The sequence below is a fragment of the Sphingobium sp. B1D7B genome, from assembly GCF_025961965.1.
In the GTDB taxonomy this organism is placed as follows: Bacteria; Pseudomonadota; Alphaproteobacteria; order Sphingomonadales; family Sphingomonadaceae; genus Sphingobium.
This window is the reverse complement of the sequence record NZ_JAOQOR010000001.1, coordinates 757013-814169: the sequence shown is the minus strand read 5'-3', so window position 1 is coordinate 814169 and position 57157 is coordinate 757013. Positions and strand designations below refer to the sequence as shown.

At 62.4% G+C, this 57157-nt stretch carries 55 protein-coding genes (2 of these 55 cut by a window edge); 22 read left to right on the top strand and 33 right to left on the bottom strand.

From position 1 onward, the window contains the following. From M2336_RS03815 to M2336_RS03805, 3 genes are all read right to left on the bottom strand, one after another. A protein-coding gene (locus M2336_RS03815; protein ID WP_264574033.1) for a putative bifunctional diguanylate cyclase/phosphodiesterase crosses the window boundary here: on the bottom strand, window positions 1–1044 show its 5' portion. The gene continues 714 nt to the left of window position 1, outside the view; only the first 1044 of its 1758 coding nucleotides appear in the window; the start codon lies at window positions 1042–1044; its stop codon lies off the left edge, out of view. A gap of 223 nt (window positions 1045–1267) precedes the next feature. Beyond that, on the bottom strand, window positions 1268–1588 hold the full coding sequence (locus M2336_RS18035; protein WP_181558473.1) for a histidine kinase dimerization/phospho-acceptor domain-containing protein: 321 nt from the start codon (window positions 1586–1588) through the stop codon (window positions 1268–1270). Window positions 1589–1735: 147 nt separating this feature from the next. Continuing rightward, window positions 1736–2734 (bottom strand): GlxA family transcriptional regulator, encoded by a 999-nt coding sequence (locus M2336_RS03805; RefSeq protein WP_264574032.1) that lies wholly within the window; start codon window positions 2732–2734, stop codon window positions 1736–1738. A 417-nt stretch (window positions 2735–3151) separates the two neighbouring features. Between M2336_RS03805 and M2336_RS03800 the strand changes: the two genes are divergently transcribed. Beyond that, window positions 3152–3592 carry a cupin domain-containing protein gene (locus M2336_RS03800; protein ID WP_264574031.1) on the top strand — a complete coding sequence of 147 codons (441 nt, stop codon included), beginning with the start codon at window positions 3152–3154 and terminating at the stop codon, window positions 3590–3592. A 357-nt stretch (window positions 3593–3949) separates the two neighbouring features. On the opposite strand, the gene M2336_RS03795 is transcribed toward M2336_RS03800, so the two are convergent. Further along, a complete protein-coding gene (locus M2336_RS03795; protein WP_264574030.1) occupies window positions 3950–5467 on the bottom strand; it encodes an SRPBCC family protein in 1518 nt (505 codons plus the stop codon). Between the two features lie 91 nt (window positions 5468–5558). On the opposite strand from M2336_RS03795, the gene M2336_RS03790 reads away from it, so the two are divergent. Together M2336_RS03790 and M2336_RS03785 are read left to right on the top strand one after the other, a co-directional pair. After that, the gene (locus M2336_RS03790; protein WP_264574029.1) at window positions 5559–6452 is read left to right on the top strand and encodes a LysR family transcriptional regulator; all 894 of its coding nucleotides are present in this window, start codon (window positions 5559–5561) and stop codon (window positions 6450–6452) included. Between the two features lie 266 nt (window positions 6453–6718). Beyond that, on the top strand, window positions 6719–7618 hold the full coding sequence (locus tag M2336_RS03785; RefSeq protein WP_264574028.1) for a hypothetical protein: 900 nt from the start codon (window positions 6719–6721) through the stop codon (window positions 7616–7618). Here M2336_RS03785 and M2336_RS03780 read toward each other — a convergent pair. Next, entirely contained in the window at window positions 7527–8582 is a 1056-nt protein-coding gene (locus M2336_RS03780; protein WP_264574027.1) for a MarR family transcriptional regulator, read from the bottom strand. The genes M2336_RS03785 and M2336_RS03780 overlap by 92 nt on opposite strands. 296 nt (window positions 8583–8878) lie before the next feature. On the opposite strand from M2336_RS03780, the gene acnA reads away from it, so the two are divergent. Together acnA and M2336_RS03770 are read left to right on the top strand one after the other, a co-directional pair. Then, window positions 8879–11554, top strand: coding sequence for an aconitate hydratase AcnA (gene acnA, locus M2336_RS03775; protein ID WP_264574026.1), 2676 nt, complete (start codon window positions 8879–8881; stop codon window positions 11552–11554). A gap of 163 nt (window positions 11555–11717) precedes the next feature. Further along, a complete protein-coding gene (locus tag M2336_RS03770) occupies window positions 11718–12395 on the top strand; it encodes a DsbA family oxidoreductase (RefSeq protein WP_264574025.1) in 678 nt (225 codons plus the stop codon). A 29-nt stretch (window positions 12396–12424) separates the two neighbouring features. Here the strand turns inward: M2336_RS03770 and M2336_RS03765 are convergent, their stop codons facing one another. Both M2336_RS03765 and M2336_RS03760 read right to left on the bottom strand, forming a co-directional pair. After that, the gene (locus M2336_RS03765; RefSeq protein WP_264574024.1) at window positions 12425–13231 is read right to left on the bottom strand and encodes a class I SAM-dependent methyltransferase; all 807 of its coding nucleotides are present in this window, start codon (window positions 13229–13231) and stop codon (window positions 12425–12427) included. 87 nt (window positions 13232–13318) lie between these two features. Beyond that, entirely contained in the window at window positions 13319–14821 is a 1503-nt protein-coding gene (locus M2336_RS03760) for a CpaF family protein (protein ID WP_264574023.1), read from the bottom strand. Window positions 14822–15080: 259 nt separating this feature from the next. On the opposite strand from M2336_RS03760, the gene M2336_RS03755 reads away from it, so the two are divergent. From M2336_RS03755 to M2336_RS03745, 3 genes are read left to right on the top strand one after another with little or no spacing between them, the layout of a single operon-like run. Continuing rightward, window positions 15081–16106 (top strand): glycosyltransferase, encoded by a 1026-nt coding sequence (locus tag M2336_RS03755; RefSeq protein ID WP_264574022.1) that lies wholly within the window; start codon window positions 15081–15083, stop codon window positions 16104–16106. Beyond that, window positions 16082–17773 (top strand): hypothetical protein, encoded by a 1692-nt coding sequence (locus M2336_RS03750; RefSeq protein WP_264574021.1) that lies wholly within the window; start codon window positions 16082–16084, stop codon window positions 17771–17773. The genes M2336_RS03755 and M2336_RS03750 overlap by 25 nt, the downstream gene beginning before the upstream one ends. After that, window positions 17773–18906, top strand: coding sequence for a glycosyltransferase (locus tag M2336_RS03745; protein WP_264574020.1), 1134 nt, complete (start codon window positions 17773–17775; stop codon window positions 18904–18906). The genes M2336_RS03750 and M2336_RS03745 overlap by 1 nt, the downstream gene beginning before the upstream one ends. 27 nt (window positions 18907–18933) lie before the next feature. Here the strand turns inward: M2336_RS03745 and M2336_RS03740 are convergent, their stop codons facing one another. The 20 genes from M2336_RS03740 to M2336_RS03645 form a co-directional block, all read right to left on the bottom strand. Then, window positions 18934–19188: an ATP synthase F1 subunit epsilon gene (locus tag M2336_RS03740; RefSeq protein ID WP_181561055.1), complete on the bottom strand. Its 255-nt coding sequence runs from the start codon at window positions 19186–19188 to the stop codon at window positions 18934–18936. 149 nt (window positions 19189–19337) lie between these two features. Beyond that, window positions 19338–20783 carry a F0F1 ATP synthase subunit beta gene (gene atpD, locus M2336_RS03735; RefSeq protein ID WP_181561056.1) on the bottom strand — a complete coding sequence of 482 codons (1446 nt, stop codon included), beginning with the start codon at window positions 20781–20783 and terminating at the stop codon, window positions 19338–19340. 27 nt (window positions 20784–20810) lie between these two features. Next, window positions 20811–21683, bottom strand: coding sequence for a F0F1 ATP synthase subunit gamma (locus M2336_RS03730; protein WP_181561057.1), 873 nt, complete (start codon window positions 21681–21683; stop codon window positions 20811–20813). 84 nt (window positions 21684–21767) lie between these two features. Continuing rightward, window positions 21768–23297: a F0F1 ATP synthase subunit alpha gene (gene atpA, locus M2336_RS03725; RefSeq protein ID WP_264574019.1), complete on the bottom strand. Its 1530-nt coding sequence runs from the start codon at window positions 23295–23297 to the stop codon at window positions 21768–21770. A gap of 30 nt (window positions 23298–23327) precedes the next feature. After that, window positions 23328–23882 carry a F0F1 ATP synthase subunit delta gene (locus M2336_RS03720; RefSeq protein ID WP_264574018.1) on the bottom strand — a complete coding sequence of 185 codons (555 nt, stop codon included), beginning with the start codon at window positions 23880–23882 and terminating at the stop codon, window positions 23328–23330. A gap of 152 nt (window positions 23883–24034) precedes the next feature. Further along, window positions 24035–25810, bottom strand: a complete 1776-nt coding sequence (locus M2336_RS03715) for a hypothetical protein (protein ID WP_264574017.1) — start codon at window positions 25808–25810, stop codon at window positions 24035–24037. After that, entirely contained in the window at window positions 25807–26208 is a 402-nt protein-coding gene (locus tag M2336_RS03710) for a GtrA family protein (protein ID WP_264574016.1), read from the bottom strand. The genes M2336_RS03715 and M2336_RS03710 overlap by 4 nt, the downstream gene beginning before the upstream one ends. Before the next feature lie 7 nt (window positions 26209–26215). Continuing rightward, window positions 26216–27748: an NAD(P)/FAD-dependent oxidoreductase gene (locus M2336_RS03705; protein WP_264574015.1), complete on the bottom strand. Its 1533-nt coding sequence runs from the start codon at window positions 27746–27748 to the stop codon at window positions 26216–26218. 87 nt (window positions 27749–27835) lie between these two features. Further along, a complete protein-coding gene (acs, locus tag M2336_RS03700; protein WP_264574014.1) occupies window positions 27836–29779 on the bottom strand; it encodes an acetate--CoA ligase in 1944 nt (647 codons plus the stop codon). A 107-nt stretch (window positions 29780–29886) separates the two neighbouring features. Beyond that, window positions 29887–30408: an MmcB family DNA repair protein gene (locus tag M2336_RS03695; RefSeq protein ID WP_181561064.1), complete on the bottom strand. Its 522-nt coding sequence runs from the start codon at window positions 30406–30408 to the stop codon at window positions 29887–29889. A 106-nt stretch (window positions 30409–30514) separates the two neighbouring features. Next, window positions 30515–31135: a cell wall hydrolase gene (locus M2336_RS03690; protein WP_264574013.1), complete on the bottom strand. Its 621-nt coding sequence runs from the start codon at window positions 31133–31135 to the stop codon at window positions 30515–30517. A 174-nt stretch (window positions 31136–31309) separates the two neighbouring features. Next, window positions 31310–31651, bottom strand: a complete 342-nt coding sequence (locus M2336_RS03685; RefSeq protein ID WP_264574012.1) for a DUF1491 family protein — start codon at window positions 31649–31651, stop codon at window positions 31310–31312. After that, window positions 31648–32160 carry a PaaI family thioesterase gene (locus M2336_RS03680; RefSeq protein ID WP_264574011.1) on the bottom strand — a complete coding sequence of 171 codons (513 nt, stop codon included), beginning with the start codon at window positions 32158–32160 and terminating at the stop codon, window positions 31648–31650. Before M2336_RS03680 ends, M2336_RS03685 begins: the two co-directional genes overlap by 4 nt. Beyond that, window positions 32120–32587, bottom strand: a complete 468-nt coding sequence (locus M2336_RS03675) for a PTS sugar transporter subunit IIA (protein ID WP_181561068.1) — start codon at window positions 32585–32587, stop codon at window positions 32120–32122. The genes M2336_RS03680 and M2336_RS03675 overlap by 41 nt, the downstream gene beginning before the upstream one ends. Before the next feature lie 181 nt (window positions 32588–32768). Then, on the bottom strand, window positions 32769–33356 hold the full coding sequence (gene hpf, locus M2336_RS03670; protein WP_264574009.1) for a ribosome hibernation-promoting factor, HPF/YfiA family: 588 nt from the start codon (window positions 33354–33356) through the stop codon (window positions 32769–32771). A gap of 67 nt (window positions 33357–33423) precedes the next feature. Beyond that, window positions 33424–34125 (bottom strand): DNA polymerase III subunit epsilon, encoded by a 702-nt coding sequence (gene dnaQ, locus M2336_RS03665; protein ID WP_264574008.1) that lies wholly within the window; start codon window positions 34123–34125, stop codon window positions 33424–33426. Between the two features lie 27 nt (window positions 34126–34152). After that, window positions 34153–34758, bottom strand: a complete 606-nt coding sequence (coaE, locus tag M2336_RS03660; protein ID WP_264574007.1) for a dephospho-CoA kinase — start codon at window positions 34756–34758, stop codon at window positions 34153–34155. Window positions 34759–34780: 22 nt separating this feature from the next. Then, complete coding sequence (locus M2336_RS03655) at window positions 34781–35605, bottom strand: shikimate dehydrogenase family protein (protein ID WP_264574006.1); 825 nt, start codon at window positions 35603–35605, stop codon at window positions 34781–34783. After that, complete coding sequence (locus M2336_RS03650) at window positions 35602–36207, bottom strand: Maf family protein (protein WP_264574005.1); 606 nt, start codon at window positions 36205–36207, stop codon at window positions 35602–35604. The genes M2336_RS03655 and M2336_RS03650 overlap by 4 nt, the downstream gene beginning before the upstream one ends. Then, complete coding sequence (locus M2336_RS03645) at window positions 36204–37046, bottom strand: pyruvate, water dikinase regulatory protein (RefSeq protein ID WP_181561073.1); 843 nt, start codon at window positions 37044–37046, stop codon at window positions 36204–36206. Before M2336_RS03645 ends, M2336_RS03650 begins: the two co-directional genes overlap by 4 nt. A 307-nt stretch (window positions 37047–37353) precedes the next feature. On the opposite strand from M2336_RS03645, the gene hemE reads away from it, so the two are divergent. The 10 genes from hemE to M2336_RS03595 all read left to right on the top strand — a co-directional run bounded on the left by hemE (window position 37354) and on the right by M2336_RS03595 (window position 47269). Beyond that, entirely contained in the window at window positions 37354–38385 is a 1032-nt protein-coding gene (gene hemE / locus M2336_RS03640; RefSeq protein WP_264574952.1) for a uroporphyrinogen decarboxylase, read from the top strand. A 140-nt stretch (window positions 38386–38525) separates the two neighbouring features. Beyond that, window positions 38526–38966 carry a CopD family protein gene (locus M2336_RS03635; RefSeq protein WP_264574951.1) on the top strand — a complete coding sequence of 147 codons (441 nt, stop codon included), beginning with the start codon at window positions 38526–38528 and terminating at the stop codon, window positions 38964–38966. A gap of 176 nt (window positions 38967–39142) precedes the next feature. After that, window positions 39143–40399 (top strand): transcription termination factor Rho, encoded by a 1257-nt coding sequence (gene rho, locus M2336_RS03630; protein WP_181561074.1) that lies wholly within the window; start codon window positions 39143–39145, stop codon window positions 40397–40399. Window positions 40400–40427: 28 nt separating this feature from the next. After that, window positions 40428–41108 (top strand): YjbE family putative metal transport protein, encoded by a 681-nt coding sequence (locus tag M2336_RS03625; protein WP_181561075.1) that lies wholly within the window; start codon window positions 40428–40430, stop codon window positions 41106–41108. A 181-nt stretch (window positions 41109–41289) separates the two neighbouring features. After that, window positions 41290–41556 (top strand): DUF6489 family protein, encoded by a 267-nt coding sequence (locus M2336_RS03620; protein ID WP_264574004.1) that lies wholly within the window; start codon window positions 41290–41292, stop codon window positions 41554–41556. A 22-nt stretch (window positions 41557–41578) separates the two neighbouring features. After that, window positions 41579–42874 carry a tRNA uridine-5-carboxymethylaminomethyl(34) synthesis GTPase MnmE gene (gene mnmE / locus M2336_RS03615; protein ID WP_264592561.1) on the top strand — a complete coding sequence of 432 codons (1296 nt, stop codon included), beginning with the start codon at window positions 41579–41581 and terminating at the stop codon, window positions 42872–42874. A gap of 78 nt (window positions 42875–42952) precedes the next feature. Further along, the gene (gene mnmG, locus M2336_RS03610; RefSeq protein ID WP_413716176.1) at window positions 42953–44827 is read left to right on the top strand and encodes a tRNA uridine-5-carboxymethylaminomethyl(34) synthesis enzyme MnmG; all 1875 of its coding nucleotides are present in this window, start codon (window positions 42953–42955) and stop codon (window positions 44825–44827) included. Continuing rightward, window positions 44824–45558, top strand: coding sequence for a 16S rRNA (guanine(527)-N(7))-methyltransferase RsmG (locus M2336_RS03605; protein ID WP_264592560.1), 735 nt, complete (start codon window positions 44824–44826; stop codon window positions 45556–45558). Before mnmG ends, M2336_RS03605 begins: the two co-directional genes overlap by 4 nt. Continuing rightward, window positions 45555–46337, top strand: a complete 783-nt coding sequence (locus tag M2336_RS03600; protein ID WP_264571641.1) for a ParA family protein — start codon at window positions 45555–45557, stop codon at window positions 46335–46337. The genes M2336_RS03605 and M2336_RS03600 overlap by 4 nt, the downstream gene beginning before the upstream one ends. Then, complete coding sequence (locus tag M2336_RS03595) at window positions 46334–47269, top strand: ParB/RepB/Spo0J family partition protein (protein ID WP_264574001.1); 936 nt, start codon at window positions 46334–46336, stop codon at window positions 47267–47269. Before M2336_RS03600 ends, M2336_RS03595 begins: the two co-directional genes overlap by 4 nt. Window positions 47270–47285: 16 nt before the next feature. Here the strand turns inward: M2336_RS03595 and kdsA are convergent, their stop codons facing one another. From kdsA to M2336_RS03575, 4 genes are all read right to left on the bottom strand, one after another. After that, window positions 47286–48122 (bottom strand): 3-deoxy-8-phosphooctulonate synthase, encoded by an 837-nt coding sequence (kdsA, locus tag M2336_RS03590; protein WP_264592559.1) that lies wholly within the window; start codon window positions 48120–48122, stop codon window positions 47286–47288. A 77-nt stretch (window positions 48123–48199) separates the two neighbouring features. Continuing rightward, window positions 48200–48994, bottom strand: coding sequence for an SDR family NAD(P)-dependent oxidoreductase (locus M2336_RS03585; RefSeq protein ID WP_264573999.1), 795 nt, complete (start codon window positions 48992–48994; stop codon window positions 48200–48202). A gap of 27 nt (window positions 48995–49021) precedes the next feature. Next, window positions 49022–51820 carry a DNA polymerase I gene (polA, locus tag M2336_RS03580; protein ID WP_264573998.1) on the bottom strand — a complete coding sequence of 933 codons (2799 nt, stop codon included), beginning with the start codon at window positions 51818–51820 and terminating at the stop codon, window positions 49022–49024. A gap of 43 nt (window positions 51821–51863) precedes the next feature. Continuing rightward, window positions 51864–52973: a glycerophosphodiester phosphodiesterase gene (locus M2336_RS03575; RefSeq protein ID WP_264592558.1), complete on the bottom strand. Its 1110-nt coding sequence runs from the start codon at window positions 52971–52973 to the stop codon at window positions 51864–51866. 178 nt (window positions 52974–53151) lie between these two features. Here M2336_RS03575 and M2336_RS03570 point away from each other — a divergent pair, with 178 nt between their 5' ends. Genes M2336_RS03570 through M2336_RS03560 form a run of 3 tightly spaced genes read left to right on the top strand, consistent with a single transcriptional unit; the run spans window position 53152 to window position 55370 of the window. After that, window positions 53152–53895 (top strand): YebC/PmpR family DNA-binding transcriptional regulator, encoded by a 744-nt coding sequence (locus M2336_RS03570; protein ID WP_181561084.1) that lies wholly within the window; start codon window positions 53152–53154, stop codon window positions 53893–53895. Window positions 53896–53914: 19 nt separating this feature from the next. Further along, window positions 53915–54406 (top strand): crossover junction endodeoxyribonuclease RuvC, encoded by a 492-nt coding sequence (gene ruvC / locus M2336_RS03565; RefSeq protein ID WP_264592557.1) that lies wholly within the window; start codon window positions 53915–53917, stop codon window positions 54404–54406. A gap of 58 nt (window positions 54407–54464) precedes the next feature. After that, the gene (locus M2336_RS03560; protein ID WP_264573995.1) at window positions 54465–55370 is read left to right on the top strand and encodes a YdiY family protein; all 906 of its coding nucleotides are present in this window, start codon (window positions 54465–54467) and stop codon (window positions 55368–55370) included. Window positions 55371–55392: 22 nt separating this feature from the next. Here M2336_RS03560 and M2336_RS03555 read toward each other — a convergent pair whose 3' ends face one another. Continuing rightward, complete coding sequence (locus M2336_RS03555; RefSeq protein ID WP_264573994.1) at window positions 55393–55731, bottom strand: DMT family protein; 339 nt, start codon at window positions 55729–55731, stop codon at window positions 55393–55395. Window positions 55732–55810: 79 nt separating this feature from the next. Continuing rightward, window positions 55811–56914 carry a fatty acid desaturase family protein gene (locus M2336_RS03550; RefSeq protein WP_413715955.1) on the bottom strand — a complete coding sequence of 368 codons (1104 nt, stop codon included), beginning with the start codon at window positions 56912–56914 and terminating at the stop codon, window positions 55811–55813. A gap of 159 nt (window positions 56915–57073) precedes the next feature. Between M2336_RS03550 and M2336_RS03545 the strand changes: the two genes are divergently transcribed. Continuing rightward, window positions 57074–57157: the 5' end (the start) of a GNAT family N-acetyltransferase gene (locus M2336_RS03545; RefSeq protein WP_264573993.1), read on the top strand. The gene runs 1074 nt beyond the window's last position; the window shows 84 of its 1158 coding nt (coding positions 1–84); the start codon lies at window positions 57074–57076; the stop codon falls past the right edge of the window.

Sequence of the window (57157 nt, the reverse complement as noted above, 5' to 3'; positions counted from 1 at the left end):
TCGCAGATCGACCTGGGGCTGATAATGAAACAGCAGCTCGTCGTTGGAAACGGCGGATTGCAGTTCGTTCGCGAGCCGAATGCGATTACGCGCGTCTCGGTCATCTGCTTCCTCAAACGGATGGGGGCCGTGGTCGGGCGTCGCTTTGGATCGTTGCATCGCCGCACCTGCATGCCGGACCAGTAGAAGAGGATCGGTTCCGGCGAGCCCGACAGCGAAGCCAGCGGCAAACTGCACTGTAAGCGATGCGCCAGGCAGGACAAATCGGGGTCTCAGCAAGTCGAGGACCTCATTGACGATCTTGCCCGCACGGCTGGCATCATCGAGCGCGAAGGCCAGGATGAAGTTATTGCTGCCGACGCGAGCGATAGCCAGGGCTGGCACAACAGCCAGACGCGCTGTCGCCGAACGAAGCAGCGCATCACCGACATCGTATCCGAAACCGTTGTTGACGTCACGGAACCGCAGGACGTCGAGCTTGATGACCAGCAAGGCGGAGTTCGCCGACATTTCGATCTGTGCCAGCCGGTCGAGCAACCCATAACGATCCAGCAGTCCGGTAAGCCGATCGAGACCCGGTGCGTGCGTGACATCCCGGATCAGGCCCACGAAATGCGTGAGGTGCCCTAGGTAGTCCCGAAACGGCTCCAGACGCAAAGCATTGCGAAACATCGTTCCGTCCCGCTTGTAGTTGCGCAGTGTCACCGAGCAGGCGCGCGCCTCCGCAAGCGCAGCCCGTATTTCCGTAAGTTCCGGCTGCAACCGATCGCTTCCCTGGAGATAGCGGCAGTTCTTGCCGATGACTTCGTCAACAGAATAGCCAGTAATTTTTTCGAATGCTGGGTTTACCAGGACTATGGGCTGCCCCCGGAGGCGCATGTCCGCGACGAGCAGGCCATCGCTGACATGATCGAGCGCAAGTTTGGAAAAGAGCTCTGTTACACACTGGCCTCCGCGCCCACCGAGGAGGCGAGGCCATCGCAGCAACGGGGAACCAGTTCTACCGGGCTCCACGATCGTGCCGTCGGCCGCATCGGGAGTCATCTCGCAAACAGGCTTTCGAGTTTCATCGCGATGAGCGCGTAAAGATCAGATCTCATCCCATGCCTCCGTGCTAGAGGATGATGCCGTGGTGCCGACGTTTCAATTTCAGCGGCGCGGCGTTTCGAGACAAATCGACGCCAGTTTCGTCGGGGTACGGCAAACGTCTCGTGGCCTGGTCGAGCGGGTCACCAAGCTGCGATATCCGGTAAAGATATTTTTGGATTTACGTGTCGCTCTGAGGTGCGGGCGAAGACGCGTCGTCAGCAAGCGGAGGCATCTGACATGCAGCCTGAAGGCTACTTTCTATGAGGCGAAGATGCGCCAGGACCGTATTTTGCAGCTCGCTGCATGCCGACACGATTGCAGAGGCATATTCCTGCTGGGTTGCCCCAAGGTTTCCATCGAGCTTGAGAAGCTCAGCAAATCCCGTGATGTGGGTGAGCGGTGTCCTGAGATCATGCGACAAAGTGTGGAAGTAGGTATCGAAAAGAGAGTCCTTGCGGAGCGGAACATTTTGCCATTGCTCAACAGCGTTTTGTATCATTTGCTGAAATCTCCACGCTGGGGTGGCGAGACTGCCGCGCTTTATGTCTTTTCACTTATCGTGAGCCTACGGGAACGAGTTGCCATCGCCTCTTGGCACCACGATGTCGTCCCGCAGCGCTGTTTTCAACTTCGCTGATGCGACCATTCAGGACAGAATAGCGGCTCTTTCGACGTTGATCGGCTCTCCGCCTCCGCTGCTGTGAAAGCGCATGCGGTACTCTACGGGCGTGACGCCCATCCTGCGCAGGAATGCCCGTCTGAGCGTGGTCGTCGAGCCGAACCCGGCAGTGTAGGCAATCGCTTTTATCGGAGCGGAACTTTCTTCCAGCAGTCGTCGCGCAATATCGATCCGGGTCAATTCGACATATGCGATTGGATTCATGCCGAGTTCGGCGCGGAACAGCCTGGAGAGATGGCGCGAGCTTACGCCAGCAATCTTTGCAAGGGTTGCAAGGCTCAGCTTCGCGCGGGGATGTTCGAGGATGTGAAGTCTTATCTTGTCGATCGGGCTGTTGGAAACAGTTTGTGCGGTCAACAGTGCGCTGAATTGCGACTGACCGCCGGGTCGCTTCAAGAAGACGACCAGCCGCCGTGCCACCCAAAGCGCCAGTGCCCGCCCGTGATCCTCCTCGATCAACGAAAATGCGAGGTCTATCGCTGCGCTTACCCCTGCGGAGCTGAACACTGGTCCGTCGCGCACGAAGATGAGGTCGGGTTCTACCAAAATGTCCGGAAAGTCGGCGGCAAGGCGTGCAGCATACTCCCAGTGGGTTGTCGCACGACGACCCGCCAGCAATCCCGCATGAGCCAGCAAGAAGGCCCCGGTGCACGTCGATCCGTGACGCCGGGACTGCCGTGACTGCTCCCGCAACCACTCATTAACTGCTTCGCTTTGGGGCGACGGGACGCCATATGGCCCTGCTACAATCAAAGTGTCGCACGGCTCTGTCTCGTCGTAGATGCTGGCGTCAGGCAGATAAACGATGCCGGAGGCGCTTTGCTCCGGCATGCCCCGTTCTGTCACCAGCTTGACGCGATAGCGATTACCGGACCCCATTTTGCAATTCGCTTCAAACAGCGCGTCTCGTACACCGGCTATTTCCAGCAGATGAACGTTGCTTGGGGCAAAGATTGTGACGAGCATGGCCTGAAGCGCTCCGCGGCGACGCAAGATCACCGATCAGAAACACGATACGCCTCGGGTGCTCAATTACCTACAACAATGGGGTCTGTCAGAGCAAATGCAGCTGCGGATGTCCGAGCGGCGCAGCTCGACATAGCATGTCAGCTTCTGCTGCCGTTACCCATGGCAGAGCATAGCTCTTTTAATCCCTTGAACTCAGCCAGCGCGCACAGATACGACCGACTTCGCCGCCAAAGCAGTCATTCAGACGGAAGAACTCACCTCCTAATAGCTGCCGGTGGTTCAGCTTGGGAGTTTGACCGCTTTGAGACGTACCACGCGCTCTTTCATTTTGAGGCGGGTAGACGATGACCGGAACTATTGTGCGCCCGTAACCACCGTGTAAAAATTGCCTCAGATCAATTGGGGAGTATCGGAATGAAGGCGTCGGCATGGGGATTGCTCGGCCTCGGACTCATTTTAGGCTACTCGGCGCCGCATTGGCTTGGGGATGCCGCCCACGCGGCTGCACCGGGCGCGAAAGCGGCTTGCCCGTGGAGGCCTGAGCTCGACGCGGTCCGCGCCGCGCCAGACAATCACAAAGTCTTATTGGAGAATGATCGGGTACGGGTGTTGGACGTCACCGTCTTGCCCGGCCAGCGTGAGCCGCTGCATGCGCACTGTAACGCGAGCGTCCTGTATGTCATGCAGCGAGGCGCCCTTCGCGAGCGCAATGGAGAGGGCCGCATTGTCCGCGACGAGGCTGCGGCGCCCGCTGCCCTTCCGATAACACAATGGCATGCAACTGAGGCGCCCCATTCGGTCGAAAACCCCGGCACTGTCCCGATCCGCATCCTTCGAGTTGAGTTGAAGGAATGAACGCCAAACTGGCATCTGTTTTCGGTCAGCAGGATCCCTCGGCGCCCGGGAGGTGGGGCCCACACCAGGTGGCATCCATCAAGGTTCCCTTGGCCTCCAATTCGAAGGAACTGGATTCCGGCAGGTCCGTGCGGTCCAACGGCCAGGCCATGGTGTCTGCAACATAGGACAGATACGTCCACAAAGGCTCACATCCGTGCCGGGTTTCGAATGTCGTTGGGACCGGCGCCCGGCAGTCACGAGTGACGCCGGGCCGTTAGCTAACGACCGGCCTAGGACGGCGATGGCTGCAATCAGTGTGGAACCTTCTCACAGGCAGCAAGCGAGCCGGTTGCAATCTCAAGTCGGCGGTATCACTCAATGAGACGGTCTCTCAGACCGGGCTTCGCTTGTCGCCTTAAGGCGCGTGAGCCAATCCTGTAAGGCGCGATCAAGCATCGGCTGCAGCGTCACGGCGTTCTTGTTTACAACGTTCCCGCTCCAAGATTCCTCGGTACGCACGCGAACCCCGCCGTTGGTTCGGATGAACTCCCATTTGTGCACGGCATCGATGCCCTGGGCGGGGCCAGTCCAGACGATGCGGCGCATCGGGATGAGTTCCTGCACAGTCGATGTGATCTTCAGTCCGCCTTCTTCCCACTTGAAGGCTGAGCCAGCTTTGAGTTCGCCATCAAGATGTGCAGCGGTGACCGTTGGTCGCCACTGCGTCCATGCCGATATGTCAGTCTGCACGGCCCAAACGGTTTCGACCGGGGCAGCAATGAATATCTCGTTGCGCGAAATGACTGGCGCTGCCGTGTCGATATGATTCACCCGTGCTTGGCCGGGTGAAGACGGCGCACCGATGGCAAGAGCGGCCGCGAGTGCCAGCGCGGTGCCAACCGGGACTGCACTGGTTGTCGCTTTGGCCGGCGCGAGACAGCCCAATCCGTCCAGCGCGGATTCCACGGCTTCATCGAGCGGGGTATGCGGCTCCGCTCCGAGGACGGATTTCAGCTTATCGTTACTCATGCGCACCGGCTCCCGCCATAGGTAGCGCATCTCACGCAACTCGCGGAAAGTCGTCACGAAGGGCGAGGCGAGTGTGAGCAGCCACCATGGGAACGCGCGCAGTTTTGGCGTGTCGCCGCCGCGCCGGGCCGCAACGCGGCGGATGGCATTGGCCATCTGCGCGCCATCGGCGTCCCAGTGCCCCGCCATGTGAAACACTGCGAACGGCTCCAATGAGTCACGGCGCGCGAGCAATTCCACCATCGTGCGCGCTACATCCGGAAGATAAGACCACTGGTGCCCAACGCCGGTCCGGCCAGGAAGGTTGACAGCATTCACTGTTTGCCCTGGCTTGACCAGCCCTTGTGAAAACCAGCTGTTGCCAGGTTTTGGGCCAAAAAAGTCACCCGCGCGAACGAGGATTGCGCGCACATTGCCGGCGGTTGCCAGGCGCAGACGCTGCTCCAATTCGACGCGGATCGCGCCCTTGCGGGTCAGCGGGCGCTGGGGTGAGTCTTCGCGCAACTCCGGGAAGGCGTCCGGACCGAAGTTATAGACCGTGCCGGGCAGCACGATGGTGGCGCTTTGAGCTGTCGCTGCGGCGATGGTGTTGTCGAGCATAGGCAGCACGAGTTCCGCCCAATGACGGTAGCCCGGAGGGTTCACCGCGTGCACGATCACTGAGCAGCCCCGTGCCGCTCCCATCACGTCATCGCGATTGAGCGCGTCGCCCCCAATCCAGGTAATGCCATCGCGTACGGTGGTGTTCTGTTGGCCACGCCTGAGCGCGCGCACATCCCAGCCCGCATCGCGAAGCTGGCAGGCAACCTCGCCGCCTATGCCGCCCGTGGCGCCCAATACCAGTGCTGTGTTGTTCTTCCTCACCTCACTTCTCCTCTAGCTGATGGCCAAAGGATGCCCGCAACAAAGATCATATAGAATTGCTGAAATATCTCTATCTGCTAGAAGACTTTTTATGAGCAATAACATCGACTGGGACCATCAGCGTGCGTTCCTCGCCGTGTTCGAGGAAGGCAGCCTATCCGGTGCGGCGCGGCGCCTTGGCGTTGCACAGCCTACGGTGCGTGCACGTATCGCTGCGCTGGAGCAGACGCTCCGCACGGTCCTCTTCACGCGTTCGGTCAATGGCCTTGCGCCGACCGAGGAGGCCCGTGCTCTCGCCGACGCTGCCCGGGCCATGGCGCGTGCCTCCGAAGCGTTTGTGCGCACTGCATCGGCGCCCCCAGGTGAGGTCGCGGGCGTGGTGCGGCTCAGCGTGTCGGAGTTTGTGGGCATCGAGGTGCTGCCGCCCATGATTGCGAGCCTGCGCCAGAAGCATCCGCGCATTGCCATTGAACTGTCTTTGAGCAACGTGTCGGCCGATCTGCTGGAGCAGGAGGTCGATATAGCCGTGCGAATGCATCCGCCTCGGCAGGGCGCGCTCGTCGCCAAGAAAGCCGGGTCAATCGCGCTAGCCCTATTTGCCCATAATGGCTATCTGGCCCGCAGGGGAATACCGCAGAGCCTTGAGGATTTGGATAAACATGATTTCATCGGGCCCGATCGCTCTGGCCCGGATCTGCAGTTCGCCGCGACGCTCTTTCCTGCCTTTCGTCGTGATTATTTCGCGGCGCGGACCGACAGCCATCCGGCGCAACTTGCACTCGCCCGGGCGGGCCTCGGTATAGCCGTCGTGCAGCGGCCCGTCGGTCTGGCCGATCCGCGTCTTTCTCAAGTGCTGCCAAATCTCGAAATCGGTATGCTCGACACATGGATCGTGACTCATGAAGACCTGCGCGATGTGCCTCGCATTCGGGCCGTCTTCGATCACTTGGCATTGGCGTTTACAAGTTTTGCCCGATCGGCTTGAGATCCGACCGGGGCATCGCGAAGCTTCTAGTGTCTGATGGCAGCTAGCATTTCTAAATTAGCTGCTTCCGCCAACAAAGCGGTCATTCGGCCGCTCGAAACGGTTACCTGAAATCTGCCGTTCGTTCATCAGGCCGCCGCGGGATATCTTTCGACCGAAGTGGAAGTTAGTTGTCACTTAGAAATGCAATCTCGACCGCCCGGTTTCCTAAAAACCCGACATTCACACGCCAATAGTGATCGATTAAGACATGAGCAAAGCTGGCCGTGAAGAAGTCGACGGCTTCAACCCATCTGACCGACGATGGAAAGAAGATCAACATGTTCGCTTATATCGATGAAACCGGGAATACAGGCGCGAGGCTGCTAGACGAGGCGCAGCCGTTGTTCATGACTGCGGCGCTGTTGACGCGTTCGGACTTCGACGTCCGCTTCGCCAACGACATCCGTGCAATTGCGCAGGTGTACGGCGCGGATGAGATCCACGCAGCAGTTTTGGGAATTGGACGACTCGAGAGCATCGCGAAAGACCTGCTCAAGGTGATCCGTAAGGCTGGACCAGCCTTCGCGATAGCGCGGGTCGAAAAGAGTTACGTCGTAGCAACCAAGGTTTTCGACACCCTGTTCGACTCCTTTGAGAATAAGGCGGTGCCTTGGCACGCTTATAATATGCCGGCGCTGCGTATGCCGCTGGTGTTCAAGATCGCCTATATTCTCGACGATAGGGCGGCAGTCGCCTTCATCGATGCCTTGATGGAGAAGAATGATCAGCGCGCTTGGTCAAAGATGGCCGATTTTTGCCGTCTAATCCTGCCGCGGATCGTCGATATTCCTGACGCCCGCTCGCGCGAAATCGTTACAAATGCTCTAGAATGGGCCGCCGCGAACCCCGAGGCGCTCCAATTCGTCCATTCGGACAAGGTCGGCCGTAAAAGCCATCTTCCTAACATCATTGGGTTCGGCAACCTTCTCGGTGCGATAGAGAAACAATCCGGGATTTGGGAGCAGCATCGTGACGGTTCGTCCGCCACAGGCGCCCCTTATCGGTCGCTATGGGGGCGGGTCAAGCTGTGCTTCAACGCGGCGGCGCCAGAAGCCCGCCCCTGCGGCGCACTTTGTCGACCCATTGCATGGCCGCGTCCGCCGTCTCGTCGGTCAGGTCGATGAATACCCGCCGCCCATCGGTGGGATCAGCAAGCCGGACCAGGATTTTGCGCTCGGTCAGCTGCGTGATCCAGCGCAGCGCCGTGGTCGGCGGAACGGCAGCGGCAATGCAGAGGCTCGAAACCGAAACGCGCTGGCCGGCAAGGCGGGCCGCCAGCAGGTCCAACAGCATGTCCCAGGCGGGATCGGCGAACAGGTCCGCCGGCAGAAACTCGTCGCGGAGCCGCCGCGCCCGGATGAGGGCGCGGATCTCCGCGGCACTGGCGCGGCTTTCGATCGGCGACCGCTCCGCCATGGCCGGCTGGGCTGGGACCGCTGCGACCTGAGGCTTTTGTGTGGAAGGCGGCGGGGAAAGCGCCTGTCCGCTTTGCGATGTCGAACCCGCTAGCGACGAGGCAGGCTTGGCGCTGCCGGACAGTCGCTCGAGCGTCTGGGCGAGCCGGCGGACTTCCTCGCTCAGTCTCTCCAGCCGAACGCCCTCCCCGTCCCCGGCGATATCGCGCATCGTCGCAGGTCCAGACGTCATCGGGCGCAGCCCGGCGGAGACGAGCATCGTGACGATGTCCGCAAGACTGGGGTCGCACAAGACCTCGGCCTCGACGCCTTCGAGAAGCGCAAAAGCGCGCTCGAGGGAAGCCAGATCGACGAGCACACAGACGCGGCGCCCCTTCAGCATGACTTGTGGCGCCAAGGGATGCTCCAGCCAGTCGTGGGCCTCCTCACCCCTTAGATCGAGCAGCAGCAGATCGGGCACGGTCGAGACCGCCGACCAAAGAAGGGCCGTGAGGCTTGTAGACCCGATGCATTGCAGTCCCGCGCGCTCTGCAGCCCGCGCCAAAAAGTCACCTGCCGGGCGATCCCCTCCCACCAGGACCGTGGGCTGCTCCAACGCTTCGCACAGCATCTGGTCGAGCCGGGGCGCAAAGCTTGCATCATAACGCGGGTTGTCATCGAAGCCTGTTAACATTTCGAGCCTCAATTGCTTGATCTGGCACCAATATGCGCCATTCGATTAACCTTTTGAACCAGTTTTGTTCCATTTTGGATGAATTGGCTGTCCCGCCACCAATCCAGTCCTATCGGCACCGAGCCGGGGCGCCACGTCCGCGCTCTGATTGGCCCGGCCCGCGCTCGCGCTCCCGTTGACAGGTCGCATTGAACCGTTATGGCCCAACCGATCAAAACGCCCTGCGCTGCGACCGCACTGAACGGCTAGAACCATGCGGAGTGCCAGCCACTGATATTTTTCGAGGAGACCCGCTGATGACCGCGATCGGACAGGATACGCTTGGCACGCGCGACACACTGGATGTCGGTGGCAAGCGCTATGGCTATTACTCGCTGGCGAAGGCCGCCGCGAAGCTCGGCGATTGCTCGCGCCTTCCCTTCTCGATGAAGGTGCTGTTGGAGAACATGCTCCGCTTCGAGGATGGCGTCACCGTCACCACCAATGATGCGCAGGCGGTCATCGACTGGCTCAAGAACCCCACGGCCTCCAGCAACGAGATCCAGTATCGCCCCGCGCGCGTGCTGATGCAGGATTTCACCGGCGTGCCCTGCGTGGTCGACCTCGCCGCGATGCGCGATGCGATGAACGCGCTCGGCGCTGACGCCAGCAAGATCAACCCGCAGGTGCCTGTCCACCTCGTCATCGATCACTCGGTCATGGTCGACGAGTTCGGCACGCCCAAGGCGTTCGAGGACAATGTCGCGCTGGAATATCAGCGCAACGCGGAGCGCTACGACTTCCTGAAATGGGGGTCCAAGAGCCTCGACAACTTCAAGGTCGTTCCTCCCGGCACCGGCATCTGCCATCAGGTCAATCTGGAGCATGTCGCGCAGGCCGTGTGGACCTCGGTCGATGCCAATGGCGAGACGGTCGCCTATCCGGACACCTGCGTCGGCACAGACAGCCACACGACGATGATCAATGGCCTGGGCGTGCTCGGCTGGGGCGTCGGCGGCATCGAGGCCGAAGCGGCGATGCTCGGCCAGCCGGTTTCCATGCTCATTCCCGAGGTCGTCGGCTTCAAGCTGACCGGCACGCTGGCCGAGGGCATCACCGCCACCGACCTCGTGCTCACGGTTACGCAGATGCTGCGCGCCAAGGGCGTCGTGGGCCGCTTCGTGGAGTTCTATGGCCCCGGCGTTTCGGCGCTCAGCCTCGCCGACCGTGCGACCATCGCCAACATGGCGCCGGAATATGGCGCGACCTGCGGCTTCTTCCCGATCGACGGCAAGACGCTCGATTACATGCGCCTCACCGGCCGTGACGAAGACCAGATCGCGCTGGTCGAGGCCTATGCCAAGGTGCAGGGCTTCTGGCTCGACCCCGAAGCTGCCGACCCCATCTTCACCGACACGCTGGAGCTGGACATGGGCTCGGTCGTGCCCAGCCTCGCCGGCCCCAAGCGCCCGCAGGACAAGGTGATCCTCACGCAGGTGGACGAGGTCTTCAACGCCGACCTCGCCAAGGTCTACAAGAAGGATGCCGCCGTGCGCGTGCCCGTCGAGGGCGCGGCGCATGACATTGGTGACGGCGACGTTGTGATCGCCGCGATCACCAGCTGCACCAACACCTCCAACCCGAGCGTCCTCGTCGCCGCCGGTCTGGTCGCCAAGAAGGCCACCGAAAAGGGCCTCAAGCCCAAGCCGTGGGTGAAGACCAGCCTCGCACCCGGCTCGCAGGTGGTCACCGACTATCTCGAGAAGGCGGGTCTCCAGACCTATCTGGATGCCGTCGGCTTCAATCTCGTCGGCTATGGCTGCACGACCTGCATCGGCAACAGCGGCCCGCTCGCCGATCCGATCAGCAAGGCGATCAACGGCAACGACATCGTCGCGGCGTCAGTCCTCTCGGGCAACCGCAACTTCGAAGGCCGCGTGAGCCCGGATGTGCGCGCCAACTTCCTGGCCTCCCCGCCCCTCGTGGTTGCCTATGCGCTCAAGGGCACGGTCACGACCGATTTTGTCGAAACGCCGATCGGCCAGGGCAGCGATGGCACGGATGTCTATCTCAAGGACATCTGGCCCTCGAACGAGGAAGTCCGCTCGGTGATGGAAGGCGCGCTCACCCGCGACATGTTCCAGAGCCGCTATGCCGCCGTTTTCACCGGCGACGAGCGCTGGCAGGCGATCGACGTGACCGGCTCGGATACCTATGCGTGGCGCGCCGGCAGCACCTATGTCGCCAACCCGCCCTATTTCGAGGGCATGGAGATGACGCCCGCGCCGGTCGCCGACATCATCGACGCTAAGCCGCTCGCCATCTTCGGCGATTCGATCACCACCGACCACATCTCTCCGGCCGGCTCGATCAAGGCGGCCAGCCCGGCCGGCCAGTGGCTGCAGGAGCGGCAGGTCGCACCCGCCGACTTCAACAGCTACGGCTCGCGTCGCGGCCATCATGAGGTGATGATGCGCGGCACCTTCGCCAACATCCGCATCAAGAACCTGATGCTGGACGGCGTGGAAGGCGGCATGACCAGCTATGCCGGCGAAGTGATGCCGATCTATGACGCAGCCATGAAGCATGAGGCCGACGGCACGCCGCTCGTCGTCATCGCCGGCAAGGAATATGGCACCGGCTCCTCGCGCGACTGGGCGGCCAAGGGTACGCGCCTGCTCGGCGTGCGTGCGGTCGTGGCCGAGAGCTTCGAGCGGATCCACCGCTCCAACCTCGTCGGCATGGGCGTACTGCCGCTGCAGTTCCCCGAGGGCACGAACCGCGAGACGCTGGGCCTCAAGGGCGACGAGAGCTTCACCATCCGCAACGTCGCCGGCCTCAAGCCGCGCCAGACGGTGACGGTGGAAGCGCGCCGCGCGGACGGCACCAGCTTCACCTTCGAGGCGCTGTGCCGCATCGATACGGTGAACGAGCTGGATTACTTCCTCAACGGCGGCATCCTGCCCTACGTGCTGCGCAAGCTGGCGGCCTGAGGTTCAAGGGACCGGGCACGCTGACCCGATCGATATCGAGAAAGGGGCGATGGACGATGGTCTGTCGCCCCTTCTTCATGTGCCAGAGGCGGCGGTAGACAGGCCCTCGCCGGGGTTGTGCTCCCCCTCCCCTCCGCTACATTCGTCGCGATCAGGAGAGACCATGACCCGCACCCTCAGAATAGACTTCGTATCCGATATTGCCTGCCCCTGGTGCGTGCTGGCCCTGCTCGGGCTTGAAGAGGCGATCGATCGCCTGGCGGGTGACGTGGATGTCGACCTGCATTTCCAACCGTTCGAGCTCAGCCCAGATATGGCGCCGGAGGGACGCACTGTCGTCGATCATCTTGCGCAGGCTTATGGATCAACGCCCGACGAGATCCTCCAGCGCCGCGCCGTGGTGAGCGATCGCGCCGCCGCTTTGGGCTTCGACATGAAGACCTCGCTGGAGACGCGCGTCTACAACAGCTTCAATGCCCATCGCCTGATGCATTGGGCAGGGCTGCAAGGCCGGCAGCCGGCCCTCGCGCGCGCCTTGTTCGAGGCTTATCACAGCCGCAACGAGAATATCGCGACCGCTGACGTGCTCCTCGACGCCGCCGAGAAAGCCGGGCTGGACCGGGATTCAGCAAGTGCGGTGCTCGACTCGGATGAATATGCCAATGACGTGCGTCAGGCCGCATATCTCTGGCAGACCCGCGGCGTGACAGGCGTGCCGGCAGCGATCATCGACGGTCGCTACCTGATCTCCGGCGCGCAGCCCGCCGAGGCCTATGAGCAGGCGTTACGCCAGATCGCCGCACAGGCCCCATCAGACGGCAACCCGCCCGCCCCCGCATAAAAGATGGGGGCTGCGCGGGGCCGCGCCGCTTAGCCGGGCTTGCGGAACCGCAACGTCATGCGGTCGCTTTCGCCCACCGCCAGATATTTGTCCCGATCGACCGCACCATTGCGCAGGGTCGGCGGCAGCGTCCAGACGCCGGTGGCCCAGTCCGCCGTGTCACGCGGGTTGGCGTTCACGTCAGAGCTTGCCTCCAGCACGAAGCCGGCATCCTCCGCCAGCTTGCGCACCGTCGAGACTTTCAGATAGCCGCTCGTTTTCTCGGCCGCAGTGTCGCGGTCTTCGGGCAGGCGATGATCGACCACGCCCAGCACGCCACCGGGCTTGAGCATCCGGAAGAACTGGCCGAAAGTCTCGCCGCCATTGCCGCGCATGACCATATTGTGGACGTTGCGGAAGGTGAGCACGGTATCCGCCGCGCCATCCGGCACTTCGGTCAGCTCGACCAGCTTCACCCCGCCATAGAGCGCAGGATTGGCCTCGATCAGCTTCTGTGTGGACTGGCGCCCCTGCCCGCCGGGCTGGACGCCATAATAGGTGCCGCCGCCCTTGGCCGCCAGAGGCGCAAGAATCTCAAGATACCAGCCACCGGAGGGGAAATATTCAACGACGGTCTGATTACCACTCACGCCGAAGAAGCTCAGCGTTTCGGCCGGGTGGCGATATGTATCGCGGGCAACATTGCTGGCGGTGCGGGTCGGCGCAGCGACGGCAGCGGCGATGTCCGGCTTGATAGTGACGGCTGCCTCGGTGGCCGCCAGAGCCGCAGCGGTGGCGACGGCACTGCCAGCCAGCAGAAACGCACCGGCGAGCATGAGGGATGTCCTGAAAGGCATGGGGTGTCTCTCCGTGAGGGGCGTTATGCGGCAAGATGTCGCAAGCCCGGACGGAGCGCAACCCAATGACGGACGAACGCGCTGCCCTTAGAGGCAGGCTTCGAGCAACGCCTGGTCGAAGCCGAAGCCGCGCGCCTTCTCCAGCGTATAGGGACGCAGGCCCATCGAGCGATATTCGCCGATGATCCGCCCGTCCGCATCTTCATCCAGATATTCGAACTTGAACAGCTCCTGGGTGACGATCACGTCGCCCTCCATGCCGATCACCTCGGTGACGTTGGTCACCCGCCGTGAGCCATCGCGCAGGCGCTTCACCTGCACGATCAGGTCCACCGAATCGGCGATCTGCTTTGAAATGGCTTCCTTGGGGATCTTGATGTCGCCCATCAGGATCATGTTCTCCATACGGCCGAGGCACTCGCGCGGGCTGTTGGAGTGGAGCGTACACATGGAGCCATCATGGCCGGTGTTCATGGCTGCGAGCAGATCGAAACACTCCGCGCCACGAATTTCGCCCAGAATGATGCGGTCCGGGCGCATACGCAGGGCGTTCTTGACGAGATCGCCGATGGTGATCGCCCCCTGCCCTTCCAGGTTCGGCGGCCGGGTTTCGAGCGGCAGCCAGTGCGGCTGCTGAAGACGCAGTTCCGCCGCGTCCTCGATGGTGATCACGCGCTCGCCCGGATCGATCATCTTGGAGAGGGCATTCAGCATCGTCGTCTTGCCCGAGCCGGTGCCGCCCGAAATCACGATGTTGAACCGGCAGGCCCCGGCGATCTTGAGCGCCGTTGCCATCTTGTCGGACATCGAGTCGCCCCGCGCCATGATGTCCAGCGTGATCGGCTTGGCGGCGAACTTACGAATCGAGATCGCCGTGCCGCGCAACGAGAGCGGCGGTACGATCACGTTGACGCGGCTACCGTCCGGCAGGCGGGCGTCCGCCAGCGGCGTGGTCTGATCGACCCGGCGGCCGACCTGATTCACGATGCGCTGGGCGATCTGGAACAGATGCTCCTCATCGCGGAAATGAATCTGCGCGAGCTGCAGCTTGCCCTTCTTCTCGATGTAGGTCTGGGCCGGGCCGTTGACCATGATGTCGCTGATATCCGGGTCGGCCAGCAACTCCTCGAGCGGCCCGAACCCGAGCAGCTCATCAACCAGCACCTTCTCCAGTGCAAACTGCTCGCGCCGGTTGAGCGTGAGCTTGAGCTGCGCCAGCACCTCCATGATGATCGGCCGGAATTCCTCGGCCAGCTCATCCTTGGTCAGCGTCGCGGCCGCCTCCGGGTCCACCCGTTCCAGCAAGCGCGGCAGCACCTGCTCCTTAATGCGATGGACGTTGGCCTCGAACCCCTGCGAATGATCGGTCTGCGCATGCTCGGAATTCATCCGCTCATTGAGGCGCCCGAGCGCATCGGCGTGACGATCGGGGGTGGGGTTGGCCGGAAGATCGGCCGGTACGGGTTCTGGCGATGGCGGGACCGATGGCGCGGGACTTGACTGCGAAGAGACGCCCGGCCCGTGCATAGGCCGCGCCAAGCCAAAGGACGATTTGCCGCCCAATCCGCTCTTTCGTCCAAATGCGTTCATGATGTCTGCTCAGTTATCTCAGGATGCATACCCGGAGGCATTCGACAGACAGAACTAGGCGGAAAACTTTGAGAAATGGATAATAGGGTCCCGGGTAGACGTCACTCAGAGACAGGTTCAACAGGGCCATACGCGAACTTGGATCAAATATTAACCATCAGGCCTTAGGGCGCGATGAATGATCATCGAGGTCTAATTGCAGATTTCAAATCATCTCAACCGACGCCGGACGACCCGCAGCCCGTTAAGGAGCAGGCAAGTGAAACTGATCATCCAGATTCCCTGCTACAACGAAGCCGAACATCTGCCTGCAACGCTGTTGAGCATTCCCCGTCAGATCACCGGCGTGGATTGCATCGAACTGCTTATTATAGACGATGGAAGCCATGACAACACGAGCGACATCGCGCTCCGCTTCGGCGTCCACCATATTGTGAAGCACCGAACCAACCGGGGTCTTGCCGCTGCATTTCAGACCGGACTCAATGCTGCTTTGAAGGCAGGCGCTGACATAATTGTCAACACGGATGCCGACGGCCAGTATGAGAGCAATGATATTGCCGCGCTCGTAGAGCCCATTCTAAAGGGTCAGGCCGACATCACGATTGGCGATAGAGGCGTTGCGAACAACGCGCATTTCAGCCTCGTGAAACGACATCTGCAGAAGCTCGGTAGCGCGGTTGTCCAAAGATTAGCACGCACGCACATCCCCGATGCCGTGAGCGGCTTTCGCGCACTAAGTAGAGAGGCCGCTCAACGCATCGCGATTACCAGCGAATTTTCCTACACTACCGATATGCTCATCCAGGCGGGTCGGAAACGGCTCGGAATCGTCAGCGTGCCTGTCCAGACCAACCGTACGCTCCGGCCGTCGCGCCTGTTTCGTAATATTCCCCAGTTCATCGTCAGCACTGGCACGACGATGGTGCGGGCCTACACAATGTACAATCCGCTACGAGTGTTCCTGATTGCGGGAGTGGCGTGCGCTGTCATTGGTGCTCTGCCTATCGTGCGCTTTCTCTACTTCGCCTTGATCGGCGAGACCGCTGGACACATCCAGTCTCTGATACTGGGCGGAGCACTGCTTGTCCTTGGCGTGGTGGCGGGAATGTTAGGCGTTCTCGCGGACCTCATCGCCGGTAATAGAAAACTTCTGGAAATGACATTGGAGCACGTGCGCCGGCTCGAGCATCAGTTCGGCACAAATAGTTCCTCAGCGAACCCTTCGTCCCTTCAAGGGGATGAAAAATATACGGTAGGATGGCCAAGAAAGCGAAGGCTGTGAAAATTCAAGATCGTCGCGATCGGTTTTCATTTATACCGGTCCTGCCAATTCGCTCTTTCTCCGCTTTCTCACCATTAGTCGGAATTATTTTCGTCCTAGTTCTACAAGCGACTATGGTGTTTCGGCGCGCCATCAACTGGGATTCATTCTGGCACTTCCACCTAGCCAACTTGCTTAATGAGGGCGTCCTCTACACGCCATTGCAGACCTACTTTATACGGCTGTTTAGCTGGGCAACTATGCTGCCAGGAACTGCGGTTGATCAGTTGATCGTCGTCCGCATGTTTATGTTCGGTTGCGAAATTATTGTTGCGGCCGCAATCGCGCTGCTCGCAAGGCGTTTTACAAATCTGTCGACTGGACTGCTCGCAGCGCTGTCATATTTGTCAGTCGGCTTTGTGCTTCAGCATGGCTTTTCTTTCCGAGCGGACCCCGGTCTGGCAGCGTTGGCGATGTCTGCTCTAGTCCTGCTGGCATGCAGTCCCTTTCGAGGCGTCTGGGTCGCAATTTTCGCAGTTCTTCTGGCACTAGCGTCAATGTTCAGCATCAAAATTATTTTGTACGCGCCGGCTTTTGCCGGCATTGCCTGGCTGCGCTGGCGTGAAGCCGGGTACGAAAAAGCATTCTTGTTTCGTTTACTGATAGCAGGGGTACTGACCGTTGGATCATTTGCACTACTCTTCGGCTATCATTCCACCGCTGGTGTTACGGTCGAGGTGGATAGCCAGACAGTACTCTCTCGTTCAGCCCAAAAAATGTTCGTGCTTGGGCTGCCCCCTTATTGGATGATGGCAATCAAGTTTGCAGCCCTCTCTGTTCCTTTCTTCATCATGATGATTCTATTCCCCCTCGCGATCCGAAAGTCCCAACTTTCTCTTTCTGAAAAAATAGCCATATTTGGTCTATTCTTACCAGTCATTACGCTAGCATTTTATCACAATACCGCGCCTTATTATTACGTATTCATGTTGGCGCCTGTCGCCGTTGCGTGTGCGCTTCCAGTTGCCATGGTCGCTAGGCGCTATGGCGTCTCACTCGTAACGGCGCTGTTTGTCCTGTCTGCTTCCCTCGTATGGGCTCAGGAAGACTTCACTGTGATAGACCGCCAAAGAAGCGTCCTCCTTGCCGCCAACGAAATTTTTCCTGAGGAGATCGCTTATTTCGATTTCTGCGGCATGTTGCCTAAGCACCGGAAAGCTAACATCTTCATGACTCCGTTCATGATGAACTTCTATCGCGAGGGGAGTATACCTTCAATGGTCGATACCATGCGTAAAGAAGTCGTGCCATTAGTTATCGAAAATGATTCTATGTTTACCCAGGTTTTGCGAACAAGGCAGCCGATAACACAGTTTCTCCCCGCCGACGCGACTGCGTTACGAGAAACCTACGTGCATTTCTGGGGGCCGTTTTGGGTCGCAGGAAGATATATTCCTGCAGGGACCGAGGATTTCAAAGCTGAGTTTCGTGTTCCGGGTCTTTATGTTTTAAGCGGTGGTGCGGTCTTATTGGATGGAAAACGTTTGAACCCAGGATCGGCGGTCCGAATTGATCGCGGCATGCATGAACTGACATCGTTAGGGGGAGCGGCGCTCCTTCGCTGGGGCAAAGACTTACGTCTGCCCGCCTCAGCAGCGCCGCCGCAGCCACTTTGGGTCTATTTCTGATGAGCGACGCCTTTTCGGTCCCGCGTTTCGTTGCTTGGGGTAGTTACGATCGCGGAAAGCCGCGAGTTCGGTTGCTTCTTGCCGCCTTGGGCAAACGGCAAGTTCTTGCTGCGCAGATCAATGTCGACATTTGGAAAGGCATTGAGGACAAGTCAGTGGTAGGCTGGTTAAAGCTTGCCAAATCAGCTTTGCGCCTCGTCCTCGGATACCCGATAGCATTATGGCGGCTTTTACGCCGACCCCGTGATGAACACGTCTTGTTGCTGTATCCCGCTATCATAGACATCTTCGTGGTATGGCCGCTCGCACGCCTTCGTAGTCAGACCATTGTATTCGATGCCTTCATACCGCTTTACGATACGTTAGTGAATGATCGGGATAAGGTTAGGGGAAACGGGCTAGCGGCGAGACTGCTTTGGAATATCGAGAAAGCTGGCCTTTTGCTCGCTGACTTTATCTTAGTAGATACGGATCAACACGGTGACTACTTCTCAGATAAATTTTGTCTTCGTCGAGACAAGTTCATAACGGTTCCCGTCGGGGCTGAGCCCGCTTTCTGGACTTCTCGGCTCCGGGCTTCATCAAGCAAGATTCCGAATTTGCCCAAACAGTATGTTTTGTTTTATGGCCAGTTTATTCCCCTCCATGGTATTTCCACCATTTTCTCTGCTGCTCTTCTGGCCAGAGACGCATCCATACATTGGCTAATAATCGGATCTGGGCAGGAGGAAGCCAAGGCTCGATCCTTCATCACGAAGCACGCGCTCCCTAATCTGACTTGGCTCCGTTGGGTCGATTACGCAGCGCTGCCAGATATCATTCGGAACGCAACGGTGTCGTTGGGTATTTTCGGGATCAGCGGAAAGGCGTCGCGGGTTATTCCGAACAAAATGTATCAGATATTGGCCGCCGGCGGCGCGATCATCACGCGCCAAAGTCCGGCGGTCGCTGCCTTAGCGCTCAATTTTCCAAACGCTATCCATCTCGTTCCTCCCGGAGATGCACGAGCTCTTGCTGATATCGTATTGAAGACCTGCGCTCAGCGTCGCGGCGATCCTGTGCCGCTAGCTGCCCGTAATTTCTTGTCGCCAGACAGAGGCATTGAGACGCTTATGAAAAAGCTGATGGAGTGAGGCCGCCACAAGTCAGGCGATCCTCGCTCAACCAGCCTTCTCAGCAAGCACCGTCAGGCCAGCTTCGCTCACTTCCGCAAAGCCCCCTTCGACCATGATCACGCGTGGCTCAGCGCCGTCGCGGTCGTAGACCTTGAGGGCGCCGTCCTTGACGGTGGACATGAAGGGCGCGTGGCCTTCCAGCACGCCGAATTCGCCCTCGGTGCCGGGCACGACGACCATGTGGACGTCCTGCGAGAGGACGAGCTTCTCAGGGGTCACGAGTTCGAAGTGCAGTGCCATGGTCTTCTCTCCCCCCTCACATCGGAGGGGTAAAGGGTGGAATGGTCCCGCCGGCTGAACATACCCGGCGCCGACCCTGTTTCGATTGCGCCTCGCGAGGGAGCGCCAGCGCCTCCCGCCATTGGCGAAAGGCGCTTCAAGCCGTCAGATCAGGCTGCTTCCGCCGCCAGCTTCTTGCCCTTCTCGATGGCTTCGTCGATGCCGCCGACCATGTAGAAGGCTGCCTCGGGCAGATGGTCATACTCACCGTCGACCACGGCCTTGAAGCTCTTCACCGTGTCTTCGATCTGGACGAACTTGCCCGGAATGCCAGTGAACACCTCGGCGACGTGGAACGGCTGCGAGAGGAAGCGCTGGATCTTGCGCGCACGGGCGACGGTGAGCTTATCCTCTTCCGACAACTCGTCCATGCCCAGGATCGCGATGATGTCCTGCAGCGACTTGTACTTCTGCAGCGTCTCCTGAACGCGGCGGGCCGTGTCGTAATGCTCCTGGCCCACGACAGCGGCGGTCAGCACGCGGCTGGTCGAGTCGAGCGGGTCGACGGCCGGGTAGATGCCCAGCTCCGAGATCGCGCGGTTGAGCACAGTCGTGGCGTCAAGGTGCGCGAAGCTGGTGGCCGGCGCAGGGTCGGTCAAGTCGTCTGCCGGCACGTAAATGGCCTGCACCGAGGTGATCGAACCCTTGTTGGTCGAGGTGATGCGCTCCTGCAGCGCGCCCATGTCGGTCGCGAGCGTCGGCTGATAGCCCACGGCCGAAGGAATACGGCCGAGCAGAGCAGACACTTCCGAGCCGGCCTGCGTGAAGCGGAAGATGTTGTCGACGAAGAAGAGCACGTCCTGCCCTTCCTGGTCGCGGAAATACTCGGCGATCGTCAGGCCCGAGAGCGCGACGCGCGCGCGGGCGCCCGGGGGCTCGTTCATCTGGCCGAACACCAGCGCCACCTTGGAGCCTTCCGGCGTCGGGTTGCCGTCGGCATCCTTGGCGATAACGCCGGCATCGAGGAACTCGTGATAGAGATCGTTGCCTTCGCGCGTGCGCTCGCCGACGCCGGCGAACACCGAGGTGCCGCCATGGCCCTTGGCGATGTTGTTGATCAGCTCCTGGATGAGCACAGTCTTGCCCACCCCGGCGCCGCCGAACAGGCCGATCTTGCCGCCCTTGGCATAAGGTGCGAGCAGATCGATGACCTTGATGCCCGTCGCCAGAATGCTGGTCTCGGTCGACTGGTCGACGAACTCCGGTGCCTTGGCGTGGATCGGCGCGGTGGTCGCGGCATTCACCGGGCCACGCTCGTCGATCGGCTCGCCAATCACGTTGAGAATGCGACCGAGCGTCATCGGGCCGACCGGCACCGAGATCTGCGCGCCGGTGTCGACCACGTCCTGACCGCGGGTCAAACCGTCGGTGGCGTCCATGGCAATCGTGCGCACGGTGTTCTCGCCCAGATGCTGCGCCACTTCGAGCACCAGCCGCTGGCCGTTATTGTCCGTCTCGAGCGCCGAGAGAATCGCCGGGAGCCGATCCTCGAAGATCACGTCGACGACGGCGCCGATCACCTGGCTGATCTTGCCGACATTGTTGGTGGCTGCCATGTCTCTGCTTCCTTGCCTGCTTGTCCGTTAAAGCGCTTCTGCGCCCGAAATGATTTCCACCAGCTCGGTGGTGATCGCGGCCTGACGGCTGCGGTTGTACTCGATCGTCAGACGATTGATGAGATCGCCAGCGTTGCGCGTCGCATTGTCCATCGCGGTCATCGATGCGCCCTGCTCGCTGGCCATGTTCTCCAGCAACGCCTTGAAGATCTGGATGGTGATGTTGCGCGGAAGAAGATCCGCGAGGATCGCTTCCTCGTCCGGCTCATATTCGACAGCGGCGCCCGAAGAGGCGGGCGCATCCGCCGGCACAGCGACCGGGATGATCTGCTGCTCGGTCGGCGTCTGCACCAGCGGCGAGCGGAACGCGGCATAGAAGAGATGGGCCACGTCGAACTCACCGGCAAAAAAGCGTTCGGAGATGTCCTGCGCGACGGCCTGCGCCTCGTCGAAACCGGGCGTGCGCACGTCCGTCGTATCGAACTGACCGGCGATGAGGCCGGGGAAGGTGCGCGCGATTACCGCGCGACCCTTGCGGCCGATGAGGTAGAACTTCACCGTCTTGCCCTGCGCGATCAGCACGCGCGCCTTGGCGACAGCCGCCTTGACGATGTTGGCGTTGAAGGCACCCGCCAGACCCTTGTCGCCATTGGCCACAACGAGCAGATGCACGTCGTCCTTGCCCGTGCCAGCAAGCAGACGCGGTGCGCTGTCGCCGGTCACCTTGCCGGCAAGACTGGCAACGACCTTCTCGAGCCGCTGGGCATAGGGGCGCCCGGCTTCGGCCGCCGCCTGCGCCTTGCGCAGCTTGGCCGCAGCGACCATCTGCTTGGCCTTGGTGATCTTCTGGGTCGACTTGACCGAGGCGATCCGACCCTTGAGTTCCTTGAGCGAAGCCACTGGCTCAACCTACCTTTTCATCGTCGTGCCGGTCATGCCGGCATCAGGTCCCCACCGGTTAGGCCGATGGGGATGCGAACCATCTCAGGCGAACGTCTTGCCGAACGCGTCCAGCACGTCCTTGACCTTGGCCTTCACATCGTCGCCGAGGTCACGGCTGTCGCGAATCGCGGTCAGGATATCGGCATGGTGGGCGCGCATATGGGCCAGCATCGCTGCTTCGTAGCGGGTGACGTCGCTGGTCGCGATGCCATCGAGATAGCCATTGGTGCCGGCGAAGATCGACACGGTCTGCTCCTCGAAAGGCAGGGGCGAGAACTGCGGCTGCTTGAGCAGCTCCGTCAGGCGCGCACCGCGGTTCAGCAGCTTCTGCGTCGAGGCGTCGAGGTCCGAGCCGAACTGGGCGAACGCTGCCATTTCGCGATACTGGGCCAGCTCCAGCTTGATCGAGCCGGACACCTTCTTCATCGCCTTGGTCTGCGCCGCCGAACCCACGCGAGACACCGAGAGACCCACGTTAATGGCAGGACGGATGCCCTGATAGAACAGGTTCGTTTCGAGGAAGATCTGACCGTCGGTGATCGAGATCACGTTGGTCGGAATGTAGGCGGACACGTCGCCGGCCTGCGTCTCGATGATCGGCAGCGCGGTGAGCGAACCGGCGCCATTGGCGTCGTTCATCTTGGCGGCACGCTCGAGCAGACGGCTGTGCAGATAGAACACGTCGCCCGGATAGGCTTCGCGGCCCGGCGGACGACGCAGCAGCAGCGACATCTGGCGATAGGCGACGGCCTGCTTGGAAAGGTCGTCGAACACGATCACGGCGTGCATGCCATTGTCGCGGAAATACTCGCCCATCGCGGCGCCGGTATAGGGCGCCAGGAACTGCAGCGGCGCCGGCTCGGACGCGGTGGCGGCGATGACGATGGAATATTCCATCGCGCCATTCTCTTCGAGCTGACGGACGATCTGCGCAACGGTCGAGCGCTTCTGGCCGACGGCGACGTAGATGCAGTAGAGCTTCTTGCTCTCGTCGGTGCCGGCGTTCGGGCCCTTCTGGTTGATGAAGGTATCGATCGCGACAGCGGTCTTGCCGGTCTGGCGGTCACCGATGATCAGCTCGCGCTGACCACGGCCGATCGGCACCAGCGCGTCAATGGCCTTGAGGCCGGTCTGCACCGGCTCATGCACCGACTTGCGGGGAATGATGCCCGGCGCCTTCACCTCGACGCGCGAACGCAGGTCCGACTGGATCGGGCCCTTGCCGTCAATGGGGTTGCCGAGGCCGTCGACCACGCGGCCGAGCAGACCCTTGCCGACCGGAACGTCCACGATGGTGCCGGTCCGCTTGACGACGTCACCTTCCTTGATCTCGGCGTCCGAGCCGAAGATCACGACGCCGACATTGTCGGCTTCCAGGTTGAGGGCCATGCCCTGCACGCCGTTGGAGAACTCGACCATCTCACCGGCCTGAACCTTGTCGAGGCCGTGGATGCGCGCGATGCCGTCACCGACGCTGAGCACGGTGCCGACTTCGCTGACTTCCGCTTCGGCGCCGAAGTTGGCGATCTGGTCCTTGATGACCTTGGAGATTTCTGCGGCGTTGATATCCATGTTCAGCCTTTCATCGGATTCTTTGGCGCGTTAGCCGCGCATCGCCTGGGCGAGCTTGTTCAGTCGGGTACGGAGCGAGCTGTCGATCATCTGGCTGCCCATCTTGACGACGAGGCCACCCATGATTTCGGGATCGACGGTAAGATCAAGAGCCATGTCGCGGCCCGTGCGCGCCTTGAGCTGCTTGGCCAGCGCATTCTGCTGGTCCTGGGTCAGCGGGAAGGCGGAGGTCACTTCCGCGCGCGTCTCGCCGCGATGGGCGGAGAGCAGCGTGGAGAATGCCCGAATCACGGCAGGAATCTGCGAGAGGCGGCGATTCTGCGCCAGTACGCCCAGCGTCCGCTCCGTCAGCGAATCGAGCCCGAGGCTCTGCGCTACGGCCTTGATTGCCTTGGCAGCATTGTCGCGGCCGACCAGCGGGCTCTGCGTCAATGCTTTGAGATCGTTCGATTCGGCCAGCGCGGCCTTGAGAGTCTCAAGGCTTGCCGCCACCGAATCGAGCGCCCCCTTGTCCCGCGCCAGCTCAAAAAGCGCGAGCGCATAACGCCCCGCCAAGCTAGCCTGAATACCGCTGGAATGCTCCACGCGCGCCTTGCCTCTTGTCCGAATTGAATCGCGCCAGAAAAGGGGAGGTACGGCTGCACCCCCCTTGACACGGGGGGGCGGTTAGCAGGGGTCGCCCTGCGATGCAAGTCGGGAGGGACAGGCCGGGCACGGATGCGCCGGAAGGCGTGACGTCAGCGCAAAATGCGGTACAAATGCGACCCCGGCTGCTGCAGGCGGTCATCGGGGACCAGCCAAGGCGGCACCTGTCCATCCGTCAGACTGGCAGCAAGGCCGTGAGGCGCGGCCTTGAGATAATTGCGCGCCTCCGGCGCGGTCGGGCACAGCAGCAGATATTGCGCGGGTGTCGCCAGAACGATCGCGCGCGCGTTGTCGGGCTTAGCTGTGAAGGCGCGAATGACCGTCGCCATCGCGGCACTGTTCCGATGATAGCCCGCTGCGATGATCGAGAGATTGGTGCGATAGAGAATCAGCGGTCCCATATCGATCGGCGCGAAGATCTGGCCGGACCCCAGAGACTTGAACATCGGGCTGGCGATGGCGGTCGGGCAGTCGCCATCCGTCCGCGCGTCGGTGCTGCCTTTATCGGGCGGGAACAGCATCTGGCCGAGCCCATAGGCCGGGAGTGCCGTCGAGAGGAGGAGGGTGCCCGCCATCGTGAGGCTCCAGCCGATTCGCGGCCGAAAACGATGGCGCTGGCCGGCGAGCAGCATAATGGCGGCGGCCATGCCGGGCAGGGCATAGAGCTCTGCCACCGCTGTCGCCCGCATCACGGCCATGCCGAGCAGCCAGGCGAATGTGACAGCCAGCGCCAAACCCAGCCACGTCATCGCATCGGATGACCGGCGACAAGCCCAGGCCCTCCACACGGCAGCGATGACACCGGGGAGAGGGGCCAGAATCATCAAGGTCGCGAACGCGCCGCCCTGTCGCCAAAAGGGCAGGCCCTCGCGGACGCTATAATACCAGTAATCGCGCACCAGAGGATCCAGCCCGGCAAATGGCCCCGCCAGACAGGCGGGCGCGATCAGCGCGACCGCAGCGGCGGCGCTGGCTCCGGCGACAATGAGCGGGACGAGGCGCATCGCTGGATTGGCGGGACGAAGCAGGCGGTCGACCAGGAAGAGCATTGCGCCCGCAATGAACAGCGCGGCGATGTAGGGCGCGGAGATCGCGTCGCAATGGCTCTCCACAATCAGGCCAGCGCCGCGGGTGCCGAGAATCAGCAACAGGCTCGCGCCGATCAGCGCCGCCATGAACAGATGGATGCGCCGGTCGCCGGTGCGCACAAACGCCAGCGCATAGAGGCCGGCGAACAGCGCCGCATAAGGCAGGCCTTCAATGGATACATGCATCCAGACCGCACAAGCCAGCGCACATCCAACCGCAGCCCAGCGGCCGGGCCGGGTCCACGCCAGCAGGGCGCAGGCGGCCATCAGCAACTGCCAGCCATGATGATCGACCCGCATCGGCGCAAACTGCAGCCCGACCATGAGGCAGGCGGGCAACAGGGCGAGCATCAGCAATGCGACTTCCCGCCCGGCGATATCCCGGAGCAGCCGGCCCATGACGAGCATCAGGGCGAGACAGAGCAGGGCAGGCACCGCCACCAATGCGACGACTTCCGCCATGGGCTGGCCGACAAGGGGCCGAAGCAGCACGATCACCAAAGCGATCGGCAGGTCCACCAGCCGGGACCAGTGCAGGTCCCCACCGGTCGGCAGATTCATGCGATATTGCGTGACGTCACTCCACGCCTGGCCATTCAGCCAGTCGCGGACCTGGACCATGCGCATGTAATTGTCCGGATCGCCGAGCGAACCCGCCCTCGTCTCGGTCCAATTGGGTATGGCGAGAAGGGCCATGGCGAAGAGCCAGATGAGCGGCACGTAGCGGTAAAAGGGCTCAGTGTGCCCGAGGCGCTGGCCCGAAACATCCCCGGCAGTCATACGAAAACGATCGCCTTGCGCAGCATATAGGTTGCCTGGAAACTGACAGCGACCGCCAGCGCCTTGGCGAGCAGGGGCATCACCCCGAGCATCGCGCCAAGCGCGACGATGCCGGTCGTCAGCGCCAGACCGATCAGCGCAGACCCCACGAACAGCGCCTTCTGACGAACGCGATCCGCGCCACTCGCAGCGACGCCTTGCGCGAAGACCAGACGCGAGGAGATCAGCCAGTGCATGAGGATTCCGGTCATATAACCAAAAGCCGCCGCGGCGGCAGGGGCCATGCCCAGGTGCAGGCCGGCCATGAATAGCCCGACGTCGCCAGCCAGCGCGACGAGGCTAGCAAGACCATAACGCAGATAGGTGTGGCCGAGCAGCCCGGCCAGGAACGCGCCCATCACCCGATCATGCCACCATGCGGCGCCCGGCGGGCACCGCTCGCTGGCTCTCCAGCGCCGCACGCTCTCCCGCGCTCAGGGCGCCCTCATGGCCCGCTTCATGATATTCGGCATCCTCGTTGACGCCCCAAATATCGAACACCCGCTTGCCGGCGATGATGTTGCGCACGGTCAGCATGGCCGTCATCATCGCGTGATCCTGATTGTTGTAGCGATGCATCCCGTTCCGCCCGATCAGGTGAAGCGTGGGATATTTGTCTTCCAGCTCGGCGCGAATGGCCGCGACATTCGCCGCATAAGCCTCGTCATAGACGGGATAGGCTTTCTCCTGACGCACCACAGCGCCGCCGACCACCTGATCCGCGCGGATGAGGCCCATCAGTACCATCTCCTCGGTCGCCAGCGCGATCAGCTCCTCATCGCTGGATGACCAGAGCCCGTCGCCTTCGAAGCAGAAATATTCGAGGCCCACGCAGGCGATATCGGGATCGGGCACCATTTCGGGTGACCAGCTGCGGAAATTCTGCACCCGACCCACCTTCACGCGCGGATCGTGAATGTAGATCCAATTGTCTGGAAACAGGTCTTCGGAGCGGATCATCAGCGCGACCGTCAGAAAATCGCGATAGTTGAGCGCCAGCGCGTGCCCGAGCGTCTTGGGCACCGGATGGATGCGGCTCGCCAGCTCCCGCATCGGCGCGGAGCTGATCACATGGTCAGCACTGATCGCGACCGTATCGCCGCCCGCCCGCGTCGCGGTAACGCGCCACCGGCCTGTCACCTGATCGCGGTGAATCTGCTTGAGGGCATGGCCCATCAGCACATGATTGCCGCCTTCGACCACGCGGTCGCGCGCCGCATCCCACATCATCCCGGGCCCGAGGCGCGGGTAGCGGAAATTCTCGAGCAGGGTCTTGGCACCCATGCCGTTGTTTGGCTTTTTGTTGAGGCCAAGGCTGCGCTTGAGGCCATCCAACACCGCCTTGCCCAGGCTCAGGCCCTTGATGCGCTGCGCCGCCCAGTCGGCGGACATGGTATCGCACGGCATCCCCCAGACCTTCTCGGTGTAGGTCTTGAAGAAGATGGAATAGAGCTTGCGTCCGAACTGGTTGACCACCCAGTCCTCGAAGCTGCGCACCGGCTTGATCGGCGCGACCTTGGCCTTGGCGTAGCTCAGCATGCAAAGGGTCGAGCGAATGATGCCGAGATTGCGCAGCGCCTCGAAGGCGCGCAGCGGATAGCTGTAGAAGCGGCCCTGATAATAGATGCGGCTCATTCTTGGCCGCTCGATGAAATCATGGGGCAGGATCTCGTTCCACAGATCGACCACCTCCTGCGACTTCGAGAAGAAGCGGTGCCCGCCGATATCGAAGCGGAACCCCTCATGCTCGACCGTGCGGCTGATGCCCCCGACCTGCGCGGAATCCTTCTCGATCACCGTCACGCGCAGCCCCGCCTTGGTCAGCAGATAGGCGGCGGTCAGCCCGGCTGGGCCAGCACCAATGATGGCCACATCAACGGAATGGGCGGAATTCGACATTCAGGCAGGTCCCCCGGAACCGAACAGGTCGACTCCGGGAGTGAAGGATCTTGCCTAATATTCCATTAATCCACGCCGCTCGGTGCCTCAGCGCGCCGGGCGCTGCCGGTTAGCGACGAGATGATCCACCACGGCCGGGTCTGCCAGCGTAGAGGTGTCGCCAAGCTGATCCACCGCGTCCTCGGCAATCTTGCGAAGAATCCGGCGCATGATCTTGCCCGAGCGGGTCTTAGGCAGGGCAGGGGCGAACTGGATCGCATCGGGCGTGGCGATCGGGCCGATCTCGTGGCGCACCCATTGCACCAGCGCCTTGCGCAGGTCGTCATCGCCCTCAATGCCGACATTCAGTGTGACATAGGCGTAGATGCCCTGTCCCTTGATGTCATGCGGCATGCCTACCACGGCCGCCTCGGCCACCTTGGCATGCGCAACCAGTGCCGATTCGATCTCGGCCGTGCCCATGCGGTGGCCGGAGACGTTGATGACGTCATCGACCCGGCCGGTGATCCAGTAATAGCCATCCTCATCGCGCCGGCAGCCATCGCCGGTGAAATATTTGCCGGGATAGGTGCTGAAATAGGTCTGGAAGAAGCGCTCATGATCGCCCCACACGGTGCGCATCTGGCCCGGCCAGCTCTCGGCAATCACCAGATTGCCCTCGCACGGGCCTTCGAGGACCTTGCCTTCGGTATCGACGATTTGCGGCACCACGCCGAAGAACGGCTTGGTGGCACTGCCGGGCTTGAGATCGATCGCGCCGGGGAGGGGGGTGATCATGTGGCCGCCGGTTTCGGTCTGCCACCAAGTGTCCATGATGGGGCAGCGCCCGTCGCCGACGACGCGGTGATACCAGTCCCACGCCTCGGGGTTGATCGGCTCGCCGACCGAACCGAGAATGCGCAGGCTCTTGCGGCTGGTCTTTTCCACCCAGGCATCGCCCTCGCGCATCAAGGCGCGGATCGCGGTCGGCGCGGCATAGAAGGTGCTGACGTTGAACTGATCGACCACCTGCCAGAACCGGCTGAAATCGGGATAATGCGGCACGCCCTCGAACATCACCGTCGTCGCGCCGTTGGCGAGCGGGCCGTAGACGATATAGCTGTGGCCGGTGACCCAGCCGATATCGGCAGCACACCAATAGATATCGCCGGGGCGGTAATCGAACACATAATGATGCGTCATCGCCGCCCAGAGCAGATAGCCTGCGCTGGTGTGCAGCACGCCCTTGGGCTTGCCGGTGGAACCGGAGGTGTAGAGGATGAACAGCGGATCCTCGGCACCGATTTCCTCGGCCGGGCAATCGTCCGAGACGCTGTCGCGCAGCACGTCATACCAATGATCGCGGCCCTCTGTCATCGCAACGGCATTGCCGGTTCGGCGCACCACGATCACCGACTCCACGCAGGTGCAATCGTCCAGCGCTTCATCCACATTGGCCTTAAGCGGGATGGTCTTGCCCCCGCGCACGCCCTCGTCCGCCGTGATCACCACCGAGGAATCGCAATCGGTTATGCGCCCCGCGAGACTGTCGGGCGAGAAGCCACCGAACACCACCGAGTGGATGGCGCCGATGCGGGCACAGGCGAGCATCGCCATCGCCGCTTCCGGGATCATCGGCATGTAGATGGTGACCCGGTCGCCCTTGCGGACGCCCTGCGCCTTCAGCACATTTGCAAAGCGGCAAACTTCCCCGTGCAATTCGCGATAGGTGATCGTGCGGCTCTCATCGGGATTGTCGCCTGCCCAGAGGATCGCCGGGACATCGCCGCGCTCCGCCAAATGCCGGTCGAGGCAATTGGCCGCGATGTTGAGCGTGCCGTCGGCGAACCATTTGATGCCGAAGTCCGCTTCATGGAAGCTGGCGTCCTTGACCTGGGTGAAGTCCTTGTTCCAGTCGAGCCGCGCCGCCTCCTTGCGCCAGAAACTGTCCGGCTCTGCAATCGATTGCGTATAAAGGCGTGAATAATCGTCACCGGTCACATAGGCGCGCTCGCGCCAATTCGCAGGCACAGGGTAGAGGGGCTGGCTCACGCACTTCTCCAAAGACTGTTATGCGCCAACCTTAGCCGTTTTGCCGGCCATGCCAAGTCCATCGCGGAGGACACGGAACGCCGGCCCAAAGAAGCAGGCGCCCAGTCTCAGGCGTCGTTGCTCCACAGCAACTGGCCGTCCGGATCGGTGATCTGAGTCAACCGGCGCGCCGCCCGGCGTGCAAGCCGCTGCACTTCGACCTTGCGCCGCGCGGGCGCCAGAGGCTCGCTGGGCGCGGGGCGGAGGATCTCGGCATCATATTGATCGGCGACGATGAGTCCCGTGCGGCCCGGCCACAGCGCCTCGGACTCGAACAGCGTGAGATCAAAGCCGGCAGGCACGGCCCAGAAGTAGCGATCGCAATAATCGAAATAGTCCGGCCATTTGCCGTCCCCGAGCAGGTCGGCACGGCTGCATTTGATTTCCACGGCAATGATCTGGCCGCGGGCATCCACGGCCATGATGTCCAGCCGGCGACCATTGGGGAGCGGCACTTCGGAAATGCCGAAAATATCGTGGCGCGCAAAGAGACGCAGCACCCCGCGCGTGACGGCCAGCGCCGTTCCATCGGTCAATGCAGGATCGCAGGCGATCACAGGTTCAGGCGCAGGTTCAGGATGTGAGGCCATGTGGAGGGATTAGAACACAATAAGAACAACTGCAAGCCAAGCTCAAACGAGACGGGCCGGCCCAGCGCTCTGCTGGCCCGGCCCGGCTGGTGACTGATTGGTTGGCTCAGCGGTAGAAGATATGACCGCCAATGCGCGTGAGGCGATCATGCTTCCAGTTCGGCGACACGCGCGCGGAATGGAAGAACAGGGCGCCTTCGACCGGGTTGTCCCAGCTTCCATCCAGAGCGATCTGGGCGATTGCGCGCGCCGTGCGCCACTGACCGGCATGGGTCGGCGTAGGCAGCTGGCCCTGACGAACGAAACTGAACTGACCCGGCTGCGTGACGACGCCGCACAGGCTGGCGGGGAAACGCCCGGACCGCGCCCGCTCAAGCACGACATTGGCGACGGCGAGCTGGCCGGTCAGGCTCTCGCTGCGCGCTTCATAATAAATGGTGGTGGCGAGACATTTCGCATCAGCGTCGGAAATCTCTTCGACATTGGCCTGCTGGACCAATTCGGCCAGCGAATCGACAGAGTCGGCAGAAGCGGCTTCGTTCGGAGCCGTCTCGGCATCGGGTTCAACCGTTGCGGGAGTCGTCAGGCTTGCAGCGACGACGGCGGGAACCTCGAGCATGGTCGAGAAACCTTGGCGGGCTGTCCCCTCAGGAGCAGCAGCCAGAGCGATTGTGGACGAGAGAAGTCCAACGGTCGCCACGATGGCGACCACGACACGATTGGGCATTCATTCTCAGTACTGTGCGGTGGGTCGGAGATCGGAATGCAGGTCGCATCTATCGTGCGACGCTCAGCGCTCCGGTCCGCCCCCCGTCTGCGTGTTTGCGATGACCTGTCCCCATGACGGCCACACGCAACCTGCGCGAGTTGGTGGGGCCTTTGGCCGCTCAGCTGGGAACTGTCAACTCGTGCACAGTATCTCGGCGGCGAGCCGTTCCCCGTCTGCGACATCCAGTTCCACGAACCAGATATCGGGGTCCACCCGGGTTCTTCTATCTATATATTGTGATATTTCAGAGTCTTGGGTTAAATCCCCAGGCCCGCAGGGGGTGAGCGAAAGAGTCCCGTCAAGGGACGTAACACGCTCAAAAAGCCCGATTGTCCGGCCGCGATCCACCGCCTGCACGACGATGGTTCCGCTCAACGGCTCCCCTTTGTGAAGCACGGTGCCATGCCCCCCCTGCGCCTGGACACGGCGCAACAGAACCCCGATGAGGATCTGGCTCGTCAGGCGCGCGGTCACCGGTCTCCTGCTTCCGGGCGCACATAACCCGGCAGGCCGACCAGCGGAATGGTGGAGCGCATGAACGTGCCGGTACCGCGACCGACTTCCTCGCCCTCGGCATCGACAAGGCGTGCCTCGGCGACAAAAACGCGCCGCTTGCCGCTCAGCCATTTCCCTTCCGCTACGATCGGCCCCGCCTTGAGCGGGCGGGTGAACAGCAGGTTGAATGCGGTGGTGAGGAGGAAGCGATCCGTGACGAGGCTGTTGGCGGCATAAAAAGCCGCATCGTCCAGCATCTTGAAATACAGCGTGCCATGGGTGGCGCCTGCGGCATGGAAATAGTCCGGCGTCACGTCGATGACGATGCGCGCCTCGCCGGGGGCCGAGATATCCAGCCTCGAGGGGAATAATCCGTTGATGGGCGCCGAGGCATAGAGCCGTTCGAGCGCCCGGAAATGCGCGGCCTCGCCGGATGGCGGCGTCCCGTCAGGCTGCGTCACGCGACTCGCCGCCGGCGAGCAGGGCATAGAGCGCGGCGTCCGAGCCAACGCCCCGAATGCGCGCAAGATGACGCTCGTTGCGCAGCAGGCGCGAGACGCGGGCCAGGGTCTTGAGATGCTCGGCGCCGCTATCCTGCGGGGAGAGCAGCATGAACACAACATCTACCGGCACATCATCGATCGCATCGAAGGGGATCGGCTCGGCCAGCAGGACCACCGCGCCATGGACGCTCTCAAGGCCTTCCAGCTTGGCGTGGGGAATCGCGATTCCGCCACCAAAGCCCGTCGAGCCAAGGCGTTCCCGCTCGGTGATGCGCTCGACAACCTCGGCGGCATCGAGCCCATAGGCATCGGCCGCCAACTGACCCAGCTTCAGGAAAAGCTGTTTCTTGTTAGGAAGGGCCACCGCGGACGAAACAGCGTTCGCCGCGAGCAAGTCGCTGAAATTATCCATGTTCAACCCGTGTCCTGCGGCCGACCTGGGGATTTCTGCGCCGGGGTGAAGTCCACCCATCACGGCCGCTTGGAGAAAACTTGGCCGGCTGATAGGCGCAAAGGCCATTCGGGTCAACCGGTTGCCGGGGACGGGGTCAGGGGAGGGAGGGCTGCGCATCGCGCGCAGCCCTCGAGCGCATTCAGGCGCGGGGCGGCTCCACCCAGCCGATGGTCCCGTCAGTGCGACGATAGACCATGTTGAAGGTGGCCGTGCTGCTGTTAAGGAACATGAGCGCATTGGTATTGCGCAGATCGAGCATCATCACCGCATCCGAGACGCTGGCGCGCGGAATATCCACGCGCATCTCCGCGATTACCACCGGTGCGTCGACGTCCACTTCCTCTTCCGCTTCGCTGGACTGGAAGACAACATAATTGGCATCGTCGATGCCGGGCGCATCGCGCTGGGCTTCGGCGGCGAGCGTCTGGCTGTGGCGATCCTTCAGCCGCCGCATGTAGCGGCGCAGCTGCTTTTCGATGCGTTCTGCGGCCTGATCGAAGCAGACATGGGCGTCATGGGCCTCGCCCGCGCCCTTGAGGATCAGCCCTGCCATCACATGGCAGACGATGTCGCAGCGAAAGGCGCCATGAGGCGCGTTGCTGAACGTCACGCTGGAGGAGATGGTGCGCGAGAAATACTTGTCGGCGATCGCCTGCATCCGCTCGGCAACATGCGCCTGAAGCGCCTCGCCGGTGTCGACCTGATGACCCGATACGCGGATTTCCATCTGATTTCTCCTTCTTGTTGGACCTGATGGTCTGTGAACGTGGCGCGCCGCCTAGTGAGGATAATCCTCAGGCCGGGCGATCGAGCCACAAAGGGTGATCGATCTTTTCCAGAAACGCGGCATGGCGCGCCAGTTCCTGCGGGCTCGGCGAAAACAGACGGGCCGGGCGGAACGGGCGGGCAGCCGGAATGGCCATGGATTGTGTGGTCGTCACGGTGACGGTGATCTGTTCTTCCGCCATCAAGGTGAGGCCGATCTGACGCCCGCCGGTCAGCTCTATATACAGCTGCGCGAGCAATTCCGCGTCCAGCAACGCGCCATGCTTGATGCGGTGGCTGCGGTCGATCCCGTAGCGGCTGCACAGGGCATCGAGGCTGTGCTTGGCACCGGGATGAAGAGTCCGCGCAATCGTCAGGCTGTCGATCATCCGCCCCATGTCGACGGTGGGATGGCCGCACCGCTCCAGCTCGGCGTTGAGAAAGCCGAAATCGAACCGTGCATTGTGCGCGACCAGCATGGAATCGCCGAGAAACTCGAGCAACTCTGCGGCCTTGCTGCCGAACAAAGGCTTGTCGGAGAGAAAGCGCGCGGACAGCCCGTGAACCGCCTCGGCCGAGGCGGGCATATCGCGCTGGGGATTGAAATAGGCGTGGTAGGTTTCGCCGGTCGGGATGCGATTGATCAGCTCGACACAGCCGATTTCGACAAGACGGTCACCGCTGAGCGGATCGAAGCCGGTGGTTTCAGTATCGAAGACGATTTCACGCATCGTGGCATTTCACTCGTTGGGGAGGCATTATCGGACCAGCGCCGTGCGAAGGCAAGCAACGAGACGAAAAATCCGTGCTCTCATCCGCCATTTGGGCTGTGCTGTATCCAGCACCAGGTCAGCGCGGCGTCGCTTGAGGTGATCGGGAAGCTGACTGGCCTTGATGGCTTCAAACCGCTTTGCGGTCATGCCGGGCCGGCGAAGCACGCGCCGCCGCTGGAGAGACGGCGCGGCGGAAACGACGACGACCATGTCCACGTGCCGCTCGCCCCGCGTTTCGAACAGCAGCGGGATATCGAGAACGACCATCGGCCGGCTGCGATGACGGCGCAGAAACGCTGCCCGCGCTCCGGCAACGGCGGGATGCACGATCCGTTCCAGGGCCCGCATTTCCTCCGGCTGGCCGATCACCCGGGCACCAAGCATCCGGCGATCGACGCCGGCAGCGCTGGTGGTGCCGGGAAAGCGCGCTTCAATCGCCCCGAGCAAGGCGCCGCCCGGCCCTTGCAATTGATGGACTGCGGCATCGGCATCGAACACCGGCACGCCCGCTGCGCGAAACATGGCGGCCGCGGTCGACTTGCCCATGCCGATCGATCCGGTCAGTCCGATGCGGAATGGACGATGTCTCACGCGCAGACCCGAAAAGCGGCGGTCAGGCAGGCACGAGCAGGCGTTCGCGCAACTGCGCATCCAGCTCGCGCGGCGGCTGGGCATCGAAGAAGATGTCAAAAGCAAGCGCGGCCTGGCCGATCAGCATCTCCAACCCATCGATGCAGATGAGGTCGCGCTTGCGCGATTGCGCCAGCAGCGGTGTTTCCAGCGGGGCATAGACGATGTCGTAGACCATAGCCTTGTCCGGCAATGGTGCCAGATCGGGCGTCCACGGCGGTTGCCCGACCATGCCCAGCGAAGTGGAATTGGCCAGCAGATCGGCAGCCGGCAGTGCCGCATCGAAATCCTGCACGCGACCGGCCAGACCCAGCCGGTCCAGCAAAGCCTGTCCCTTGGCAGCATCGCGCGCCACGATCGTGAGGTCGGTCACCCCCACGGATCGCAAGGCGAACCCGATTGCCTGCGCCGCACCGCCGGTGCCGGCGAGAATCGCGCTGGTGCCGCTCCAGCCCCGTGCCAGCAGCGGTTGGAGAAAGCCGCCGGCGTCGGTGTTGGTGCCGATCAGCGGCCCGCCGGTTTCGCAGGCCACCGTGTTGATGGCGCCGATGCGATCACGCACCCCGCCGGGATCATCGACATAATCCAGCGCCGCGATCTTGTGCGGAATGGTGATATTGCAGCCCAGCCAGTCCGGATCGGCCCGGCGCCTGAGGAAATAGCCGGCCAGGTCCTCCGGCGCGACGCGGGTCTTGCGATACTCCGCATCGATACCGAGCTCTTCCAGCCAGAAATTGTGGATGACCGGCGACTTGCTGTGCGCGATGGGGTCGCCGATCACTTCGGCATATGGTTTTCCCTGACTCATGCCGGCAAGATAGAGCGCACGCGCAAATAGTCGAGCAAAGGAAGCAGAGGCAGGCCCTGCACGGCAAAGAGGCTGCCGGAAACGCGCGAAAACAGCTGGGCGCCCGGTCCCTCGATCCGGTAGCAGCCAACGCACCAGCGGCACTGCTCCCAGTCGAGATCCAGATAATGGTCGATGAAGGCCGCGCTGAGCGGACGCATCTGGAGCGTGACGCTTTCGATCTGGCGCCATTGCGCCTGCCCGGCCTGCGCGATCACGGCCGCGCTATGGAGTTTGTGCGCCCGGCCGCTCATCCGCGCGAGCAGATCGGCCGCGGCTTCCCGTGTCTCAACCTTGTCGATCAGGCCGCCATCATCCAGCTCCAGCGTCTGGTCGCAGCCCAGCACGAACGCGTCCGGGTGCCGCATCGACGGTCGACGGCATTTCCATTCCGCCAGCGCGTCGGCCAGATCGCGGGCGTTCAGGCCCTCGGCAACCAGACTGGCCTTGATCGCATCCTCGTCGACACCGGCTGGAACCGTCTCAAATGGCACGGCAGCGTCGGCGAGCAAGCGCCGGCGGCTTTCGCTCTGCGAGGCGAGCAGCAGAAGGGGCGTGTTCATACTGGCCCAAGCCCCGGCAAGCCGCTGCTGCTTTTCAGCCGTTCCTGATACAGGTTGACGATGGCTGCGGCGGTTTCTTCGATGGAACGGCGGGTGACATCGATCACCGGCCAACCCTGATCGGCAAACATACGACGGGCATGCGCGACCTCTCCATTCACACGCTCCAGATCGACATACGCGGTTTCCGGCGCCTGATTGAGGGAGAGGAGCCGATTGCGCCGCACCTGCACCAGCCGCTCGGCGCCGGCAGTCAGGCCGACGACCATCGGATGCCGCAATTTGAACAGGCTTGGCGGGGGCGGGGATTCCAACACCAGCGGGATGTTGGCCGTCTTGTAGCCGCGATTGGCGAGATAAATGCTCGTTGGCGTCTTCGACGTGCGGGACACGCCGGCAAGGACGATATCCGCCTCCTCCCAATTCTCCCAGCCCACCCCATCATCATGGGCGATGGTGAACTGAATGGCGTCGATCCGCGCGAAATAGGCTTCGTCCAGCACATGTTTGCGACCGGGACGATTGCGCATTTCTTGGCCCAGCAGATTGGACATGGCATCGGTCACCGGATCGAGCGGCGCGACATAGGGAATGCCGATGGCCCGGCAGCCATTTTCCAGTCGGCGGCGCAGGGTAGGGTTGGCCAGGGTGAACAGCACCATGCCGGGATTGCGCGCCACTTCCTCCAAGATGCGCTCAAGATGCTGCTCTGAGCGCACCATTGGCCAGAAATGGCGGATCGTCTCGACATTCTCGAACTGGGCGAGTGCTGCCTTGCCGATATGCTCCAGCGTTTCGCCGGTGGAATCCGAAAGCAGATGCAGGTTCAGGCGGTCCATATCCACCGTTCATGTGGAACATTGCGGGATAACACAAGGGACAGAACTGTGGATAACTGCTTCCCCTCAATTCATGCCCATTCACCCTGTCGGACCCCGATCATCTATCCACAGCCGCAATGGGTTGCACACAGGCTGTGAATCATGGGGATGACGCCGGTGACTCGTCACGGCTTCACGGGTCGCCTGAGGTCAAGCTGTTGGCAAAAGGGTGATGAGCGAATAATGCCCGTTGTCCACTCCCCAACAGAATCCAACAACCTTCTCTTTTATATAAATAGGATATTGGTCTGTGCATGACTCGTCCGTGATCGATACCGGTGTGACGGCACCGCTGCTGAGCGTCCTGCGCGGCGCTGTCCCGGCGCGTCCGCCCCTCTGGCTGATGCGTCAGGCCGGGCGATATCTGCCGGAATATCGGGCTTTGCGCGCCGAGAAGGGCGGTTTCCTCGATCTTTGCTATGACAGCGAGTCCGCGGCCGAAGTCACCTTGCAGCCCATTCGCCGCTTCGGGTTCGATGGCGCGATCCTGTTTTCCGATATTCTGGTGGTCCCCCATGCTCTGGGTCAGGATCTCTGGTTTGAGGCCGGGGAAGGACCGCGCCTTGCCCCGCCGCTGGTCGAGGGCGAGCTGACAAGTCTCGTACCGGCACCGCAGCGGCTGGCGCCTGTCATTGACACGGTCAGGCGCGTGAGGGCCGCGCTGGCCCCGCAGACGACGTTTCTGGGCTTTGCGGGCAGTCCCTGGACGGTGGCGACCTATATGGTCGCCGGGCAGGGCAGCAAGGATCACGCCGCCGCCCGCCGCATGGCCTATCAACAGCCGGCGAAGTTCGGCGCGATCATCGATGCCATTGTCGGAACCACGGTTGATTATCTCTCCGACCAGATCAAGGCCGGCGTGGATGCCGTGCAGCTTTTCGATAGCTGGGCCGGTTCGCTCAGCCCGGCGCAGTTCCGTGAGTGGGTGATTGCGCCCAACGCGCGCATCGTCAAAGCCTTGAAGCTGCGCCATCCCGATACGCCGATCATTGGCTTTCCAAAGGGAGCAGGGGCCAAACTCGTCGACTATGCGCAGGAAATCGGGGTCGACGCGCTGGGTCTTGATGAGACGCTTGATCCGGCCTGGGCGGCGCGTGAATTGCCCGCCCATCTGCCGCTGCAAGGCAATCTCGATCCGCTGGCGCTGATCGCCGGCGGGGAGACGCTGGATCGGGCGGTGGACGCCATTCTCGAGGCTCTGTCCGGCCGGCCGCACATCTTCAACTTGGGTCATGGCATCTTGCCAGACACGCCGATTGCCCATGTCGAGCAACTGGTGGCGCGCGTTCGCGGGTGATCGGCGGCTCTTGGAAAACGCAAGCCAGCGCCTCGCACCCCGTTCCAATTCCTCGTCGACTGGCCTAGAAGGCTTGGCGATCGCGCGCGGTTGTTGAAGCACGACGAAGAGGTTCAGTTTCCATGTCCATCCTGCCCGGCATCGGCTTTCTCGGCGCTGCTTATCCATGGGTTCTTGCCGCACATGTGATCTTCGTCATCTTCCTGATGGCCAGCCTGTTCATGATCCCGCGCTACTTCATCTACCATCATCAGACCGAGCCCGGCTCGGCCGAGGATCAGGCGTGGATCGAGCGTGAGACGCGGATGAAGCGCATCATCATGAACCCCTCGATCGTGCTGGTCTGGGTGCTGGGCCTGCTGCTGGCCTTCCAGACCGGGGCCTGGAGCGAGGGCTGGTTCCACGCCAAGCTGCTGCTCGTGATCATCCTCTCGGGCTTTCACGGCTGGATCGTCGGCTATTCCAAGAAGCTCGCTCGCGGCCTGCGCCCCTGGCCGGAAAAGCGCTTGCGTATGATCAACGAGGTGCCGGCGCTGCTCGTGACCCTGATCGTTATTCTGGTGATCGTCCGTCCGTTCTGAACGGCCCGTTGCGAGCGGTGAGAGCGCCATCGCTCTGCGCTTGACTTGGAATCGGCCAGTGCGTAATTCGGGGCGTTCCCTTTACAGGCGCTGACCTATGCGCCTGATTGCCCTCTCCAGGCATTCCGGCACAGTCACATTCCCTTTATTTTCACTCCCGCCGTCGGACCCAATCCATGCATCTTAAAGATTTGAAGCGCAAAGCCCCGGCCGAGCTGGTCGCCATGGCCGAGGAACTCGGCGTCGAGGGTGCCTCGACGCTGCGCAAGCAGGACCTCATGTTCGCCATCCTCAAGGAGCAGGCGGAAAATGGCGAGCAGATCATGGGTCTGGGCACTATCGAGGTGCTGGCCGATGGCTTCGGCTTCCTGCGCAGCCCTGAGGCGAATTATCTGGCCGGCCCGGACGACATCTATGTCTCGCCCAATCAGGTCCGCAAATTCGGCCTGCGCACCGGTGATACGGTGGAAGGCGAGATCCGCGCACCCAAGGATGGCGAGCGCTATTTCGCGCTGACCAAGCTCGTCTCGGTCAATTTCGACGATCCCGATGTGGTCCGTCACCGCGTCAATTTCGACAATCTGACACCGCTTTATCCCGACGAAAAGCTGCGGCTCGACACGCTTGATCCTACGATCAAGGACAAGTCGGCCCGCGTCATCGACATCATCGCGCCGCAGGGCAAGGGCCAGCGCGCGCTCATCGTGGCGCCGCCGCGGACCGGCAAGACCGTGCTGCTGCAGAACATCGCCAAGGCGATCACCGACAATCATCCCGAGGTCTTCCTGCTGGTGCTGCTCATCGACGAGCGGCCGGAGGAAGTCACGGACATGCAGCGCAGCGTGAAGGGCGAGGTGGTTTCCTCCACTTTCGACGAGCCCGCGACGCGCCACGTCCAGGTCGCCGAAATGGTGATCGAAAAGGCCAAGCGCCTTGTCGAGCACAAGAAGGATGTCGTCATCCTGCTCGATTCCATCACGCGCTTGGGCCGCGCCTACAACACGGTGGTGCCCAGCTCCGGCAAGGTGCTGACCGGCGGTGTCGATGCCAACGCCCTGCAGCGCCCGAAGCGCTTTTTCGGCGCGGCGCGGAACATCGAGGAGGGTGGCTCGTTGTCGATCATCGCCACGGCACTCATCGATACGGGTAGCCGTATGGACGAAGTGATCTTCGAGGAGTTCAAGGGCACCGGTAACTCGGAAATCGTCCTGGATCGCAAGGTCTCGGACAAGCGCATCTTCCCGGCGCTGGATGTCGGCAAATCCGGCACCCGTAAGGAAGAGCTGCTGGTCGAGAAGGACAAGCTCTCCAAGATGTGGGTGCTGCGTCGTATTCTCATGCAGATGGGTACGATCGACGCGATGGAATTCCTGCTCGACAAGATGAAGGATTCCAAGACCAACGAAGACTTCTTCGCCACGATGAACCAGTAACGCATTTCAACAGGGGTTACGCGCTGCCATGGCTGAAATCTGGTCACATATCGTCTCGGACGTCTCCACGCTGTTCTCGGGCGATATCAGCGCCTGGTCCGCGTTCGTCAAAGTTCTGTTGATCGACGTCGTCCTGGCCGGGGACAATGCCATCGTCATCGGCGCGCTCGCGGCGGGATTGCCGGCGCATCAGCGCCGGATGGTCATCTTCATCGGTATCATTGCCGCGCTGGTGCTGCGCATCGCCTTTGCGCTCGTGGTCACGCAGCTCATGCAGATCATCGGGCTGATTTTTGCCGGCGGCATCCTGCTCCTGTGGGTATCCTGGAAGATGTACCGCGAGATCGTGCAGGGGGCGGGGCACAATGCCGGCTCGCCTGAGGTCGAGGGTGACGAGCATTCCGGGCTTCGTCCCGCGAAGAGCTTCATCGGCGCGGCTTGGGCTGTGGCGGTGGCAGACGTCTCCATGAGCCTCGACAATGTGCTGGCGGTGGCCGGTGCAGCCCGCGAGCACCCCGGCATTTTGATGATCGGCCTGGTCTTCGCGGTCGCTCTGATGGGCATCGCTGCGAATATCATCGCGAAATATATCGAGCGCTATCGTTGGATTGCCTGGATCGGCTTGCTGGTCATTCTCTATGTGGCCGCGACGATGATCTACACCGGCATCACCGACAAGGATATCGGGCTGCTCCAGCTCTTCGCCTAAGCCGAGAGGCAAATTGCTAAACAAGGAAACCGGCAGCGCTCAGCAAAGGAGCGCTGCCGGTTTCCTTGTTTCTGGCTGACCAGTGCGGGGTGATAATCGCCGGCCGAGGGCAATTTGCTAGCGAAATGAGCCCCGATGCGGCATGTCATGCCCACCCTATCTCGCGCGGAGCCCTGCCATCATGAAGTTCAAAGTCGATGTTGAGTGCACCCCGGAAGAGGCACGGTCGTTTCTCGGTCTGCCTGATCTGAAGCCGATCCATGATCTTTATATTCAGGCGGTACTCGATACGATGAGCGGCCAGACCAACCTTGAGCAGATGGAGCGGATGTTCCGCAGCATGTCGCCGCTGGGAGATGCAGGCATGAAATTATTTTCCAGCCTCATGGATATCGGCATGGGCGCGGCGGGCGCCAGCTCTCCCGCAAAATCCAAGAATGACGGCTGATTTTCACGTGGTTTGACGATCAATGACGGATCGGGATACGATTTTTGCGCTCTCCAGCGGGCAACTGCCCGCCGCGATTGCGATCGTTCGGGTCTCTGGACCTCTCGCGCTTGAGGCTGCTCGCGTCATAACAGGTCGGGATGCCCCAGCGGCTCGGCACGCGGCGTTGCGGCGGTTTTTCGATCCGGCGAATGGCGACTTGCTCGATGAGGGTTTGCTGATCTGCTTTCCCGGGCCCAATACAGAGACCGGCGAAGACATGGCCGAATTCCAATGCCATGGCTCCCATGCGGTGGTGCGGGCGCTGGAAACCGCTCTGGCTGCCATGCCTGGCTTTCGGCGGGCAGAGGCGGGCGAGTTTACCCGGCGCGCCTTTCTGAGCGGCAAGATGGATCTCGCCGGGATCGAAGGCTTAGGCGATTTGATCGCGGCAGAGACTGCGCTGCAACGGCTTGCTGCCATGGCGATGATGGGTGGAGCGTTCTCCCGCAAGATCGAATCCTGGGCGACCGACCTTCGACTGCTGGCCGCACAGATCGAGGCTCAGCTCGATTTTTCCGATGAAGGGGACGTATCGGGCGCGGACCTCGCGCGCATCACAGCCGCAGCGATTGAAATCAGCGCAGAGATGCGTAAGGAACTGGAGCGTCCTTCGGCGGACCGATTACGCGATGGCATTCGCGTCGCCATCGGCGGTCCGCCGAATGCTGGCAAGTCGTCCCTGTTCAACCAGCTGGTTGGACGCGATGCTGCGATTGTCTCCCCTCATGCGGGAACGACCCGCGATGTGATCGAGGCGTCAGTCGCCCTCAATGGCATCGCATTCGTATTATCTGACTCGGCGGGACTGCGCGAAGCCGGTGACGAGATCGAGCAGATCGGCATCGGACGCGCGGAAGCTCTTTTGGCCGGGGCTGACATCGTGCTGTGGCTAGGGCGGTCTGAAGACGCGCCCTCAGGTCAAGGGGCGTTGGTGCAGGTCGCAGCGAAAGCCGATCTTGCTCTCGCAGATCGCGAGGCGTCGAGCCTGTACGTGTCGAGTGTGACAGGTGAGGGGATTGGTTCTCTCATTGAGGAGCTGTGTGCGCTGGCCAGCAGTATGTTGCCCGGGCCCGGCGACTATGCGCTGTCACAGCGGCAACGAGCTGTCATAAAACGAGCGGGTGATGCTTTGGATGCCTGCACTGGTGAGTCTGACGAAATCCTGGTTGCAGAAAATCTTCGTCAGGCGCTGGCCGCTCTGGATGAATTGACCGGACGCACCACGACTGAGCTTGTGCTGGACGAGGTGTTTCGCGGCTTCTGCATCGGCAAATAGAGTGGGTTGTTCCACGTGGAACGTCGGCCTGTCCGCAATGCTTTGACGCTCTTTGATGTGGCCGCTAGGGGCTGGGACATGAGCAAGCATGCGCAAGCCATGTTCGATGTCATCGTTGTCGGCGGTGGCCATGCCGGCACGGAAGCTGCGGCCGCTGCCGCGCGCCGCGGCGCGCGTGTCGCTTTGGTAACGGCCGATCCGAGCCGCATCGGGGAAATGTCCTGCAATCCTTCCATCGGCGGGTTGGGCAAGGGCCACCTCGTACGCGAAGTGGATGCCCTGGATGGGTTAATGGCGCGGGCCGCAGACAGCGCCGCCATCCATCGCCGAATGCTCAATGCCAGCAAGGGTGCCGCCGTTCGCGGCCCGCGCATCCAGGCCGACCGGCGGAAGTACCGCGCGGCCATTCAGAGCATGATCGCAGCGCAAGCGGGCCTTTCGGTCATTAGTGGTGAAGTAGCGGCCTTGGATGTCGGCCCTGCCGGGGCCCTGAACGGCGTCGTGCTCGCGGATGGGCAGAAGCTGGGCGGACAAGCCGTAGTCCTCACGACCGGAACATTTCTGGGCGGCCTGATGTTCAGGGGCGCGGAGCGAGTTGTCGGCGGGCGGATCGGTGAACATGCCGCAAGTGCCTTGGCTCAACAATTGCGGAACCTCGACCTGCCTATGGGCCGGCTCAAGACGGGCACGCCGGCCCGTCTGGATGGACGCACGATCGATTGGGCCCGGCTGGAAGAGCAGCCGTCAGATCTCGACGCCTGGTCAATGTCCTATCTAGGTTTTGATGGCAGCGAGCAGCAACCCCAACTTCGCTGCGCCATCACCCGGACCAACGCCGAGACCCATCGCATCATCCGCGATAACCTCGGCCTTTCACCCTTGTTCTCGGGCGATATTGAGGGGCGGGGACCACGCTATTGTCCCTCAATCGAGGACAAGATTGTCCGCTTCGGAGACCGGGAGGGCCATCAGGTCTTCCTCGAGCCCGAGGGTCTGGATGATCATCTTGTCTATCCCAATGGCCTCAGTTCGTCCCTGCCGACGGACGTGCAGATTGCATTCCTCCGGTCCATGGAAGGGCTGGAACAAGTCGAGGTCGCCGTTCCCGGCTACGCGGTCGAGTATGACCATATCGACCCGCGCGCCTTGGATCGGACTCTTTCGCTCCGTGCCATGCCTGCGCTCTTTCTGGCCGGTCAGATCAACGGCACCACCGGCTATGAGGAGGCTGCGGCACAGGGGCTTGTGGCTGGCGCGAACGCTGCCGCTCATGCCTTGGGTCTTGAGCCGCTGCTGCTTGACCGCGCGGAAAGCTATATTGGCGTTCTTATCGACGATCTCTGCCTGCAGGGGATTACCGAACCCTACCGAATGCTCACCGCTCGTGCCGAGTTCCGGCTGCGACTGCGGGCAGACAATGCTGCCACGCGCCTTACGCCGACGGCTGTTCGGCTTGGCTTGGCAAGCGCAGTCCGAACGACCTGGTGGCACGAGCGAGAACAAGCACGCGTGGCGCTCGCTGTCGTGTTGGAGAAGCTGGTGTCCGGCACTGATTTACGCGCAGCTGGGGCAGATGTTCGCGACGACGGTGTCCGCAGATCTCTCGCCGAATGGGCTCGTTTCCCGGCAGTGGCGCGCGGGCATCTTGCCAAATATGCGCCGGCCCTCGAAACGGCGGAAGACGGCCTTGTCGAAGAGCTTTTGCAGGACGCGATCTATGTGCCTTACGTCGAAAGGCAGGACGCGGAAGTGAGGGCCCTCCGCGCCAATGATGCCATTGCGCTGCCCGCCGACCTCGATTTTTCTGCGGTCGGCGGTTTGAGCACAGAGATGGTCGAACGGTTGACCCTTGCGCGCCCCGAGACGCTTGGTGGTGCCGCCCGGATCAGGGGAATTACGCCGGCAGCTTTGGCCGCGCTGCTCGTCGCAGCGCGGACGGGCCGCGCCGCATGACGGAGGAAGAGGCGCAAGCGTGGCTCTCCGATCAAGGCTGGTGGGATGGTCCAACCGGGGATAGGCTGCGGACTTTTGTGGCCCTCGTACTGGAAGAGGCCGACCGGCAGAACCTCATTTCTGCTGGGAGCAAGGCGTCCATTTGGGCACGGCATATTGTAGACTCCGCCCAGTTGCTAACTCATGCGGTATCCGCTCAAACGCCCGCCGATGGACTGTGGCTGGACCTCGGAACCGGCGCTGGGTTTCCGGGCCTAATTATCGGCTGCTTGCGCGAGGCGCCGATTCGTCTCGTAGAGGTCCGCCCTTTACGAGTCGCCTTCCTCAAACGCTGTGCCGAAGCTCTCGACCTTGGCCACGTCGATGTCGTTCAATCCAAGGTGGAATCGGCCCGATTTGATCGGGCCGCCGCCGTGATCAGTGCTCGCGCTTATGCGCCTTTGGATCGACTGCTCACCACAGCGCATCATTTGGCGGACGAAAACACCATCTGGCTGCTCCCCAAGGGCCGGAGCAGTGAGAAGGAACTGGAAATTGTCCGGCCGCACTGGCAAGCTGTGTTTCACGTGGAACAAAGCGTCACGGACGCCGAAAGCGCCATCCTAACAGTCCGCCAGCTGAAAAAACGTGTCCCGGTCCGAGCGACCGATAAAAAGCCGGGCAGTTCGAGACGGAATGGCAAGAGGCGCAGGGCGATAGTGACGCCGGCGGGGCCAAAAGGACAGTCATGATCAGTATTGCAATCGCGAACCAGAAAGGCGGCGTTGGAAAAACCACCACGGCGATCAATCTCGCTACTGGCTTGGCTGCCACTGGTCACCGCACCCTGCTGATCGATCTTGATCCGCAGGGCAATGCCTCCACGGGGATGGGGGTCACGACGAAGGATCGCGCGCGGTCGAGCTACGATTTGCTGATGGGCGATTGTGATCTCGATGACGCTGTGATTCGCACAGTGGTGCCGGGCCTGGATCTCATTCCCGCCACGCAGGATCTCTCAGGGGCGGAGATCGAACTAATCGATGTCGAGCAACGAACTCACCGTCTCGCCAACGCTCTGAACAATGCGGAAGCCGGTCGTTGGGAAGTCTGCCTGATCGACTGCCCGCCGTCGCTCGGGTTGCTAACGGTCAATGCCATGGTCGCGGTGCAATCGATCCTTGTGCCGCTGCAATGCGAGTTCTTTGCCCTTGAGGGCCTGTCGCAGCTGCTGCAGACCTTCGAGCGCATTCGGGCGCGGTTCAATCCGGACCTGTCAATCCTCGGCGTGGCGCTGACGATGTATGATCGCCGAAATCGGCTGACCGATCAGGTCGCGGACGATGTGCGGGCCTGTCTCGGCGACCTCGTGTTCAAGACGGTCATCCCGCGCAACGTCCGCCTCTCGGAGGCCCCCAGCCACGGGCTGCCCGCCCTTATCTACGACATGCGCTGCGCTGGATCGGAAGCCTATATGGCGCTCGCGCGCGAACTGATCGAGAAGCTTCCCAAGGAGACCGTAGCGGCATGAGCGACGCAGATGTATCCGGCAAGCCGCGCCGTTTGGGGCGCGGTCTTTCTGCCCTGCTCGGTGAAGTCGCACGCGACGTATCGGTGGCCGAAGAGGGCCGGGCTGGGGCCGAGAGCGGGGCGGCAGGCGATGCGGACCGGCCCAAGGCCGTCCGCTTCCTTGAAATCGTGCGCGTGTCGCCGCATCCCGATCAGCCGCGGCGACATTTCGACGAAGGTGCGCTCTCTGAACTCGCAGACAGCATCCGTGAGCGGGGAATCATCCAGCCGATCGTCGTCCGCCCGCTTGGGAATGATCGCTATCAGATCGTCGCGGGTGAGCGGCGCTGGCGGGCGGCGCAGAAGGCACAGCTTCACCAAATCCCCGCGATCGTCCGCGATTTCACCGAGGCAGAAACGCTCGAGATTGCGCTGGTTGAGAACATCCAGCGGGAGGAGCTGAACCCGATTGAGGAGGCGCAAGCCTATCAGCGCCTGATCAATCAGTTTCACCACACGCAGGAAGCGCTGGCCCGGATCGTCGGCAAATCACGCAGTCATATTGCGAACCTGATCAGGTTGCTGGATCTGCCGGAGCCTGTTCAGGAGCTCGTGATGACCGGGGCCCTGTCCATGGGGCACGGGCGCGCCCTTATCGGCTCCACCGATTGCGCGGACCTAGCGAAAGATGTTGCGTCAAAGGGTCTTTCCGTTCGCGAAACCGAGCGCTTGGTTCGCTTGGCACGTGAAGGAAAAACTGCGCCACGTGGTGAGGGGCGGCCCGCATTGGGCCGTGATCCCGATCTGATCGCCATGGAACAGCATCTGTCGGATCTGCTCGGCCTGCGCGTCGGTATCAATCATGAGGGCGGGAAAGGCACGCTGACCCTGCAATATTCCAGCCTCGAACAGTTGGACATGATCTGCCAGAAGCTGACCGGCGGCGGCTTCTGATCGCTTCCTTCGGGCGTCAGCGCTGCTTTGCCAGCGCGTCGAACGCCTGAAGGTCGCGCAGAAGCGCTGGCAGGTCGCGCAACGGCACCATGTTCGGCCCATCGCTGGGCGCGCGGTCAGGGTCTTCATGCGTTTCGATGAATATGGCCGCGACGCCGATTGCAACCGCAGCGCGCGCCAGCACGGGCACGAAGCGTCGTTCGCCGCCTGAGCTTTCTCCTCGTCCGCCCGGCTGCTGGACACTGTGGGTGGCATCGAACACGACCGGGCAGCCGGTTTCTGCCAGAAGCGGGAGCGCCCGCATGTCGCTGACCAATGTGTTATAGCCAAAGCTCGCGCCGCGTTCGGTCAGCATGACCTGATCGTTTCCGGCACTGCGCAGCTTGCGGACGACATTCGCCATGTCCCAAGGGGCAAGAAACTGCCCTTTCTTGACGTTGACGACGCGGCCTGTTGCGGCAGCAGCCAGCAAGAGATCAGTCTGGCGGCAGAGGAAGGCCGGGATTTGCAGGACGTCCACGATCTCGGCGACCGGCGCGCATTGGGCCGCGTCATGTACATCGGTGACCACCGGGCAGCCGAACTGTGCTTTCACATCTGCAAAGACATCCAGCGCCTGCGCGAGGCCAATGCCGCGCGGCGCATCGACAGAGGTGCGGTTCGCCTTATCGAAGCTGCTCTTGTAGATGAGCGGCATTCCGATTGCGCTGGTCATCTCGACAAGGGCCTGCGCCGTCTCCAGCGCATGCGCGCGTGATTCCATCGCGCAGGGACCGGCAATCAGGGCAAGCGGGCGGTCATTGGCGATGCGCAGCGGGCCGATGGTGACGCTGTGAGGGGCAATCTCTGTCATGCACCCCGCATAGCCGCCCTACGCGGTCCCGCAAAGCCCGAGCAGCGGTGCCGGCCGGCGTGGTCGGCGCCGCTCGCTTATTCTTCCGCCAGACAGGCCGCGAGGCCACTGCGATAATCTGAAAATCGGGGCTGCCATCCGAGAAGCCGTTTGGCCTTGCCATTCGCGACGCGCCGGTTCTCGCTGTAGAAAGCCCGTGCGGCCGGAGACAGGCCTGCGGCTTCTATGGATTGAAGAGGCGGCGCCGGCCGGTCGAGAAGTGCGCAACCGAACGCGATGACGTCATTCTGAGAACAGGGCATGTCGTCGGCGAGATTATAGATGCCGGAAGGCCCAGCCATGCCTGCCAGTACGCCAAAGACAATATCTTCCACGTGGACTCGGCTGAATATCTGGTCTGGCAGATCGATTCTGCGGGCCCGGCCCTCGCGAATCCGATCCAGGGCACTGCGCCCCGGGCCGTAAATGCCGGGCAACCGAAACACTCGAATGCGCGCGCCAAGCTCCTGCCACGCCAGATCAGCAGCGGCGCGTGCATTGCGCCGGCCTTGGCCAACGGGCGCACTTTCATCCACCCATGCGCCGCCGGTATCCCCATAGACTCCGGTCGAGGACAGATAGCCGATCCAACCGGCAGGCGCTTCTTCCAGCAAGGCACCGTAGCGCTGCAGCACGGGATCGCCTTTGTCCGTTGGAGGAACAGAGGACAGGATGTGGGTTGCCCGGCGCAGGGCGTTCGTGACCGCCGCGTCGTCATCGAATGCGATCGTGCCGGCACGCCCCGTCGCCTCCACCGTCCAACCGCGCGATCGGAGCGCCTCGGCGAGCCGTGTAGCGGTGTAGCCAAGTCCAAAGATCAGCATGTGGGGCATCAGGTCGATTTCCGCATATGGCTGCGCCTAATGGGCAGCGCCCCAGCTCGATCCGGTCCCGATTTCCACGCCAAGCGGCACGGTGAGCGTAACGAGTGGCTCTGCGGCGCTGGCCATGACAGACCGGATGATCGGCGTGGCGGCCTCCACATCGTCTTCCGGCAGTTCGAACACCAGCTCGTCATGGACCTGCAGCAGCATCTTCACCCGGTCCAGTCCGGCATCCCGAAGAGCCGGACCCATGCGCACCATTGCGCGCTTGATGATGTCTGCGCTGGTCCCCTGAATAGGGGCGTTGATCGCGGCGCGCTCCGCACCCTGGCGGACGTGCTGCACCGGCGATTTGATCTGGTTGAACCAGGTCTTGCGGCCGAACAGCGTGGTCGTGTGCCCCGTGGAACGCACCTTCTCCAACGTCTCATTGATATAGGCCGAGATGCCGGGGAAGCGGTCGAAATAGCGGCTGATCATGGCCTGGGCTTCGTCCGCGTCTATCTCCAGACGGGCCGCCAACCCCCAGCGTGAGATGCCGTAGAGAATGGCGAAGTTGATCGTTTTGGCCCGCGCACGCGTCTCGCGGGTCATCTCGCCGAACAGCTCCTGGGCGGTCGCGGCATGAATATCCTCGCCGCGCAGAAAGGCGTCCCGCAACTGCGGCACGTCGGCCATGTGCGCCGCGAGGCGGAGCTCGATCTGGCTATAGTCCGCAGCCAGGATCACATTGCCCTGTTCGGCAATGAAGGCATCGCGAATCTGGCGACCGGTTTCGGTGCGGATCGGGATGTTCTGTAGGTTCGGGTCGGTGGAGGAGAGGCGGCCGGTCTGCGCGCCGGTCAGCGAGTAGCTGGTGTGGACGCGACCGGTATCGCGGTTGATCTGGGCCTGCAGGGCGTCGGTGTACGTCGATTTGAGCTTCGAAAGCTGGCGCCAGTCCAGCACCAGCCCGGCGATCTTGACGCCATCCGCCTTCATGCGCTCGAGCACGGTCACATCCGTGGAATAAGCGCCGGACTTGCCTTTCTTTCCGCCTTTGAGGCCCATTTTTTCGAAGAGGATCGCACCAAGCTGTTGGGTCGATCCGATGGCAAAGGGCTGGCCGGCCTCAGCGTGAATCTCTTCTTCCAGCCGCGCCATTTCCTGCGCGAACCGGCCGGAGAGCCGGGAGAGATGATCCCGGTCCACCTTGATGCCGCTGCGCTCCATGCCGGCGACCACCGGAATGAGCGGGCGATCCACCAGCTCATAGACCCGGGTCGCGCCTTCTTGGGCGAGGCGGGGCTTGAACCGCGTCCACAGCCGCCAGGTCACGTCCGCATCCTCGCCGCCATAGCGTGTGGCGGCATCGAGCGGCACCTGCGCAAAGCTGATCGCCTTCTTGCCGGTGCCGGTGACGTCCTTGAAACTGATGCACGTATGCTCAAGCACCGCGTGCGCAACCTCATCCATGCCGTGGCCGGCAAGGGACTGCCCGGCGTCGAGATCGAAGCTCATCACCAGCGTGTCGTCGAAGGGCGTGACGGATAGCCCATGCCGGGCCAGCACGTTGAGATCATATTTGATGTTGTGGCCGATCTTCAGCACGCTCGCATCGGCAAACAACGGGCGAAGGCGGGCGATGGCGTCCGCCATGGGAATCTGCGGCGGCGCTTCGGCGAACATGTCGTCGCCGCTGCGGTGGCCCAGCGGAATATAACAGGCCGTGCCGGGGGCGGTGGCGAGGCAGATGCCCACCAGATTGGCAGCCATGCTGTCGAGGGAATCCGTCTCCGTATCGATGGCGATGATGCCGCTGGCGTAGGACTGCGCAATCCACGCATCCAGCCGCTCCAGCGTCGTCACCGTCTCGTAGCTCTCGCAGTTGATCGGGGGCAGGGGGATGAAATCCGGCGTCGTCGGGTCCAGCGCGGCGTCCACAACCGCCTCGGCGACGGGATCCGCCGTCTGCCGGCCCGGCGCACGGCTGGCCATGCGGGCCAGCAAGGCCTTGAAGCCCTGATCCTCAAGAAAGGCGCGCAGCGGCTCGGCGGGGATGCCATCCAGCTTGAGATCATCGAGCGCGTGCGGCAGCGGCACTTGGCAGTGGAGCGTCACCAGCTCGCGCGAGAGGCGGGCGAGCTCTGCATGCTCGATCAGCCGCTCCTTGAGCTTGGATGGCTTCATGTCCGGCGCTGCGGCCAGCACCGCATCCAGGTCGCCATATTCCCCGATGAGCTTCGCAGCGGTTTTCGCGCCGACGCCGGGCACGCCGGGGACATTGTCGACGCTGTCGCCCATCAGGGCCAGCACATCGCGCAGCTGCTCGGGCGCGACGCCGAACTTGTCCTGCACATAATCCGGCCCGCGCCGCTCGTTCTTCATCGTGTCGAGCATGTCCACGCCCGGCTGGATGAGCTGGGCCAGATCCTTGTCGGAGGAGACGATCGTCACGTCCCAGCCCTGCGCCACCGCCTGGCAGGTGTAGGTGGCGATGATATCGTCGGCCTCGAATCCGGCTTCCTCGATGCAGGGCAGCGAAAAGGCGCGGGTCGCCTCGCGGATCAGCGGAAACTGCGGGATCAGGTCTTCCGGGGGGGGCGGCCGGTGGGCCTTGTACTGATCGTAGAGATCGTTGCGGAAAGTGTGCGAGCCCTTGTCCAGGATCACCGCGAGATGGGTCGGCCCCTCCTCCTTGTCCAGCGCGTCGGCGAGCTTCCAGAGCATCGCCGTATAACCATATACCGCGCCGGCGGGTGTGCCATGGCGGTTGGTGAGTGGTGGAAGCTGGTGATAGGCGCGAAAGATGTAACTCGAGCCATCGACGAGATAGAGATGATTGCGGGAAGCCATGCGAAGCGGGATAGCGCGGCCACGGGCGGGAGGCCAGCGCCGATCAGGCTCCATCCACGGCGAGGCGCCCCAGAGCCGGGTCATCGGTGAAGAAGCCATCCACCCCGAGCGACAGATAGCGCCGGATCTCTGCCACCGAGCCAGCCTCATGCCGGGCATTCTCGCCACCGGGACCGCGCAGCTCGCCGGGCAAGAAGCGGTTCTCGGACCGGAAGGTATAGAGGTAGACGCGCAGCCCCGCGGCATGAGCATCGGCGACAAGGCGGGCCGGCTTGGCGAGGCGGCCTTCGGCGTCCAGCGGCATGACCGAGTGCGAGGAGGGGCCGATGGCGTCGGCATAATCGGCAATGGCGGCGAGCCCGGCTGGGGATGCCATGTCGCCATAGGTTGTCTTCAGTCCGTCGAGGGCGGCGTCGGCGGGCTGGCGGTCGAAGGTCTCGAACAACTGGAGCAGCTGGATGTTCGTCGGCCGACCGATTTTCTGCCGAATGGCGCGCAGATTGGTGGTTTCGAAGGACTGAATCACGATCGGGCAGCGGCGCGTATAATCGTGGCCGGCCAGCGCACTGAGCAGGGCGTCTTCAAGCGGCAGACCGATGCTGGCGAAGTAGGTTGAGTGCTTGATTTCCGGAATCAGGCCGATCGTTCTGCCTTGCGTGCCCGTCTGCGCCGCGACGAAGGCGATGATCTCGTCCAGCGTCGGGATGGGGAACTGGCCGTCGTAGCTTTGGCTTTCCGGGCGGATCGCACCCAATCGCTCGACGGCACGCAGGGTCTTGAGTTCCGCCAGCGAAAAATCCTCGGTGAACCAGCCGGTGACCGCCTCGCCATCGATCTGCTTTGTGGTCCGGCGGTCTGCAAATTCTGGGCGCTTTGCCACATCGGTGGTGCCGCCGACCTCGTTTTCATGTCGCGCAACGAGCACGCCGTCGCGCGTCATCACCAGGTCCGGCTCGATGAAATCCGCGCCGTCCGCAATCGCCCGGCCATAAGATTCCAGCGTATGCTCGGGCCGCATGGCGCTCGCACCGCGGTGGGCGAACACGAGGGGCGCCTTGCCGTCGAGCGTCTGAGCGCGGCCGGCTTCCCTGCCGATAGCGGGTGTCGCCAACGCCGCGACGCCCAAGCCGATGGCATCCCTTCGGGTCAACATTCCACCTCCATCGCGAGAGTCAGGACGGGCACGAGCCTATGCGTCGTGCTGGCGCATCTTCGTGACAGGACGATGGCGCTCATTTTGCCTCCTGCCCTCGCGCCCGTTGCCTGATTGGACTTGCCGCGATAGGAGGCCCCCAAGAAAAATCCGGATCACATAATCGAAGGAGCCGGCCGTGGCAGGCCATAGCAAATTCAAGAACATCATGCACCGCAAGGGCGCGCAGGACAAGAAGCGCTCGGCCATGTTCTCCAAGCTCTCGCGCGAGATCACCGTCGCGGCCAAGATGGGCGCGCCGGACCCGGACATGAATCCGCGTCTGCGGCTGGCCATCAACGCGGCCAAGGCGCAGTCCATGCCCAAGGACAACATCCAGCGCGCGATCGACAAGGCGAGCAAGGGCGACGCGGAGAATTACGAGGAAGTGCGCTATGAAGGCTATGGCCCGGGTGGCGTGGCGATCATCGTCGAAGCGCTGACCGACAACCGCAATCGCACCGCGACCAACGTCCGCACCGCTTTCTCCAAAAATGGTGGCAATCTGGGCGCGTCCGGCGCGGTGAGCCACGGGTTCGATCGCATGGGCCTGATCACCTATCCGGCCTCGGTAGGCGATCCGGACGCGATCTTCGAAGCTGCCTTGGAAGCGGGCGCAGACGATGTGTCGTCAAACGACGATGAACACGAGATCTGGACGGCCATGGATGCCCTGCACGAGGTCGCCAAGGCGCTGGAGGACAAGCTCGGCGCCGCAGCAAGCGCCAACCTTGCGTGGAAGCCGCAGACCACCGTGGAACTGGACGAGAGCAATGCGGGCACGCTGCTCAAGCTGGTCGACGCGCTGGATGATGACGATGACGTTCAGACCGTCTGGGGCAATTACGAGGTTCCCGACGACGTGATGGAAAAGCTGGGGTGATCGCCCGCATCTTGCGGTCATGATCATTCTGGGTCTCGACCCCGGCCTTGGCACCACAGGCTGGGGCCTGATCCGTGCGCAAGGCAATCGCCTGTCTCATATTGCCAATGGCCAGATCCGCACGGCAGCGAGCGATGCCTTGCCCGCCCGGCTGGTGGCGCTCGATGCGGCGCTGGCGGCACTGATCGCGGAACATCGGCCGGCGGAAGCGGCGGTCGAAGAGGTGTTCATCAACACCAACCCGCAATCGACCCTCAAGCTGGGGCAGGCGCGGGGTGTTATTTTGCTCGGCGCCGCGCGCACCGGCATACCGGTCGGCGAATATGCGGCCCGGCTCGTCAAAAAAGCCATTGTGGGCGTGGGCAATGCGAGCAAGGATCAGATCCACGCCATGGTGATGCGGTTGCTGCCGGGAACGAATGTGGTCGGCCCTGATGCAGCAGATGCACTTGCCGTCGCCATCACCCATGCGCATCTTCGCGCCAGTCGGCGGCTCGAGCGAGGCGAGTGAGGTCAGGAAGCGGTCCCCGTGCGGGATGGTCGTCCGGTCGTTTTAGAAGGAGTTGGGCATGAAGTCGGCCCTCAGGCTTGGCGCAATGGCGATGATCGCGAGCGGCGTTGTGGCTGCACCCGCAGCGGCCGAACTGCCGCCATCGGTCAAGGCCATGCTGGATGCCGCCATCGCAAGCGGGGATGCCGGGGCGCTCGCCACCGTCGCGCGCTTTGCCAAGCAGACGCATCCCGACAATGCCGCGGAGATCGACGAGAAGATTCAGGCGCACAAGGCCGCCATTGATGCTGAGCGGGAAGCCCGGCTGAGGCAGGCGAGCTTCTTTCACGCCTGGTCAGGCAGTGGCGAACTGGGTGGCTTTATCACCACCGGCAACACCGAAAGCTCCGGCATCAGCGCGGGCCTCTCGCTCGAACGGCGCGGGATCGACTGGTTGCACAAGTTCCGCGCCAATGTCGATTATCAGCGCAGCGATGGCGTCACGACGCGCAACCAGTGGCTGGCAAGTTATGAGCCCAACTTCACCCTGAACGACGCGATCTACGCTTATGGTTTGGCGACCTATGAGAAAGACCGGTTCCAGGGCTTTTCGGACCGCACCACGGCCTCAGGCGGCGTCGGTTTGCGGCTGGTGCGGCAGGCCGATTTCAGTCTGGACATCAAGGGCGGGCCGGCGTGGCGGCACACCGTCGGGATCGACGAGCCCGATACGACTGAACTGAACACGCTGGCCGCCGCCGATCTGCGCTGGCAGATTTCGCACGCCTTCGAACTCAAGAACAATGCCCAGGCGGTGTGGAGCTCCGGGAATAGCAGCTATGCGAATACCACGGGCCTCACCGGCAAGCTCAACGGTTCGCTTTCCGCGCGGCTCTCCTATGCGGTGCGCCATGAGACGTCACCGCCCGCAGGCTCGGAGATGACGGATACGATCACGCGCGCGACGCTGGTCTACGATTTCTGACGCACGCCCGGCGTCTACAGCGTCAGGCCTTTCCCCAGAACATGAAGACGACGGCGCCAAGGAGGCAGGCCAGCGCGCCGAAATGGCGCCAGTGGAGCGGTTCACCCAGAAAGGTGACCATGAAGACGCCGAAAACGGTCAGCGCGATGACTTCCTGCGTGATCTTGAGCTGGCCCGCGCTCCAGCCGCTGGCATAGCCGATGCGATTGGCTGGCACCGCAAAGCAATATTCGAAAAAGGCGATGCCCCAGCTGATCAGGATGACCAGTGCGAGCGGTTTGCTCATGCCGCCCTTGAGGTGCCAGTACCAAGCCGTGGTCATCAGGATGTTGGAGACGAGCAGCAGCGCGATCGTGGGCATGAAGCTCAAATGGCAGGTTCGCCGCGGGAAGGCGATGGGGAAAATACGCCGCTCGACGGCGTGATTTTCCCCGGTGCGATTAGCGGGCGACCATCGTGCTGCGCGCGATCCGAACGACCAGCGGGACCATGCCGGGATAGTTGGCCCGATCATAGGTCGACCCCGCGCCCAGATGCTGCGCGATCCGGCGATGGGCCTCGCCCAGCGCATGATAGGGCATGCTCGGCAGCAAATGGTGAAGCGCGTGATAGCGCAGACCGACCGGTGCCCAGAGCGCGGCCAGTGGCGCGGGTGGCGGCACATTGACGGAATCGAGGAACTGGCCGGTCACCGTCATCGTCTCGCCTTCATTCTCCCAGAGATGGGCGACCAGCGTGCGGAGCTGATTGGCGATCATCGCCACCGAGAGGATCGCAAGATAGGTGAGCAGCGGACGCCAGCCGAGCAGCGGCACGCTGGCGATGAGCGCCATCGACCACAGGCTGGTCCCGGCTTCCTGCCAGGCCCACATCCGCGCAAAGTCACCCTCCGGCGCCCGGCGCCGATAATCGGGATTGATGGACAAGGCCGAGTAGCGCTCCACGATGAACCGGCGCAGCGGGGGAATGACGAGGCTGAGCGGTGCCAGCACGCCGAAGCGCACGATGAACGCCACCGGGGCCAGAGCAGCCACGAGGATGAACAGCGGCAGGCTCCACGGCTTCATCAGCGCAAGCGGCAGATATTCCGGGTCATCGATGGTGCCATAGCGCGTCTTGGCATGATGCTGGGTGTGCACGCCCTCATAGAGAAAGGAGGGGAACAGCAAGGGAATGCCGATCAGCAGGTTCCACGTGAAACGAAAGCCCGGCAGCGCACCTGCCCGGATGTGCGTCAGTTCGTGGATGAAACTCGTCGCCCGATACAGTGCGAGAGCGGAAATCAAGCCAGCGAGGGCCACCACCCAACCTTGCGAGGCCAGCATGGCGAGCGCCATAGCCGCGTAGCCGATCAGCGCGGAGGCCAGGAAATCGGGCCAGTAGATGCCGGGCCGCGCGGTCGCCAGATCGCGCGTCAAATCCACGGCGGCGCGGAGCATCGCCATGTCATCGGGCGTGGTTGCCAGCGCAGGGCCCGCTGCGGCGGGGGCCTTGCCGGCTGGCGCGGACGGCGCTGCGTCCAGTCTCTGGTCGATTGCGGTCATGCAAAGGGGTCCTATCGGTCGAATGAGCACAGATCATGGCAGCAATGTGATTTTGTTCTGCCGCCACGGCGCGCGGCTTGACAAATCCGCCGCCAGTTCCGCAGTGCTGTGCCCTCTCAGCAGCGCCTCATGGTCGAAGCGCGGGACAGGGGTATCGCCGTGACGTCAGCCGATTTAGTGATCACTCCCGTCTCCGGCAAGGCCGACATGGCGGCGTTCATCGATTTGGCATGGACCATCTAT

Excerpts from the sequence above, each read along its gene's own strand:
- M2336_RS18035 (WP_181558473.1), bottom strand. The coding sequence starts at position 1,588 with ATGATACAAAACGCTGTTGAGCAATGGCAAAATGTTCCGCTCCGCAAG.
- M2336_RS03805 (WP_264574032.1), bottom strand. The coding sequence starts at position 2,734 with ATGCTCGTCACAATCTTTGCCCCAAGCAACGTTCATCTGCTGGAAATA.
- M2336_RS03800 (WP_264574031.1), top strand. The coding sequence starts at position 3,152 with ATGAAGGCGTCGGCATGGGGATTGCTCGGCCTCGGACTCATTTTAGGC.
- M2336_RS03790 (WP_264574029.1), top strand. The coding sequence starts at position 5,559 with ATGAGCAATAACATCGACTGGGACCATCAGCGTGCGTTCCTCGCCGTG.
- M2336_RS03780 (WP_264574027.1), bottom strand. The coding sequence starts at position 8,582 with ATGTTAACAGGCTTCGATGACAACCCGCGTTATGATGCAAGCTTTGCG.
- acnA (WP_264574026.1), top strand. The coding sequence starts at position 8,879 with ATGACCGCGATCGGACAGGATACGCTTGGCACGCGCGACACACTGGAT.
- M2336_RS03770 (WP_264574025.1), top strand. The coding sequence starts at position 11,718 with ATGACCCGCACCCTCAGAATAGACTTCGTATCCGATATTGCCTGCCCC.
- M2336_RS03765 (WP_264574024.1), bottom strand. The coding sequence starts at position 13,231 with ATGCCTTTCAGGACATCCCTCATGCTCGCCGGTGCGTTTCTGCTGGCT.
- M2336_RS03760 (WP_264574023.1), bottom strand. The coding sequence starts at position 14,821 with ATGAACGCATTTGGACGAAAGAGCGGATTGGGCGGCAAATCGTCCTTT.
- M2336_RS03750 (WP_264574021.1), top strand. The coding sequence starts at position 16,082 with ATGGCCAAGAAAGCGAAGGCTGTGAAAATTCAAGATCGTCGCGATCGG.
- M2336_RS03745 (WP_264574020.1), top strand. The coding sequence starts at position 17,773 with ATGAGCGACGCCTTTTCGGTCCCGCGTTTCGTTGCTTGGGGTAGTTAC.
- M2336_RS03740 (WP_181561055.1), bottom strand. The coding sequence starts at position 19,188 with ATGGCACTGCACTTCGAACTCGTGACCCCTGAGAAGCTCGTCCTCTCG.
- atpD (WP_181561056.1), bottom strand. The coding sequence starts at position 20,783 with ATGGCAGCCACCAACAATGTCGGCAAGATCAGCCAGGTGATCGGCGCC.
- atpA (WP_264574019.1), bottom strand. The coding sequence starts at position 23,297 with ATGGATATCAACGCCGCAGAAATCTCCAAGGTCATCAAGGACCAGATC.
- M2336_RS03715 (WP_264574017.1), bottom strand. The coding sequence starts at position 25,810 with ATGACTGCCGGGGATGTTTCGGGCCAGCGCCTCGGGCACACTGAGCCC.
- M2336_RS03710 (WP_264574016.1), bottom strand. The coding sequence starts at position 26,208 with ATGGGCGCGTTCCTGGCCGGGCTGCTCGGCCACACCTATCTGCGTTAT.
- M2336_RS03705 (WP_264574015.1), bottom strand. The coding sequence starts at position 27,748 with ATGTCGAATTCCGCCCATTCCGTTGATGTGGCCATCATTGGTGCTGGC.
- M2336_RS03695 (WP_181561064.1), bottom strand. The coding sequence starts at position 30,408 with ATGGCCTCACATCCTGAACCTGCGCCTGAACCTGTGATCGCCTGCGAT.
- M2336_RS03690 (WP_264574013.1), bottom strand. The coding sequence starts at position 31,135 with ATGCCCAATCGTGTCGTGGTCGCCATCGTGGCGACCGTTGGACTTCTC.
- M2336_RS03680 (WP_264574011.1), bottom strand. The coding sequence starts at position 32,160 with ATGCCCTGCTCGCCGGCGGCGAGTCGCGTGACGCAGCCTGACGGGACG.
- M2336_RS03675 (WP_181561068.1), bottom strand. The coding sequence starts at position 32,587 with ATGGATAATTTCAGCGACTTGCTCGCGGCGAACGCTGTTTCGTCCGCG.
- hpf (WP_264574009.1), bottom strand. The coding sequence starts at position 33,356 with ATGGAAATCCGCGTATCGGGTCATCAGGTCGACACCGGCGAGGCGCTT.
- dnaQ (WP_264574008.1), bottom strand. The coding sequence starts at position 34,125 with ATGCGTGAAATCGTCTTCGATACTGAAACCACCGGCTTCGATCCGCTC.
- M2336_RS03655 (WP_264574006.1), bottom strand. The coding sequence starts at position 35,605 with ATGAGTCAGGGAAAACCATATGCCGAAGTGATCGGCGACCCCATCGCG.
- M2336_RS03650 (WP_264574005.1), bottom strand. The coding sequence starts at position 36,207 with ATGAACACGCCCCTTCTGCTGCTCGCCTCGCAGAGCGAAAGCCGCCGG.
- M2336_RS03645 (WP_181561073.1), bottom strand. The coding sequence starts at position 37,046 with ATGGACCGCCTGAACCTGCATCTGCTTTCGGATTCCACCGGCGAAACG.
- rho (WP_181561074.1), top strand. The coding sequence starts at position 39,143 with ATGCATCTTAAAGATTTGAAGCGCAAAGCCCCGGCCGAGCTGGTCGCC.
- M2336_RS03625 (WP_181561075.1), top strand. The coding sequence starts at position 40,428 with ATGGCTGAAATCTGGTCACATATCGTCTCGGACGTCTCCACGCTGTTC.
- M2336_RS03620 (WP_264574004.1), top strand. The coding sequence starts at position 41,290 with ATGAAGTTCAAAGTCGATGTTGAGTGCACCCCGGAAGAGGCACGGTCG.
- mnmE (WP_264592561.1), top strand. The coding sequence starts at position 41,579 with ATGACGGATCGGGATACGATTTTTGCGCTCTCCAGCGGGCAACTGCCC.
- mnmG (WP_413716176.1), top strand. The coding sequence starts at position 42,953 with ATGAGCAAGCATGCGCAAGCCATGTTCGATGTCATCGTTGTCGGCGGT.
- M2336_RS03605 (WP_264592560.1), top strand. The coding sequence starts at position 44,824 with ATGACGGAGGAAGAGGCGCAAGCGTGGCTCTCCGATCAAGGCTGGTGG.
- M2336_RS03600 (WP_264571641.1), top strand. The coding sequence starts at position 45,555 with ATGATCAGTATTGCAATCGCGAACCAGAAAGGCGGCGTTGGAAAAACC.
- M2336_RS03595 (WP_264574001.1), top strand. The coding sequence starts at position 46,334 with ATGAGCGACGCAGATGTATCCGGCAAGCCGCGCCGTTTGGGGCGCGGT.
- kdsA (WP_264592559.1), bottom strand. The coding sequence starts at position 48,122 with ATGACAGAGATTGCCCCTCACAGCGTCACCATCGGCCCGCTGCGCATC.
- M2336_RS03585 (WP_264573999.1), bottom strand. The coding sequence starts at position 48,994 with ATGCCCCACATGCTGATCTTTGGACTTGGCTACACCGCTACACGGCTC.
- polA (WP_264573998.1), bottom strand. The coding sequence starts at position 51,820 with ATGGCTTCCCGCAATCATCTCTATCTCGTCGATGGCTCGAGTTACATC.
- M2336_RS03575 (WP_264592558.1), bottom strand. The coding sequence starts at position 52,973 with ATGTTGACCCGAAGGGATGCCATCGGCTTGGGCGTCGCGGCGTTGGCG.
- ruvC (WP_264592557.1), top strand. The coding sequence starts at position 53,915 with ATGATCATTCTGGGTCTCGACCCCGGCCTTGGCACCACAGGCTGGGGC.
- M2336_RS03560 (WP_264573995.1), top strand. The coding sequence starts at position 54,465 with ATGAAGTCGGCCCTCAGGCTTGGCGCAATGGCGATGATCGCGAGCGGC.
- M2336_RS03555 (WP_264573994.1), bottom strand. The coding sequence starts at position 55,731 with ATGCCCACGATCGCGCTGCTGCTCGTCTCCAACATCCTGATGACCACG.
- M2336_RS03550 (WP_413715955.1), bottom strand. The coding sequence starts at position 56,914 with ATGACCGCAATCGACCAGAGACTGGACGCAGCGCCGTCCGCGCCAGCC.